The organism is Pedobacter glucosidilyticus, assembly GCF_002483235.1.
Lineage (GTDB): Bacteria > Bacteroidota > Bacteroidia > Sphingobacteriales > Sphingobacteriaceae > Pseudopedobacter > Pseudopedobacter glucosidilyticum_B.
The window spans coordinates 173,014-230,684 of sequence record NZ_DLHN01000024.1 but is presented as its reverse complement, the minus strand read 5'-3'; the positions used below and the strand labels follow the sequence as shown (position 1 = coordinate 230,684).

Genomic DNA, 57,671 nt, shown 5'->3' with positions numbered 1-57,671 from the left:
TATTAAGCTCTACTCTACTTAATTCAATCTCATGGTTTTTCTTAGCTAAATCATTATTAATTTTCTTTTGAAGTTGATGATTTTTATAGCTGTTGATTCCAAAAAAAGCAAGAATAATCAATATCACTATAACTAAACTTAACGTAATTCTTTGCGTTTCAATTTTAGACTCTAAGGCCTTTTTTTCTTGTTCTTTAATAAGTTTTTTTACCTGAGTTTTTTTGTCGAAATCTCTGGTAGCCATTAAAACAGTTACCTGCTTTAAGTTTTCTTCTAATTTTAAAGATTTTTCTAATTGTAAGGCCTGTTCTTGTGTTTCAAAGGCTTTTGCATAAAGCCCTTGTTGATAATAAGTTTCTTTTAAATACTGTAATAATATAATTTTTAAAGGTTTTTGATTTAAAGAATCACAAACCAGTAGCGCTTTTTCTCCAGTAAGTTTTGCGTCATTTAGTTTATTTAGCTTATTTAATAAATTAACCTGTTGCGTAAGCGCAAAGGCTTTATGGTAATTTAAATGTTTTGTAATGGCGATTTTATAAGCAGTATCTAAATATGTTTTCGCTTGCTCAAATGTTTGAGTTTTTACATGCAGTTCACCCAGGTGACTATAATTTAAACTTATGATTTCAAACTCTTGCAACTTTACTTTTTTGGCAAGTTCTAAAGATTTTTCTAGGTAAAATCTTGCTTTTAGTAACTCGTTTTTACTTAAGTAGTTGGCGCCTAAATTTTCATAGGCATAGCATAGTGTTGCTGTATCTTTTGAAGAAGTAGCTATCTTCTCGCTTTTTTTTAAATAATAAATTGCTTTATCATACATTTTTAGCGTAGCAAATAGCTGCCCTAAATTACTAAGAGATGTACCTAAGTCTTGCTGATTTTTTAATAACTTATTTAAATTGTAGGATTCTAAATAATGATTAATAGCTTTTCCATAATTGCCTTGATAATCATAAATCACACCTAAATTTGTATGTATAGCTGCCAGCAGCGAAGAATCTTTTTTACCTAACACCAAGGCTTGCTGGTAATTTATAATAGATTTTTTGGTGCTATCTAAACTTTGATAGCAATATGCGATATTGAATAGTGCATCGGTCAAATAACTATTATTTTTTAATAATTGAGCTTGTGTTTTGGCTAACTTATAATTGTTAAGTGCACTTTGATACTGATAATTGTCTAATAAAATATTGCCTTTAATTGTATAACCTTTAAATAAACCATAAGTAAAGTTGTTTTTTTTAGAAAGGTTAAGGATTAAATGAGTAAGTTCTAATTTTTCTATTTGTGTTTTTTTATCTGAATAGGTTTCTTTTATTAATTGATGAATAGAGGTAGTATCTTTTCTTAAATCAAAAGCATAATTATGCTTTAATCCTATTATTAAGAATAAAAACGCATACAATAATCTTTGTATCTTACAGGATGTTTGAAAAAAGTTAATAAATGTTTTAAAATTGGTTATATCTCTCATTATAAAAACACAGGCTAATCTACTTGTTTTTAAATTGTAAGAGAAATAGTTGTTTACATTTTTAAGTTCTTTTTTAAAATTTTAACTAAATTATGGCATTATCTCATAAAAAAGACCCGATGAGTAAATCGGGTCTTAAAATATCAGTATAGGGTTATTATTTACGATAGTATATTCTTCCAACTAACAAGTTTGGCAATCATATTCTCTAATTCATCAATAGCAACGCGTTCTTGCTCCATGCTATCTCTGTGTCTTATCGTTACCGTATTGTCTTCTAAACTTTGATGATCTACCGTAATACAGAAAGGTGTACCAATAGCATCTTGTCTTCTATAACGTTTACCAATAGAGTCTTTTTCATCATAAGCCATATTGAAATCTAATTTCAAACGGTTCATAATTTCTCTAGCTTTTTCTGGCAAACCATCTTTCTTAGTTAATGGTAACACGGCAGCTTTGTAAGGCGCTAAAGCTGGGTGTAAATGTAAAACACTTCTAGAATCTTGCTTATCAGCAGTACTTAAATCTTGTTCTTCAAAAGAGTTTATCAGCGTAAGCAAAAAGAAACGGTCTAAACCTATTGAAGTTTCTATCACGTAAGGAACGTAGTTTTGATTAATTTCTGGGTCAAAAAACTGCATTTTTTTACCAGAAAACTCTTGGTGTTGACTTAAATCAAAATCTGTTCTGGAGTGTATACCTTCAACTTCTTTAAAACCAAAAGGAAATTCAAATTCAATATCTACAGCCGCATTTGCATAATGTGCTAGTTTGCTATGATCATGGAAACGGTATTTATCAGGGTTGGTACCTAAGGCTAAATGCCATTTTAAACGGGTTTCTTTCCAATGCTTGTACCACTCCATCTCAGTGCCGGGGCGTACAAAAAATTGCATTTCCATTTGTTCAAACTCACGCATACGCATGATAAATTGACGAGCAATAACTTCATTTCTGAAAGCTTTACCAATTTGTGCAATCCCGAAAGGTATTTTCATCCTTCCAGATTTTTGAACATTTAGAAAATTTACGAAAATACCTTGTGCAGTTTCTGGTCTTAAATAAACTTCATCAGAACCATCGGCCATAGCACCCATTTGGGTAGAAAACATCAGGTTAAACTGACGAACATCTGTCCAATTTCTTGTACCAGATACTGGGCAAACAATTTCATGCTCTTCTATTAAAGCTTTTAAACGTGGTAAATCTTCTTCATTAAGAGCAATATCTAACTCAAATTGAAGAAGTATCCCTTTCAAATATTGATCATAGATTTCCTGTGGTACGGAGTTCTGAATATCAATTTCAAATGGTAGTCCTGCTTTTATTCTTTCCCTTACAATTTTAGAATATTCATCGGGATTATGAGTGGTTTTGCTATATTCAATTGCAGCTTTATTTTTATTGAACGCATCACTTAAAATCGGATATAATTTTAAAGGGGATTCTAAATATTCTGCAATTTTATCTTCCAATAATTGGTCGGCTCTGTAACGCTTTTTAGAGTCTTTATTATCAATCATAGGGTCGTTAAAACCATCTACGTGTCCACTGGCTTTCCATATTTTTGGGTGCATAAAAATTGCAGAATCAATACCTACAATATTTTCATTCATTTGCACCATGGCTTTCCACCAGTAGGTTTTGATATTGTTCTTCAACTCAGCACCTAGTTGTCCATAATCATAAACAGCACTAAGTCCGTCATATATTTCACTGCTTTGGAAAACAAAACCGTATTCTTTAGCGTGTGATATTACATTTTTAAAAAGTTCGTCGTTATTTTTTGCCATGATGCTGCAAATATAACATTGCAGTAATTTTTAACTCTATTTTATGCTAAATTTTTTTAGTGTATTGATAAAGGCTTGTTTATAAACCTCGCTGAATAATAATATATTAGCAAAACCAATTTTAAACCAACAACATGAAAAAAATATTACTTGCTGTTATTCTCATAGCAAGCCTGCAACAAGTAGTTGCTCAAAATTTACTCAGTGGTAAATACAATACAGAAGCTTTAAGGAAGTTACTCATCTCGCAATCTACATGGAAACCGTTTCCCAAAATTCAAGAGCGCCAAGAATGGGCTAAAGCAAATCAGGAAACTTTAAAAGAAAATCTTGCAAAAGCAGAAACTTATCTCAATTACTCTTGGCCATCTATACCTGCTACGGTTTCCTTATTGGTAGAAAGAACTGGCGATAGGGAAGAATATCAAAACATAAGTTTCAAAAAAAGAGAAGTTTTATTGACTTTGTTATTTGCTGAGATTTATGAAAATAAAGGTCGTTTTACTGATCAAATCATTAATGGAATTTGGTCTATCAGCGAAGAATCTTTTTGGGGGATATCGGCTCATTTACCTAGGAAAAAGGAAAACGCTGGTTTGATGGATGTTTCTGAACCTTTTGTTGATTTGTTTGCCGCAGAAACCGCTACACTATTTTCTTGGGTTGATTATTATTTAGCCGAAAAACTGGATAAAGTCTCTCCGCAACTAAGAAAGCGTATTTATTACGAGATTGAAAATAGAGTTTTATCGCCTTTAATGACTAAAAAGCATGGTTTTATGGGCGGTAATGAAGACGGTAGAAGACCTAATAATTGGAATCCATGGATTTGCTCTAACTGGTTAAATACCGTTTTGCTGATTGAAAAAAATGAAGATAAAAGAGCAGAAGCGGTACATAAGATATTAAGTGTTTTAGATAATTTCTTAAATCCATATCCCTTAGATGGCGGTTGTGATGAAGGCCCGGGTTATTGGGGTGCAGCAGCGGCAGCTTTATACGATAATCTGTCTCTTTTAAACCTAGTCACAAATGATGCCTTTAACTATACTTATCAAGATCAAAAGATAAAAAATATGGCTGCATTTATTTACAAGGCACAAATTAGCGAAACCTATTTCATCAATTTTGCTGATGCAAGTCCGAAACCAAGTATGGATGCACCTATGATTTATCGCTTTGGAAAAGCTATAAACGATGAAAACATGATGAAGTTTGGTGCCTATTACTACAAACCAGGCACTAAAGTTTCTAGATTTCACATCTTTAGGAATTTCTTTGAGCTTTTTTTAGATGAGGAATTAAGGAAGGTACCAAAACAACTTCCTCTACCTAAAAGTGTTTGGTTGCCAGAAACGCAGGTAATGCTGGCTCGTGATAAAGCTGGCAGTACTAAAGGACTTACCATAGCTGCAAAAGGTGGGCATAATGATGAAAGTCATAACCATAATGATATTGGCAATTTTATGGTTTATGTTGATGGAAATCCGCTATTGATAGATGTTGGTAGTGGTACTTATACCAGAAGAACATTTTCTGGTGATAGATATGACATTTGGTTTAATTCATCTGATTATCATAATACCCCAACAGTTAATGGTTGTGTACAAAGCCCCGGGAGAGCTTTTAAAGCTACAGATCTAAATTTCACAGAAAATAAATCAAAAGTTGTTTTTGCCTTGGATATTGCTAAATCTTACCCTAAAGAAGCTGGTTTAATAAGTTGGAAAAGGGCTATTACTTTAAACAGAGGAAAAAACGTTCAGATTAAGGATACTTATCAATTAAAAGCAGAAGGTGCTTTTATCAATCATTTAATGACTTGTTATCCGCCAGAAGTAAAATCGCCCGGCTTAATCATCATCAAATATGAAAAAGACAGTGTAAAGAAACATTTTGCCATTCAGTATGACGCTTCTTTATTAAACGCCAATATAGAAAAAGTTAAATTAGGTATCCCTGAGGATAAAGGCGTTAAACGTAATTGGGGTGATAATATTTATCGTATCAACTTAACTTTAATAAAACCATCAACAGCGGGTAGTCTTAATTTGATGGTAAAAGAAGTTAAGCTGTAATAATTTTCGCCTAACATGATGGCAAATTGTTAAATTGCGCCATGTCTGTAAAGGTATCTGGTTTATATAAAGTTTACGGTGCTCAAAAAGCAGTTAACGGAATTTCTTTTGAAGCTTTCACCGGCAGGGTATTGGGTTTTTTAGGACCTAATGGTGCAGGTAAATCAACAACTATGAAAATTTTAACAGGTTATTTACCTCAGACCGCCGGAAATGCTAGTGTTTGTGGTTTTGATGTAAATACCCATACGCTTGATGCTAAAAAGCATATCGGTTATTTACCAGAAAGCAATCCATTGTATCCAGAAATGTATGTAAAAGAGTTTCTGGCCTTTATTTGCGATATACATCAAATAAAGAACCCTAAAACACGCATTCAGGAAGTTATACAGCTTACAGGTTTAGGGCCAGAGCAGCATAAGAAAATCGGCCAACTATCAAAAGGGTATAAACAAAGGGTTGGCTTGGCACAAGCTATCATTCATGACCCCCAAGTACTTATTTTAGATGAACCAACATCGGGCCTAGACCCAAACCAACTGATAGAAATTAGAAAGCTGATTAAAGATTTAGGGAAAACCAAAACTGTCATCTTATCAACCCATATTATGCAAGAGGTAGAGGCCGTTTGTGACGATGTCATCATCATCAATAAAGGTGAAATTGTTGCTCATGACCGTTTAGAAACACTATTACAAAAGCATCATACCCAAAATATTGAACCTATATTTGTAGCTTTAACCAAAGAGAATTAATGCTAACGATATTTATAAAAGAACTTAATTCTTATTTCAGCTCATTGGTGGCTTACATCACCATCGTTATTTTTCTTACCGCAATGGGTCTGTTTTTATGGATTTTTCCAGATACCAGCATTTTAGATTACGGCTATGCAGGTTTAGATAGTTTATTCAATATAGCACCGTATTTATTCATGTTTTTGATACCTGCTATAACCATGCGCTCTTTAGCAGAAGAAAAAAAAGAAGGTACGTTTGAGTTATTAGCAACCAAACCACTTACAGATTGGCAAATTGTATTAGGCAAATACCTCGCCGCCCTAGCCTTGGTTATCATAGCCATATTACCTACCGTGATTTATTATTATACCGTTTATCATTTAGGCGCTGTTGAAGGCAATGTAGATGCTGGCGCTGTTATAGGTTCTTACATCGGCTTGATATTATTGGGTGCAGCCTATGTGGCTATAGGTGTTTTTTGTTCATCTATCACTAAAAATCAAATCATAGCTTTTGCTATTGCAGTTTTTTTAAGCTTTTTCGCTTTCAGCGGATTTGATGCTATCAGCCAGCTTTTAGCTCTACAAAAAATAGATGATGTCATTATAAATTTAGGGATTAATCATCATTACCAGGCTATCAGTAGAGGGGTTTTAGATACCCGAGATTTATTGTACTTCTTAAGCTTGATTACCGTTTTTTTGGTACTCACAAAAACTATTTTAGGAGGTAGAAAATGGTAAATCAAAAGAAAAAAGACCTACTACATTTAGCTTTGGTATTATTTGCAGTTGTTTTGGTGCAAGTTTTTGCTCAGTTTTTCTTTACCAGGATAGACTTTACCAAAGAGAAAAGATTTACCCTTTCTGACACCACAGAAGAAATATTACGCAATTTAAAAGAGCCTGTAAAAATAACAGTTTATTTAGAGGGAGATTTTCCTGCGGGTTTTAAAAGACTAAGAAATGCAACTCAAGATTTATTAGGTGATTATAAAGCTTATGCAGGTGCTAATCTTCAGTTTGAGTTTATAGATCCTGCGGCAGATAAAAATCAGCAAGAGCAACAATTGTTTTTTGAAGAGCTTTATAATAAAGGAATAGAACCTACAAATCTTAGCGTTAAACAAGAAGGTGGGTTAACGCAAAAACTCATCTTCCCGGCTGCATTGGTAAGTTTTAAGGGTAGAGAAATACCTGTTAAACTTTTACAAACCAGAATAGGCTTAAATCCAGAAGAGGTTTTGAATAACTCTATTCAGAATTTAGAATACGCTTTTACATCAACCATAAAAAAAATTACAGCGGGCGGTAAACCTCGTGTAGCTTTAACAGAAGGGCATGGCGAACTTACTGATTTGCAACTTCAAGACGCTATGCTAGCCTTGTCAGAAGGTTATGAAGTAGGTAGGGTAGATTTAAAAGAAATTACCGAAGAAGGTTTAAAAAAGATAAAACTTCTCATCATCCCTAAGCCTAATGAAGAATTTACTGAACTAGAAAAATTTAAAATAGACCAATACCTGATGCAAGGCGGTAAAGTTTTTTGGGCTATAGACCAAGTACATGCCGAGCTAGATAGCATGCAGCAAGGTAATGGCGAGCAGCTAGCATTCCCGAAGAAACTAAATCTTGATGATCAATTATTTAAATACGGTATCCGCATAAACTATGATTTGGTTGGTGATATGAATTGTATGCAAATTCCTCTTAACGTGGGGAATATAGCAGGAGAGGGGCAAATACAAATGGTACCTTGGTTGTTTTATCCTATCATTATGCCTTTTTCTAGCAATCCTATTGTGAAGAATTTAGAAGGTATCAAAACCGAGTTTATCAACACCATAGACACCATTGCAGTTCAAGGTATAAGGCAAGAAGTATTATTAACAACATCTCCTTTTAGCAGAAAACTAAATACGCCGACCTTAATTTCTTTAAATATGGTAGAGCAAACACCAGATCCAAAAACTTTCCAAAGCGAGCCTAAGCCGGTATGTGTTTTAGTTGAAGGTAAGTTTACTTCCATATTTAAAAACAGAATGTTGCCAGAAGGAATACCGGCTTCTGCCTTTATTCCAGAAAGTAAGTTTACCAAAATGGTTGTCTTTAGTGATGGCGATATCCTAAAAAATCAGATAAGTGCTACAGATGGTTCTGTTTTTCCGTTGGGTTACGACCGTTACACGCAACAAACCTTCGGTAACAAAACCTTTTTACTCAATTTAGCAGATTATTTAACCAACGATGCGGAGCTTATTAAGCTTAGAAGTAAAGAAATTAAACTAAGATTACTGGATAAAGCTAAAATTGTAGAAGAGAAATTAACATGGCAGCTTATAAATATGTTGTTTCCTGTTGTTTTAATTGTAGTTTTTGGAATTTTTCAACATATTTATAGGAAACGCAGGTATACTGCTTAAAATTTATATTTTTGGTACTTAATAATAGCATTAAACACAACCGATAAGATGAGATTCATTGTTTCTACGTCAACGTTATTAAAACATTTACAAGCAGTAAGTGGCGCATTAAGCAGCAGTGCTGTTTTACCCATATTAGAAAACTTTTTATTTGAGATAAAAGAGGGCAGTTTGGTAATTTCAGCCACAGATTTACAAACCAGTATGATTACTTCTTTGGCTGTAGAGTCTAAAGAAGGTGGTAAAATTGCAGTGCCATCTAAAATATTATTAGATACTTTAAAGACACTTCCAGAGCAGCCAGTTGCTTTCTCTGTAGATGATAAAACTTTTGCTATTGAGATTAGTGCCGGAGACGGTAAGTATAAACTAAGCGGAGAAAACGGTGATGATTTCCCTAAAATCCCTACAGTAGAAAATGCAGCTACCGTTAATTTACCAGCATCTGTTTTAGCAGAAGCTATTAACAAAACCATTTTTGCTGTAAGTAATGATGAATTACGTCCGGCTATGACAGGTGTTTTTTGTCAGCTTTCTCCACAAAACATTACTTTTGTGGCTACTGATGCACATAAATTAGTAAGATACAGAAGAAATGATGCACAAGCAGAAAGTGCAACATCTTTTATCTTACCAAAAAAAGCTTTAAACCTTTTAAAATCATCATTACCAGCAGAAGATGTAAATGTAGCAGTAGAATATAACGCAACTAGTGCTTTCTTCAAATTTGCTAACATCAGCTTAATTTGTAGGTTGATAGATGAGCGTTATCCAGATTACGAGGCGGTAATCCCTCAAAATAACCCTAATAAATTAACTTTAGATAGAAGTTTATTCCTGAACTGTTTAAAAAGGGTAGTTATTTTTGCTAACAAAACTACACATCAAGTAAGATTAAAAATCAGCGGTAGCGAGTTACACATCTCTTCAGAAGATATTGATTTTTCTAACGAAGCTCATGAGCGTATTGGCTGTCAATACGATGGTGAAGATATGGAAATAGGTTTCAATGCTAAGTTCTTAATAGAGATGTTAAATAACTTATCGGGCGAGGAAATTACCATAGAAATGTCTACACCTAACAGAGCAGGTTTACTTTTCCCAAGCATTAAAGATGAAAATGAAGACATTTTAATGTTGGTTATGCCAGTAATGTTAAATAATTACGCATAGTTAAACATCAAATTTTATATAAAATGGCCTGATATTTATCGGGCCATTTATATTTTAAAATAATCTATAAAAAGCAATACCTTTGTGCGTTATTAAGACTGGTTAAACGTTGGCGGCAGCCTTATGAAAAATATAGTTCAGATATTTGCATTTTTTAGTATGGTAGTTCTAGGCTGGATTTCTTGTACAGATCCAACCGAGGTTGTACCGCAACCTACTACAGCCACACGTATCATGCTGATTAATGCTTCTCCGGATGTAGGCAGTATAGATTTTTACCTCAACGGAGAAAAGCTAAACGCCTCGCCCTTAACTTTCAGAGATAATACAACTTATTTAACTGTTTCCAGAAGCGGTACATTCTTAGCAGAAGTAAGGCAAGGGTCTAGAACACTATTTAACCAAAATATATTTTTACAACCAGGTAGAAGTCATTCCTTGTTTTTAACTGGTGCTGTGGCAGATACTTCCTTATTTTACGTAGCAACTTTAGATAATATAGATACACCAGCACTAAATAAAGCCAAACTTAGATTTATCAATTTAAGTCCAAATGCTCCAGCATTTAATGTTATCAATTCTGATAGTACGGCTTTATTTAACAATGCTACTTACAGAACAGCTTCAAACTTTGTAGAATTGGACGCTCAAACCTATAGTTTAAGAGTTTTAGCTTCCAGCGATAGATCATTATGGCTTAATTTGCCTATTTATAATTTTGAAAACGGCGGTATATATACCCTTTTTGTTAGCAATTTAGTTGATACAGCAAGCAGAACGGGCTTAAGAGCCGATACCATCATAGCTCAATATTAAATCAAATTTCAGTGGAACTTATTAGACAATTAATAGATTTTATACTTCACATAGACCGCCATTTAAGTGAAATCATCCGAGATTATCAATTTTGGACTTACCTTATCTTATTCCTGATTATTTTTGCCGAAACAGGTTTTGTAGTAACGCCTTTCTTACCTGGCGACTCGCTGCTATTTGCGGCAGGAGCCTTAATAGGTACAGGTAATACAGGTTTAAATATTTATTTATTAGCTGTATTGCTTTTTATTGCAGCTTTTGCCGGAGACTCCCTAAATTACGAACTAGGCAAGCGTTACGGTATAAGAGCGTTTAACGGTAAAATACCTTTTCTTAAAAAAGAGTATCTGGTAAAAACACAAAACTTCTTCGCAAAGCATGGTGGTAAAACCATCATTTACGCCAGGTTTGTACCTATTGTGCGCACATTTGCACCTTTTGTTGCCGGTATTGGTGAGATGGATTATAAAAAATTTGCTTCTTTTAATGTTATTGGGGCGTTTTTGTGGATAGCGATTTTCCTGTTTTTAGGATATTTCTTTGGTAATTTGGCATTTATACAAAAGAATTTTAGTTTAGTGATTCTAGCCATCATTATTGTATCTATTATGCCTCCGGTGATAGAAGTTTTAAAAGCAAAATTTAAAACAGAAAATACCTGATTACAGTCAAATACCGAGTTGAAAGCGCTAAATTTTTCTCTTAATTTTTGAGCAATTCCATTTATGGCCAATTTAGATGAATATTACCGTTGGTATCCTGTATATACACTTCCAAGAGCAGAGAAGAAAACCGCCGAGAACTTAAAAAAACGTGGTATTCAGGTTTATTTGCCTTTACAAAAAACTTTAAGACAGTGGAGTGATAGAAAGAAATGGATAGAAGAACCTCTTTTTAAATCGTACCTGTTTGTATACCTATCTAACAAAGAATACGACCAAGTAGTACAAACCCATGGTATCGTAAGATTTATATATTTCTCTGGTGAAATTGCCTATATCCCAGATAAGCAAATCCAAATGTTACAAAACTATTTAAACGGGCAGGCAGAGCCCGAAATTACTTTCGATCAGTTAGAAAAAGGACAAAAAGTAAAAATCATTTCTGGAAAACTTAAAGGTTATGAAGCCGAATTAGTTTCATGGAAACAACAACAAAGGGTTATCTTAAGACTTGATGCCTTAGGACAGTCATTAATTTTAAATATTAATGCCTCTGATATCATACCCGCTAACCTTTAGCTAGTTGTTTTAATTTGATAAAGAGGCTGTCTTTAAAGTACCATTTTATGCCGTCAGGCTGATGGCAATTGAAGCCTGCCTTGAAAATACCAGAACATGTTTCCATAACACTCACATCTGGATTATAAAATGATTAAGACAACCTCTTTTTTATTCTCAGGGAAATTATTTGTTGAGCTTCTATAAAGCTGCTTTTACTGATTAAAATAAACAAGTACTTAACTCAAAATTATTTTTAGTTTATCAAAAAAACAAAGCCGAAAGCGCATCAGTTGCAGACGGTGCTTTAGGTTTTAAACCTAGAAATTTACTGTATTGTGCCACCGTTAAAATGCTTTTTAATTTTGGAAATAAAGTATTTTGTAAACCTGTTAACTTGCTGGCATAAGCAGCCTTATCTGTATTTAACAAAGGCAAAATTTGCGCTTTTTGAGTGGCAAAACTACTTACAGCTTCTAAAACTTTTGGCTTTTGTATGGCAGATAAAGCTAAAGTAGGACCTAACTTTGCCATAATATCTTTTGCTGATGCTGCCAATATGCCATTAGTAGAGTTTTGGGTACTTTCTGCAGTACTTTTAACTTTGTTTAATAAGCTTTGTGCCGATGCTGCATGTACCACCAAAGTGGTTAAAAGGGTAAAAATGATTTTTTTCATGTTATTGGTTTAAAATAATTATTCTTCTGTTGTTTCTTCTAATTCATCAGCTTTAGTTTGACGACCAATTTTAATAACTGGTTTTTCTTGTGTACCCGTAATTTTAACAGGTATACCTATAATACCAAGTGGAGGCAAGCCAATACGCATAGCCATATTCATGTTACCATTTAAACTTACTTGCCCTTCAAAACGAGGTCTAAAACCCGCCATGCGCATTTTGGTACGTTCTATAGTCATGATATTATTTTTAATGCTGCTTTTAATCTCAACTTTATTAACATCGGCATCTTCTAAACTTTCATAAGAACTTTTTCTGGCAATTTGATTGAGTAATTTAAAACCTTTAAACTTAATATTATTTAAAGTTAAACTACCTTTTCCGGCTAAGCTAGGCATAATAGGGTACATGCTTTCATTAAGTTTCCCGCTAAGTTCGTAATTTAAGGATACTTGCCCGTATGCGTTTTTTGCTGAACTTGCCATATCTCTAAACATTTTAACCTCTTTGTATGCTTTTTGTATGTCAAAATTTTCAGCCTTTATTTGATAATAAAATTGAGCCCTTTTAGGATTTAGAGGTTTGTAACTGGCATTCATTGTTGTTTTTGCACCGGCAAGCTCAAAACCGGTATCTTTGAGTTCTAAAGCTTGATTTTTACTGATAACTTGTCCTTTAAAGTTCCTGATGTTTAAACCATCATAATTAATTTTCTTTACTGTTGCGCTTAAAGAGACATCAAGATTTTGCGGTATCATAATCACGCCGGCATTTGCTGGTGCTACAGTACTATTGCTACCAGCATCGGCAAAAGCCATAAACTGATTAGCATTAATATAAGCACTATAAATATTAAAATTACCTTTTAACGGAGCTTCTTCTTTCAAAGCATAATCAATAATATTATTTAAATAGCCATTAAGATTAATGGTGGTTTCACCGTAAACACCTTTGAAATTATCGAACCTTAACTTGTCTTGGTAAAAACTAAATTTCCCATTTTTGATATAAAAAGGCAGAGGAAATAAATCGGACTGTAATGCTAAATCCTCAATAGTGATGTTGCCTCTATTGTTTAAGCGGTGGTATCTTTTAGCTGTTGCATCGCTCTGTAAACCACTTAAATTAAAGTCGGTTTGTATAAAGCCAGAAACATCATAACCTTTAACAGCAAATACTTGATAAATTTTAGATATATCTAAGTTACCCTTAGAAGTAATGCTGTATTTAAGATTATTAAAATTTTGTAATTGGGCTTGTAATTTAAAAGGCTGGTTGGCTATATTAAAAGAAATAGGCAAGACATTTACTTTAATATCTTTATAAGAACCCCTGCTGCTGCTTATAGCTGTTTGAATTTCTATTTGCTCGATTGGAAGTGGCGAGTAAGCAGATTTAATATAGCCATTTTGGAGGCTAAGATTAGCCTTGGTAACCGGAAATTTTCTCTTTTTAGGTTCATAGGTGCCTTTAGCTAGTACAGCCATATTTATTTTTCCTTTAAGCATGAGGCTATCTAACGGATAAAATGAGGCAACATCGGCTAAATTGAATTTAGCATTTAGCTTTATATCTACCGGGTAAGTTTTAAGGTTAGCAATTTTGGCGTAGCCTTTTATATAGTTAGATAGTACATTTAAGTTTAAATCACTTATGTTCAGATAGGTGTTTTGATATAAACTATCAGTGCAAGCAGCTTCTAAATTAAACCCAATATTGCGGATTGCTTGCGGCAATTGTGCTACTTTAAAATATCCGTTTTGTAGTTTACTATTCAGTTTAAATGTTGGAATACTACTTACAAGAGTATCGGTTTTTCTAACACCAGTTTTTTTAATGGTGGTAGCATATTTGCCGTTGGCTTGTAAGTTAAGCGTTAATAGTCCTTTAATATCATAAGCGGATATGCCTAAAGCTCGGTCTAACTGCTCTAAATCCATTTTAGCTTTGATATTGGTATGTATCTTAGGTTTGCTTAAGCCATTAACCTTTAAAATACCACTAAAAAAATCATCATTTACATTAAAATAAATAGAATCAATATTTAAATAAAGTAATTCTGGATCTAGTTTTGGTAAGCTAGCATCCATATTTAGAAATAAATTTTTAACAGGAACACTAGCTTTTTGATGGGCTATATATCCATCTCTGATAGCTAAATTCATGTTAAAATCTGGCATTTTATTTTGTTCTGCTATATATTGCCCTTTTAAAGATACGGCAATCTCGCCCAATCCTTTGATGTCTGTCTCATCCAACCAACCTAAATAATCAGGAGGTAAAGCAGTGAAAATATCTTTCAATTGGCTTTTTTTAGAGGTGATATCAAAGCTCATATCATAACCATTCTCTAAAAACTCAAATTTTCCGTTAAATGTTACGGGTAAACGATTTATCAAAATATCGTTTTTCTCAAATACAAAAGCTAAAGATGAGGTGTTGATTTTAGTGATTAAATTGGCGTCAATTTTTTTGTTTTTAAAGTAGTTTTGCCCAGCATAAGTAAAATCTACCGAGTCTATACGAGCTTCTGTATATAAATCAAAAATAGCCTTACTTAAGTCGCCTTTCCCAGTATAGTTAAAACCTTTTGCGCTTATGTGCATAGGTAAAGATTCATCATGATAAGTAAGTTTACTATGTTCTATCTTAATCAATTCTATACCTAAAGATGTTTCACTGCTAGCCGCTGAGTTTGTTTGTTCTTTAGTGCTTTTATAAACATTGTAATTGGCGTTTCCTAGGCTATCTACCAAAACATGTATATCGGCATGGTCTACAAAAAACTTATTGATAACAATTCTTTCTTCTAACAAGGTAGATAAGTTGATACCTAAAGCCAATTCCTGAGCCTTAAGCAAAGTTTCTTTTTCAAAAGGGGCAGATCCTTTAAGGTCTACCTCATATAGGGTTACCGTTAAAGCAGGGAAGTGTTTGAAGAAAGATAAGTTAATATCCTCAAAAGCTAGTTTGCCATTGATATTGGCATTTGCCCAAGTTTTTACTTTTGTATTGATGGTATCTGAAAACAGGAGAGGAATAATAAAAAGAGTAGCTAAAATAAAGGCAATACCAACGCCAATTATTTTTAAAATTTTAACGATTTTTGAATGAAGCACAATGAAATGATAATTAATTCATTACAAAATAAGACAAAATCTTATATTTAATTAAATTAATTTTTTGTTATGGTTTGATGTTTTACTTCATCCAATAATAAAGCGCAATAAAAAAGATACTCACTACTATAGATAATATCCAAAACAGACGTTTTTCTTTGCTACTTTGCTCAGTCTTAAAACGATATTTTCTTTTATATCCCAACATAAATTTCTTTTTATTCGTGATGATAAGGTTCTCCCTTAAGTATTGTAAAGGCTCTGTAAACTTGTTCTATAAAGAAAAGGCGCACCATTTGATGTGAAAATGTCATCTTAGAGAGCGATAATTTATCATGTGCTCTATGGTGTAAGCTGGCATCAAATCCATAAGGCCCACCAACAATAAAAACTAAATTTTGTACACTGGCAATCATTTTTTTATTCATAAAATCTGCAAAGTGCATAGAGCTTAGTTCTTTGCCTTTTTCATCAAGCAAAACTAAATAATCACTATGGTTAAGGTGTTTGGCAATCATTTCGGCCTCTTTTGCTTTTTGCTGATCTTCACTTAAACTTTTAGTCTTCTTGAGTTCAGGGATTTCTATCAACTCAAATTTGATATAGTGTTTTAACCTTTTAAGATATTTTTCTATCCCTTCTAGGATGTATTTATCTTCTGTTTTGCCGACGGTTAAAAGGGTAACTTTCATTTTTAAGTGTTGTTTGTAAAAGCAATTTGCCTTTTCTGTTTTAAGAGCTTAATATGGTAAAATGTTTTAATATCTTGCCTTAAAATTTTATAATCATGTTAACAACTGATATTCTACAAGATTATCAATTACAAATTTCGAGCCTTACGGCACAAATTAAATCCTTAAAAAAAATCATTAATCAGTATGCTTATGGTCGCTTAGCTTTGTTTTTATTGGCCATTTTACTGGTTTATATATTCTTTAATGCGGGCTTAATTGCTGTAGCTGTTATAGCTTTATGTTTGTTTTTAGGTTTTCTGATATTGGTGAAAATTCAACAGAAAAAAACAAACCTGCTGGTTTTCAAAGAAACTAAACTAAAACTCTTACAAAATGAAGTAGAAGTGCTTAACGGTGGTAAAAATATATATGATGATGGCCAAACTTTTAGCTCTGCACAGCATGCTTATACAGATGATTTGGATGTTTTTGGTGCACAATCTTTGTTTCATTACATCAACAGATGCGTTTCTACCCAGGCAAAAGCACTTTTGGCTTCTTGGATGCAAGCCCCCGCACAAATAGCTATCATAGAAGCCCGACAAGAAGCCGTAAAAGAACTTACTAACTTACAAAAAGAAGGTGTTGATTTTAGAACACGTATATTTTTACTTGAGCCAAACTTGCTAAACCAATTATCAAATTTTATAGCTCATGATTTAGCTACTTTACTAAAGTTCTTAAACAGTAAATCATTAAAATATGCAGTCAGGATTTTACCTTTTATTAATCTTTCTGTATTAACTGTTGCCTTGATTTGGGGTGGTATTTGGTGGAGTATCTTAGGTATGGTATTGTTGTTAAACGGTGTTTTTTATGGTTTTTTTAAAAATAAAATAGATATTTTACACCTCAGGGTAGAGAAAGCAGCCAACGCTTTAGACGGTTATGCCCAAAACTTACAATGGATAGAGCGTAAACATTGGAGCAATACTTTAATGAAAAATTTGCTCTCCCAAATACATCAAGAAGTACCTTTAAGCTTGCAACTGATAAGCTTGGGTAGTATATTGGTAAATCTCAACTACAGATTAAACATGCTGGTTGGTACTTTCCTTAACCTTTTTTTGCAGTGGGATTTAAAAGTGCTTTTTAAGCTCCAGAAATGGCAAAACCAATATAAAAGCAGTATTGTTAATGGTTTTGAGGTGATGGTGGAGATAGAAACTTTATTAAGTTTATCAAATTTAGCCCACAATCATCCTCATTGGATATACCCTCAAATATCATCCGTATATACACTAGAAAGCAAAGCATTAGGACATCCTTTAATTCCTTTCCATAAACGGGTAAGTAATGATTTTTCTTTAGCTAAGCACCCTACAACAGATGTTATCACCGGCTCTAACATGGCTGGTAAATCCACATTCTTAAGAACAGTAGGGGCTAATATGGTTTTAGCTTTTGCAGGTGCTAAAGTTTGTGCCACAAGTTTCAATACCTCGGTTTTTAATTTGGTAAGCTATATGCGGATTAAAGACTCTCTACAAAATCAAACCTCAACATTTAAAGCAGAAATTGATAGGTTAAAAATGATTTTAGATTTTACACAGCAAAAAGAGCAAACTTTTGTATTGATAGATGAAATGCTTCGTGGAACCAATAGTAAAGATAAATATTTAGGCACCAAAGTATTTATTAAGAAGCTGATAGCACAAAAAACACCTGGTTTTATTGCTACTCACGATTTGCAAATAGCTGATTTAGAACAAGAATATCCGCAACAGCTTAGGAATTTCCATTTTGATATACAGCTTCAAGAAAATGAAATGTATTTTGATTATAAAATAAAACAAGGTAAATGCGAAACCTTTAATGCTTCGTTACTTTTAAAAGCCATTGGTTTAAATATTGATGATGATATTTCTATAGTAACAAAATAAATAGTATAAAGCTTAGTTTGTATACATAATGTTTAATTTCGAACCATAAATAAAGAAAGAATGAAGACAAAATTAACCTTAGTGGCATTATTAGCCATCGCAATTTTTTACAGTTCGTGTAAATCTAAAAAAGTTGTAGCACCAGCAGCACCAGAACCTGTAGCAGAAACACCTGCACCAACGCCACCACCAGCGCCAGTGGTAAAAGATACAGATAATGATGGTATTCCTGATGATAAGGACCAATGCCCAGAAGAGAAAGGGACAGCAAGTACAAACGGCTGCCCAGAAGTTGTAGAACAAGTCTTCAATTACCAAAACATTCAATTTGAGTTTAACTCATCTGTATTAAAAACATCTTCTTATGAAGTTTTAGATGGTATAGCTAAAATGATGAAAAGTAAACCCGATACTAAATTTCAGTTAAATGGTCATTCATCTGCAGAAGGTACCGAGCAAAGAAACATGATGCTTTCTGTAGATAGGGCAAATGCCGTTAAAGCTTATTTGGTAAATAATGGTATAAAATCTAGCAACTTAGTTGTTAAAGGTTTTGGCGAATCTAGTCCATTAGTATCCAATGATACAGAAGCTGGAAGAGCAAAAAATAGAAGGGTAGAAGTAAAGCCTTTGTAAATTAACCAGCCAATAAAGATTTTCCTAAAAGGGGTGTGGGTAAACCATACGCCATTAAAAGAAGCGAGTTTTCTAATTTCGCTTCTTTTTTTTGCTCAAAAAGCTATACACACAGCTATAATAATATCCCTAAAAATTTGCTTTTATCAAATACCCTGCTAAATTTGGTATATTACAATTATAAACCCTTAAAAAAAACCGATTACATGTATGGAATTCTTACAAACTAATTTAATTTATGTTGTACCAATATTAGGTCTTATTGGTATTCTCGTGATGATTTCTAAATCCATTTGGGTATCTAAGCAGCCTTCAGGGGATGAAAAAATGACCGAGCTTGCTGGCTACATAGCAGATGGTGCTATGGCATTTTTAAAAGCAGAATGGAGAGTATTAAGCATCTTCGTATTATTTGCAGGTATTCTTTTAGCTTACTCGGGCTCAATACATGAAGTTAACGGAAAAGAAATACACTCTAGCTGGATTATTTCTATAGCCTTTGTTATTGGTGCAGTTTTCTCTGCAACAGCAGGTTATATTGGTATGCGTGTAGCTACAAAAGCAAATGTAAGAACAACACATGCAGCTCGTACCAGCTTAAAACAAGCATTAAAAGTTTCTTTTACTGGTGGTACTGTAATGGGCTTAGGTGTTGCTGGCTTGGCAGTTTTAGGTTTAGGAGGTTTGTTTATCATTTTCCTCTCCATTTTTGCTGATTTAGGTGAACATACCGTAAAAACAGCTATTGAAGTATTAACAGGTTTCTCTTTAGGTGCAGAATCTATTGCGCTTTTCGCTCGCGTTGGTGGTGGTATTTATACCAAAGCTGCCGATGTAGGTGCCGATTTAGTAGGTAAAGTAGAAGCCGGAATCCCGGAAGACGATGTACGTAACCCTGCTACCATTGCCGATAACGTAGGCGATAACGTAGGTGATGTTGCCGGTATGGGTGCCGATTTATTTGGCTCTTACGTAGCAACCATCCTAGCAACCATGGTATTAGGACAAGAAATCATCGTTACAGATAATTTTGGTGGCATGTCGCCCATATTATTACCTATGGTCATTTGTGGTTTAGGGATCATCTTTTCTATCATCGGGACATGGTTTGTAACCATTAAAGACGAAACCTCAAACGTACAAAACGCCTTAAATTTAGGTAATTGGTCATCTATTGTGATAACCGGAATAGCTTCTTATTTTATTGTGATGTGGATGTTACCAGAAACCTTAAACCTTAGAGGTTACGAGTTTTCTAGCATCAATGTATTTTATGCTATTATTGTAGGTTTAGTGGTAGGTACCATCATGAGTATCGTTACCGAGTATTATACTGCTATGGGTAAAGCTCCGGTAGACTCTATCGTACAACAATCTTCAACCGGGCATGCAACCAATATCATCGCAGGTTTATCCGTAGGTATGAAATCCACCGTCATCCCAATTTTGGTATTAGCAGCTGGTATCATGACCTCTTACTACTTCGCTGGTTTATACGGAGTAGCTATTGCTGCTGCTGGTATGATGGCTACAACCGCTATGCAATTAGCTATTGATGCTTTCGGCCCAATTGCGGATAACGCTGGTGGTATAGCAGAAATGAGCCAATTACCGCCAGAAGTACGCGAGCGTACAGATAATTTAGATGCCGTTGGGAATACCACCGCAGCAACCGGAAAAGGTTTTGCTATCGCTTCTGCAGCCCTTACCTCACTAGCACTTTTTGCAGCTTTTGTGGGTATAGCCGGTATAGATGCTATAGACATTTATAAAGCCCCAGTTTTAGCAGGTTTATTTGTAGGTGGGATGATTCCTTTCATTTTCTCTGCCCTATGTATACAAGCTGTAGGAAGAGCTGCTATGGATATGGTACAAGAAGTACGTAGACAATTCCGCGAGATACCAGGCATTATGGAATATAAAGCCAAGCCCGAGTATGAAAAATGCGTTGCTATTTCTACCAAAGCCTCTATCCGCGAAATGATGTTGCCTGGTGCTATAGCCCTCATTACTCCAGTTGTGGTAGGTTTCATTTTTGGTCCAGAAGTATTAGGAGGTTTATTAGCAGGTGTAACCGTATCAGGTGTGTTAATGGGTATTTTCCAATCTAACGCAGGTGGTGCTTGGGATAATGCTAAAAAATCTTTCGAGAAAGGTGTTTTAATTAATGGCGAGATGTATTACAAAAAATCAGAACCACATAAAGCCTCTGTAACTGGCGATACTGTGGGAGATCCGTTTAAAGATACCTCCGGTCCATCTATGAACATCTTAATCAAGTTAATGTCTATTGTATCTTTGGTAATAGCACCTTACATAGCCATTAACGCAACCACGCCAACAGCACAGGTTAAAGCTAAAACAGAACATTGCCAAACCGCTATGAAAAGTGGCGAAATGAAAGCATGTTGTGCAAAACCGGGCATGGCTGATAGGTTTAAGCAGAAGTAATCGTTTAAATAATTTTAGAAAAGAGGATGTTCTTAAAAAGGCATCCTCTTTTTATTTGGAACAATATTTTGACGCTTTTGTAATTTTCTCCTTTGAATTTTACTTTTTGAGTTTTTTCTTTTTAATTTTTCCTTTTGAATTTTACTTTTTGAATTAATTTTATATCTTTATCACTAAAGTTAAATCTCCATTCATATAGCATGACTGGTTGGTAAGGACGATTCAACCTTTCCTATCCGTCATGTTGACCAAAGTGAAACATCTCACTATAAAAGCTTACAGCTTATAATTTCTTTCTACACATTAAAAAGCGAAGCTTCATTATCCAGCTTGATAAAGTAGATCATGATAAAGGAAATCTTCAAGCCAATGCATTTAGTCATCTTTCTATTTCATATTCTCAACTTCTTAAAGCATTTAAGCAATCTTATACTTTCCGCCTTCTGTATTCAGCCCTTCTCCCTACCATGTTCGAGACTTGTTCGGGAAATGGCCCTGTTTTTCCGAAGGTGTTACGAAGGTGTCTGGGAGAAGCACCGAAGGTGATATGGATAAAACGTGGATAAAAGGTGGGGTATAGGTGGGCTATACGTGGACTTAAGGCAATAAATTTTCTTGATGATATAGTAGTTGTAGAAAAGATTAAACAAATATAGTAAATATAGAAAGATGATTAAAATCAAATGAGATATAAATAGAAAAGCCAATTGTGTTTAAGAACAATAAAATCTTTATTTTCACACAATAAACAGGAAGTATTAATTACAAGGAACAAACATCCCTTAAACGAAATTAGGCTAATTATCTATCTTAGACACAGATATAAGCACCAGCTGTTAAAGGTATTTAACAAAATATTAGCCATCAAAAATTTTAAAAAACAAATTGTTTGTAATAACTTTGTAATTACATAAATACAAATATGGAAGTTTCAATTATTAAAATAGGAAATTCAAAGGGGCTTAGGTTAACCAAAGCAATTTTAGAAAAGTATAACATCACAGATAAAATAGAATTGATTCTTGAAAAAGGACAAATCATTTTGCGCCCAATTTCAGAACCTCGTAAAGGCTGGGATAAAGCATTTCAAAAGATGCATGAAAATGGTGATGACCAGCTTCTAATGGACGATGTTTTTGAGGATGAAAACTTTGAAGAATGGAAGTAAAACAGTATCAGATAGTTTTGGTTAATCTCGACCCAACTTTGGGTAGTGAAATTCAGAAAACACGACCATGTGTAATTATCTCGCCAAATGAAATGAATGACAATCTGAGAACTGTTGTTATCGCACCTATGACTTCTTCAAACAGAAGATATCCGACCAGAGTAAAAGTTAAACATAACAATCAAGAAGGTTGGGTGGTAATTGATCAAATAAGAACAATCGATAAAATTCGTATTATCAAAAAGTTTGGTTCACTCACAGAAAATGAAATACTTGAATGTAAACGTGTGATTAGAGAAACATTTGTTGATTAAAGTATGTCTGCCAACATACAATTTTCTACAATTAAAACAGTAAATTCTTAATCTCTCAAAACTTCTCCTCTATGATTTTAGAATGAAACTGTTTCTTTTTAATTAATAAGAGCATTATAGAAAGATTGGTCATAAGAGCTGTTTTTGAAAATTAAGTTTGTTTCATCTTTGAAAAGAAGAACCAAATTTTTCCTTAATTTCATCCTAATAAGTACAAAATATCTACACAAAAAGAAACTTGTCATGAACATCACACTAAACCCACAAGTTGATAAATATTTAATAGATGGATGTATGCGCTGTAAATATGGCGCAACGCCTAAATGTAAAGTTAATCATTGGCGGGAGGAACTTGAACTACTCAGGCAGATTGTTTTAGAAACTGGCCTTACAGAGGAAATAAAATGGGGAGCTCCGGTTTATACCCATCAAGGTAAAAATGTGATTTTGGTAAATGCTTTAAAAGAATCGGCAAATATTGGCTTTTTTAAAGGTGCATTGCTGCGTGATGAAAATCAAATCTTAGAACAACAAGGTAATATACAAGCTGCTAGAATCATCAGGTTTAAAAACGTTGATGAAATTGAAAAAGTAAAAGCTATCCTAACAGCTTACATACAAGAAGCCATCGCTTTAGAAGAAAGCGGACAAAAAGTAGAGCTTGAAAAAAATCCAGAACCTATTCCAGGAGAATTGATAGAGGCTTTTCAAGAAGACAAAGCTTTTGAGAGCGCCTTTAACGCTTTAACCCCTGGTCGGCAAAGAGCTTATATCATCCATTTCTCGCAACCCAAACAAAGTCAAACACGTTATAGCAGGATAGAAAAGTATAAAACTCAAATCTTAAATGGTGTAGGTTTACACGATGAATATAAAAAACGCGTTAACTAAATAACTTTAGCTGAAGCTATTGCCATTTTAGAAACACAGATATTACAAAAACATAAACCATAATACTGCAACTTTGTAAAATAAGTGATTAATAAAACACATTAGTTCTTATTAAAAATAAACATCATATTAAATTTTTTAGATGAAAACTATTTTATATCCAATATGCCTTTGCTTATTTATTTTTTCTGGTGTAAATGCACAAACCAAAAATAAGTATGCACTAGAGGCAAAAGATTTTATGTCAAAAATAGAGCAAGTATCTGATGCCCCCATTATAGATGTTAGAACTGCAAAAGAATTTTCTACGGGTCATTTAAAGGATGCCAAAAATTATGATTTTTCTGCGGGTAATTTTCAACAACAACTATCCGCAATAGATAAAACAAAGCCTGTATTTGTTTACTGTTTAAGTGGGGCAAGAAGTGCTTCTGCGGCTGCGCAAATGCGAGCTAAAGGTTTTTCAGAGGTTTATGAACTACAAGGTGGCTTAATGAAATGGCGAAGCCAAGGTTTACCAGAAGTTGGCGAAAAAAGTAAAAATTTAGGTTTAAGTTTAATACAGTTTCAAAATCTTTTAAATACAGATAAATTAGTTTTGGTTGATTTTTATGCAGATTGGTGTGCCCCTTGCAAAAAAATGGAACCTTATCTAAAAGAAATTGCAACAGATATGGAAGCTAAAGTTGTTGTATTACGCATCAATGCAGACGATAGTAAGGAGTTATGTAAGCAACTTGGCGTAAGTGCATTGCCTGTTTTGCAACTTTATAAAAATCAAAAAATGGTATGGAGCAATATCGGTTTTATTGAAAAAGAAGCGGTACTAAAGCAATTAAACTAAAAAAACTTTATTCAAAATTGCTAATTACCATCTCACAAATCTAATAAGAGGCTAAATATTCATAATTTGCGAGCCATGCTAGAGATTATTTACCAAGATGAGTATTTAGTAGCCATCAATAAACCCCATGGTCTATTGGTCCATCAATCGCCAATAGCCAGAAATGCAGAAGAGTTTGCTTTACAATTGTTGAGAGATCAGCTGCAAAAACACGTATGGCCGGTGCACCGTTTAGATAGAAAAACCAGCGGTCTACTTCTTTTCGCTTTAAATAAAGAAACGGATAGATTAATGCAGCAACAGTTTATGGAGAATAAAGTCCAAAAAAAGTATCTGGCTGTATTACGCGGCCACAGCCCTGATGAACTTTTGATTGATTATCCACTGAAAAAAGAAAATGGTACTTTACAGGATGCCATTACCTATTTTAAAACTATAGCCAGAACAGAAATTCCGTTAGCAATAGGTAAACATCCAACTTCTAGATACGCGTTGGTAGAAGCGCAACCACAAACTGGGCGTATGCACCAATTGAGAAGACATTTTGCTCATATTTTCCACCCCATTATTGGCGATCGACCACACGGTTGCAACAAACAAAACAAGTTTTTTAAAGAGCATTTTCAAATGGAAAGTATGCTATTACATGCTTCCTATCTAAACTTTAAACATCCTATTAGTCAGGAAGATATTCATCTAAAGGCTAACCTACAGCCAGAATTTATAAGAACCTTAAGTTTTTTAAATTTTAACCATCAAGAATTAGAAAAATTATTTGGTGCTCATCTATTTTGCTAAAATTTAATCTATATTAGATAAACAAACAATCCAAAACAGAGATACATTTATGTTTAATAAGAAACCACTAGCTATTTTAATGAAAGAAACGCAGACCGAGGGCGGTTTAAAACGAACCCTTACTGCAAATAATTTAATTTCTTTAGGTATAGGAGCTATTATAGGTGCAGGTATATTTACTTTAACGGGTACAGCAGCAGCACAACATGCTGGTCCGGCGGTGGTATTATCATTTATCTTGGCTGGCGTTGCCTGCGCTTTTGCAGGCTTATGCTATTCAGAATTTGCATCTATGATTCCTATTGCAGGCTCTGCTTATACCTATGCCTATGCCACCATGGGCGAGTTTATTGCATGGATCATTGGTTGGGATTTAATTTTAGAGTACCTGTTTGGCGCCTCAACGGTAGCCGTAAGTTGGTCGGGATATATGGTTAGTTTCCTCAAAGACTTTGGTATAAGCATACCTGCTTCTATTGCTCAGGCCCCATATAATTACGATTCTACAACCGGTGTTTTTACAGCTACCGGTGCAGTAATTAATTTTCCCGCTATATTTATTGTAGCTATCATAACCACTTTACTGGTTGTTGGTATTAGCGAATCAGCCAAGTTTAATAACATCATTGTAGTAGTTAAAGTAGCTGTCATCTTATTGTTCATAGGTTTTGGCTTATTTTACATCAATAAAGATAATTTAATTCCTTTTATTCCTGCCTCAGAAGGGCCGGGGGCATTTGGCTTTGATGGTATAGTACGTGGTGCTGGTATTATTTTTTTCGCTTATATTGGTTTTGATGCTGTTTCTACAGCTGCCCAGGAAGCCAAAAATCCTCAAAAAGATATGCCTAGAGGTATCTTAGGCTCTTTAATTATTTGTACCATCATTTATATTCTGGTTGGTTTAGTGATGACAGGTATGGTTAATTATAAAGATTTAAATGTACCAGACCCAGTAGCAGTAGCTGTAAATGCAGGTGGTGAAAGTTTATTTTGGTTGAGATTTCCAATTAAAATTGGTGCTATTGCAGGTTTAAGTTCAGTGATATTGGTGATGCTTATGGGGCAACCACGCATATTTTATTCTATGTCTAGAGATGGCTTATTACCTAAATTTTTCGGAAAAGTTCATCCTAAATTCCAAACACCATACATCACCACCATATTAACAGGTTTTTTTGCGATGTTAATGGCAGGTTTTGCACCTATAAATTTATTAGGAGAACTAGTTTCTATTGGTACTTTATTAGCTTTTGTTATCGTTTGCGGTGGTATTTTAGTGTTAAGGTATACCAATCCAGATATTCCTAGACCTTTTAAAACACCTTTATTTCCGGTAGTACCAATTTTAGGTATTTTAGTTTGTTTATACTTAATGCAAGGTTTACCTTGGCATACTTGGGAGCGTTTATTAATATGGATGGCTTTAGGCATTATCATCTATTTTGCTTACAGCAGAAAACATTCATTACTTAGAAATCCGGAGAAAACAAACGAATAATTAAGAAATAGAAAAGAGAATGTCTTAAACATCATAATTATCGCGTGAAGCTTAGTCGAAATGCTGTTTGATTTACTCAGAAAATGTTTCGACTCTGCTTACTTAACATAAAAACGTTAATTTGAGGTATCCTCTTTAATTTTATCAAACCTATTTTGTTATGAATAGCTTTTTCAACTTTAACGAGATTTTATCAGTAACGATGATTTTATTTGCTATCATCGATATATTAGGTTCTATCCCTGTTATCGTACAGCTTAGACAAAAAGCCGGTCATATACAATCTGAAAAAGCTAGTTTAGTTGCTTTAGTATTGATGATTATATTTTTATTTGTTGGGGAAGCACTACTCAAAATTATTGGTTTAGATATATCATCTTTTGCAATTGCTGGCTCTTTAGTGATATTTTTTATCGCTATGGAAATGATTTTAGGAATTAACTTCTTTAAAGAAGAAATTCCTGAAACCGTATCTATTGTGCCTTTAGCTTTTCCTTTAATTGCAGGTGCTGGTACCATGACTACCTTGCTTTCTCTAAAGTCAGAATATCAAACACAAAATATTGTTGTAGGTATTTTTTTAAATATTTTGTTTGTGTATATCATTTTGAAAAACACGCTAAGGTTAGAAAAATTATTTGGTACAACAGGCTTGCATATTTTAAGAAAAGCCTTTGGTATTATTCTATTAGCAATTGCCATAAAACTTTTTAGAAATAATACAGGCTTGTAAGATGCTAAGCAAGAACAGGCAACTCGTATTTTCCGAATAAATTATTTACGGCTTGCTCTCTAAACTCAAAAATTTCACGAGTTTGTTTACCAACTATTATAGCGTTAGCTAAAACACCTATAGGGCCAAACGGAATGCCATACATCAGTTTATCCGTCATTAAAACCCCACCCTCAATTTCTTCAAAATGGTGTTCGTGATGCCAAAATTTAAACGGACCAAAACGTTGTTCATCAATAAAATATTGATGCTCTTTAACAGCTGTTATTTCAGTCATCCAATCCATTTTAATCCCAAATAATGGAGAAACTTTATAGGTAATAATCATGCCTTCATACATCTTTGTTTGTGCTGTATAATCAGACGTGATGATGAAATTCATACCCGGAGGGGTGATTTTTGCCAAATTTAAAGGCGAAGAAAAAAAGTCCCATGCTTGTACCAAGCTAATAGGTAATTTCTGACTAAAGTTTAGTGTGTAAGTTTTCATACAAATGTTTAAACAAACATTCGTATTTAAAGTTTGCCTTTGTTATTATTATTGTACCATCTTATTGGCACAAGCAGAACTGGCAAAAGCTTCTGGTTTAGCTTTAAATACAAAACCCATACTTAAGATATAACCCATAGCTTCATGTAAAGCAGCATTAGACTTAAATTGAGGGTTGGTATTAATATCAGCATGAACTTCCAGATCCACATCATATAAGTCTAGTAAATCACATAAAGTGTAAGCAGTTTCAATAGATTTTTGAACCTCTGTAAGCATTCTTTCCTTAATGCTCATTTTTTGTGTACTTCTTTCTTGATGGATAAACATGAAACCGCCTTTTTGCTCTCTTAAAAATACAATAACAGTAGCAAAATCAGTAATGTTACCTTTTACCTGAGAATCTGTACCGATACAAACTTTTAATTTGTTACCTGCTTCATATTCTCTTTCAATAACTTTTTCTACTTCTTCGAGGATGGAGGAATGAATCACTTCTCCGCTAAATTTTTTCCAGGTCATATAATTCTTTCATTAAAGTTTATTTGACCATGCTTTTTAATGGTCTATAAAATTAAGTAATTGATTTTCATATTTTTATAAAATTCCTATTATTTAATTGTTAACAAATATTAGTTTATTAACAATACGCTTTTACTAAGGTTTGTGTAATTATAATTTGTGTGATAGGCATTTTTTCATATCAATTTTTAGATTTTATTCAGGTACAGCAGGTACGTATCCTCACTTCATCTATTTTAGGTAACAGATACTGGTTTTTTGACATGTTTAAAGGTTTATAGTTATTAATCTTAGCAGTATAAATAACTATAAACCGTGTTTTAGGACTGGTAAATGGCAGAAATATAAAAAATCAAAAAAGCTTTACTTGCTATTTTTTTAAAGCCTCATAAACCCTAAACTTTCTCAATTCATGTGGACTGGTACCAACACCTAGAGAGATGCTATTTTTAGGTATTCCAAATTTTTCGTGAGTTCCAATAACAGTAACACCATTACAGGTGGCTCTTACAACATCACCCATGAGTTCTAAACGTAAGGTATACCATTTCCCTGGTTCAAAATTAGCTGGTTTGTTCATCACGGTAGTGATAACACCTGGTTTCCATTCATCATGTTCTAGTACCATACCTAATGCCCGCCCAGTATTGTTAGCATTTGCCCAAACAGAAGCTGCATAAGCTCTTGGATTAAGCTGTGGGTTTGTTGCAGAAATTCTACAAGCAGACCATTTACCTTCTTGTGCAAAAAATCTAAACTCTAATTCTATAATGGCATCTTTAAAATTACCTTCATAGGTAAGTACAGGCATGTGACCACTTTCAAAAATGCTTTTTACGGAATTATTTTCTTGCTTCCATTGAGCATGATTAGCCCGTACCCGCCAACCTTCGGCCACTTGTTGGTATTCTTTAGAATAAACCATGCCGTTGTTAAAATCGTCCTTAAAAATGAGTTTACCTTTTTTCGCAATTGGCGCATCTTTTTCTTTTTTAAAAGAGGTTTTCTCAAACTTCTGTTGACTTTCCCCGGTAATACTTTGCATTCCCGATAGGGCAAGCACACCGCATAATAGCAGTGGCGTAATGAAAATTTTCTTCATTTTATTTTTTGATGAATAGGTTTAACAAAGTCACCCGGGGTTGTGACTATCGATAGCTAAAGTAGTAAATAACATTCAAAATATCACAGGTTTGAAATTATTTCTTAAAGGAGCTATTTCATCTTTTTTCAAAGAATTATTTCATCAATAAGATGATTTTTATTGCCAGATTAAAACCAAAATATAAAGGAGGTCTATCACACCTTGATAAACCACCTTTATAAGGTTTACTAGATAGATAAGTATTTCTGATAATTACTTTTTATCTAACATTAAGATTTCGCTTACGACAATTTCAGTAGAGTAGCGCTTGATACCTTCTTTATCTGTATAAGAATTATTAACCAGCTTTCCGGAAATAGCCACTTCACTACCTTTTTTCAAATACTTTTCTGCAATACCAGCTTGTTTATCCCAAAAAACCAATTGATGCCATTGGGTTTCCTCTACTTTTTCTCCTTTATCGTTTTTATAAGTCTCGTTGGTAGCAATGCTTACACGAGCCAATTTTTTCTTGGTTTTTGATAACTCTTTTACTTCTGGGTTAGCGCCTAAGAATCCAATTAATGTTACGTTGTTTTTTAAAGTACTCATGATCTTAATTTTTAAAATGTTAATGTTTCTTGATGTTTAATGACCAGTTAGCTTTATTGCCAACCGACGATACAAAGATGTAGAGCTACCAGAAAATTAGCCGGATATTAAACGGATATATCCGTATATACCCGGGTATATACGGATAATTTGATTAAATCAACTTAAGTATTATCTTAGTGTTTAAACTTATACCTATGAGTAAAAATTGTCTAGACTGTGGTAAGCCTATCATAGGCAGAATTGATAAGAAATTTTGCGATGACCAATGCCGCAGTAATTATAATAACAAGATTAAAAACAAAAATAACAGTTTTATAAAATCGGTAAACGCTATTTTACTGCGTAATAAAAGGATTCTGGAAAAGCTAAATCCCGAAGGAAAAACTAAAACCACCTTAGAAAAATTACAAAAAGCGGGTTTTAATTTTTCTTATCATACCCATCAATTTGTAACTCAAAAAGGCAGTATTTATACTTTTTGTTATGATTACGGCTATTTACCTTTGGAAAATAACTGGTATTTGTTGGTGAGGAAGGTGGAGTAGGAGGTGAAGTATACACACGCTGACTTTAAATGAATTTTTAGTTTTACTTTTAAATTTTTCTTTATCATCATTTCTATCTTCATTATAATTTCTAATTAATTATATATCTTTATTGCAGAAGTTCATCTATCCTTATGAGTTTTATACCTGATATTATCGATTTCAATTTTCATTAATCATGAGCTTAATCGAAAAATATGCGCTATAGGATAGGGGATATTTGCTTGTTAGCGGCAAGGCCTTATGAGCAACCTACAACTTAACTGATTGATAAAAATAGACACAAAATGACTTACGAAAAAATACCCATAGTGAGTATATTGACATTCTTTTCGACTTTCATTCTCGTCGTTTTTTTTGGACTATACATTTTTCTGACTTTTTACAACAAACGGACACGAACTGCGACAGAAAAATTTATTAAACAAGCAAAGGATTTAAGTCCGACTGTTTTTCAAAGCATAAAATTACGCTACTGGACAACAAGCGGACTAAGGAAACAGATTTATCCAGACAACCTTTGCGACCTTTATTTGTTTGAAAACTGCCTTGCTATCGTTCGTAGACAAGATTTTATCTTCAAAGTTTTCTTTGCCCCTATCATCCTTACTTCAGACATTTTAGCAACAAAAAATATGTTTGACAATCTTGACACTTACAAACTAGACCGCATCACTTTCAAGAAAATTGTAAAAGGAGAAGTTGACATTAAGCTTACCGATTCAATTTACAAGCATTATACAATTGACATAACACTAAAAGGACTGACAAGCGAACAGACGAACCAACTTGAAAAAATTAAAAACTGGTGTTGACAATTATGACAATAACAACTCAGACAGAGACTGGCCCAGCCGCTAACAAGGGCTTAGCGATAGCGGGCTGACAGTGGTTAATTGAAGAGTTGTGCTTCTTTTTACATTTGTGCTTGCCGACAAGTTAGTGCTTCTAAATGCCCGCCATCGCCAAGCCCCTGTCCGTTAGCTGTCATACTAAAAAACTAAATCATGAAAATAAAAGAAGACTTTATAAAAGCAATACTTAGCAAGGAAATTAGAAATTATGCTCGTGAAATGTTTAATTCTGACTTTGAATATAACGGGAACAAAGACAAAATGCCAGTTGATATGTTTGACATAAGCTTTCGTTTATTCAAACCAAATGCGACAAATGTGAATTTAGAGTTTTTAGCAGTTTCTCCTCAAGGGAAATATTTTCAGCCAATTGGATTCTATGATAAAGAAGACAATGTGTTCATTTTAAATGAATTTTTAGATTCTTATAACGAACTTTTCTCTTTAGGACAAATTCAAGAGAATGTAAAAAAGCTTGACCTTAAAACGAATGCAGTAATTGCAAGCTTTTCGATGACAACTGCAAGCCTTGCTTTTCAAACTTTACAAGATTTTAAAAATAATGGATGGAATGATGAAATAAGAGGTTCTGTTAATATTCCTGGTTATATGAGGTACGACAAAAAATTCAAAAATAATGGTTTTAATTGCAATCTACTTTTCTCAAATAATGGTTATCCTCAATTTTATCTTGACGACGAATATGGCTTAGAAGACGCTATAGGTGCATATATTGAAAATGAGAATGGAAGGTTCATGATTCACCCCACGACTCCATATAAAAATTCATTCGACATACTAAATCACATGTCTTTACTAACCGCTTTTAAAAAAATATAAAAGTACGTCAGCTAACAACAAATTTGTATTATAATGGCTGAACTGCTTTACGTTAATTCATCGCAATTAACTAAGTTTATACGAGCAGACAAGTTTGTGCTTTCTATGCCATTACAACACAAATTCGCCAAACGTTAGCGGTAATTTTAACAACATAATATAATGACAAGTTTTGCAAGATATTACACCGACAATAGGCTATATGACTTTTCAATGTCTGACATTAAATTGCTTATTACTGATGAAGTAAACAAGGAAAAACTAGCAGACATAATTTATAATAGATATTATAGCCGTTATTTGAAACTATTTTATTTTACTACACCAAATAAGAAACAATACACACAGACTGTCGAGGGAAGAGACATAGTTAAAGAATTAAATGAATACAACACAGAATTTAAAAGCGGTTTTGCAATAATGACAAATTGTTGTTTACTTATTGAAACAATTGCTACATATTTCGAAGGCCAGAATGCAAGTACTAAATCGGGTACTGAAACCTTTAACATAATATTCAGAAAAGCAAATGACTATCAAAATGACTTAAAAAAATTCGAGAATAAGGCATTTTACAAAAATATACGTTGTGGACTTTTGCATCAAGGAGAAACTTACGGTAAATTTAGAATAAGGCGCACAGGAGTTTTGTTCGATGAAACTAACTTTGTAATTAACGCAAATCTTTTTTGTGACAAATTAAATGACTTTCTAAAATCTTACAGGGAAGAATTGAAGATGGCTAAATGGGATAGCGAGTTATGGGATAAATGTAGGGTAAAACTTAGACACATAATTCAAAATAGTAACTTTTAGTAATATGAAATATTTAGTTCTAGCATTAACGCTTCTTTTTATTAGCTGTAATATTAGCTCAAACAAACAAAATGTTGAATATGAGAGTGAAGAGACACAAGACAATGAATATCAGTTAAAGTTAGACTCTTTTAATTTTAAAGGTTTTATGATGGGAATGAAACTTTCAGAGATAAAAAGCCTTTTAATAATCCAAAGAAAGGATAACGATATACTTTACGCAAAAGTAAAAAACCCTGCGAAATATACAATTTTCAAACATCAACCCCATAAAATAGAGCTTGCTTTTTTTAAAAATGAACTCTATAAAATTATCATTTATACAGAACATGATTTATCCTTTAAAGTGGCGGAGAAATTCGACTTAGAAAAGTGCAGATTAGGAAGTTTTATAAGTGCCGAAAATGAAAACTTATCCATAAGCTATGATATAGATATGGCATCTTACGATATTAGTAACAAGTCAAATAAAAAAACTTATAATTTTATATTAGCCAATCGTAAAATCTCAGCCAAATTAAGCGAGGCGCAAAAGAGAATAGATAATGCTAAAATGGATGAAATAAACTCTGACTTTTAAACTACCGCTAACAACAGGTTTAAAAAATTGCGGGCGAAGTGCTCTCACTTCCTTCATCACTTTTTATTTAGTTTTGTGCGGTGCGACAGAGATTCTGCAAGTAATTTCGCAATTTCTCAAACCTGCCAATCGTTAGCGGTAAGCGTACAAAAAATCTCGACCGAAATTAAATATCTGCAGACTTGGAAGTTGATAACTTTTGAGTTAACTTTACGCAATGAATTCTCAAAGACAAATCATTTTTTATGAACACTATTTCACTGACTTCTATTTGAAGCAAACCGAAAAGGTGCAAGAAAAAATTGAATACGTTTTTAAGATTGTGAGAACTGTGCAAAATATCCCTAAAAAATTCCTTGACCACATGACAGGAACTGACGGACTTTATGAAATAAGAATTGAATTTGAAAGTAATATTTATAGAATATTTTGCTGTTTTGACGAAGGAAATATAGTTATTCTGTTCAATGGCTTTCAAAAGAAATCCCAGAAAACACCGAAAAAGGAAATTGACTTGGCATCGAAATTAAAAAAGGAATATTTCAATTCAAAAAAGGAAAAATTATGAACAAAGAAAATCTAAGAAATGCTAAGAACTTTGACGAGTTATTAGATATTAAATATGGAAAAATCGGAGCCAAAAAGCGAGATGAATTTGAAGAAAAAGCTCAATATTTTGTAATTAGTGAAATGTTGAAGGAAGCTCGAAAAGAGGCAAATATGACACAGGAACAATTAGCTGACAAAGTCGGAACAAAAAAAAGTTATATTTCTAGACTAGAAAACGGAAAATGCGACATTCAACTTTCGACACTTTATAGAATTTTCGAGTTTGGGCTTGGAAAACGAATAAATTTACTTTTCGGATAAAACGCCTACCGCTAACAGCAAATTTGTTTAAAAATGGCTGACGGTGGTTCACGTTAATTCATCAGTTATTTAATTAATTTAGTACGGTGCGACAATGGTTATGCAAGTAATGCCATTTCTGCGCAAATTTTCAAACCGTTACCAGAAATGTTAAACGACCACAAAATCAAGACTGACAACACTTGGCAATGACAGAGTTAAGTAAACGACACTTGATTTCAGATAATGAACTTATAGAAAGTTTGATTAATCAATTTTCAGTTGTAAGTAATGACAGTGACAATTGGACAAAGACTTTCCTTGACAGGACAACTAATGATGTATCAATTATCTTTGTACTACAATATAGAGAATGAAAATAGCTGAATACATAGCATTTACCATAGATAGGCTGCCCAAAGGCTATGTGTTCACCTATGCCGATTTTACTACAGAGGTGAGCCAAAAGAAGCGGTGATAAAAGCCCTGAACCGTATGGTAGCTTCGGGCAAAATTGCCAAACTATCCAAAGGTAAATACTACAAACCCGAAAATACCCCTTTTGGCAATCTTCAACCCAATCAGGCACAAGTAGTAAAAGATTTATTGGAAGAAAACGGAAAAATAACAGGTTATCTCACGGGTTATAGCATTTACAATCAGTTGGGCTTAACCACACAGGTAAGCAATACCATACAAATCGGGAAAAATCAAATTCGCCCCAATTTTAAAAGAGAACGCTATACGATTGCTTTTGTAAAGCAAAAGAACACCATCACCAAAGAGAATATTCCTTTGTTGCAGCTATTGGATGCTGTCCGATACATCAAAAAAATACCTGATGCCAGTATAGAAGCATCCTGCAAGCGGTTTTTAGTCATAATAAAAAACTTTACAGACAAAGAAATAAATACCTTAGTCCGCTTGGCATTAAAATATCCACCTGCTACAAGAGCTTTACTAGGTGCGTTGCTAGAACAATTACAACAGGGCAAAGCAGCTGAGCCACTTTTTAAATCATTGAACCCCATTACTAAGTACAAACTAACAGGTGCAGCGAAAGCAATATCCAACACCGAAAAATGGAATATTGTATGAACCTACACGAGAATAAAATTTAAAAATTTGGTTTATGGAGAATTACCAAAAGAAGAAGCTGTTTTGGAAACTTTAAAAATGATTGAAGAAAGATTGAAATCTATTTCCTGGACAATAAAAATTGAAACCAAGGAATGAAATTCATCAAAGAAAAATTAGAAAAGGCATTTACTGAGTTGGAAAGACAAGAAAGATTTCGCATGACAGCCAACGCATTTGGTAGCACATTTACATTTTTCGCCGAAACACAAAGCAAGTCTTTAAAAGGCTCATTCCAGTTCAGATATAAAGGAATCAAAAAATTAAGTTTGATATGCTGATTTAGCTTTAATACATCTACACTTAGGGTGTGATATTTGACTTTTTATAACTAAAATGAATTTGTAATCAGTATCTTTAATCATCAAAACCAAAACATTAGCGATACCCATATCCACCCCCTCATGGCTTCCAATAACCCATTTCAAATCTCAGGTTTAAGTACTGCAGAGGTACTGCAATCAAGATGGAGACATGGTGATAACAAGGTAGTTTACAAAAAGCAAAATAGTTTTGTATCCTCAATAGCCGGCTTGGTAAAAGAACCCATGGTCATTTTACTTTTTGCAGCTTCTCTTATTTACTTGATCAGTGGAGAGCCAGAAGATGCTCTTTTCTTGGCTTTGGCTATTGTACTGGTTGCTACCATTTCTATTTATCAGGATTATAGAAGCAAAACGGCCTTAGAAAAACTCAAAGAATTTACGCAGCCCGTTTGTAAAGTCATCAGAGATGGAGAAATCATCGCCATAAAAACCGAAGATTTGGTTATAGGTGATTTTTTAATTGCCGAGGAAGGCACCACCATTACAGCAGATGGGATGATGGTGAAAGGGAATGATTTTTCTGTGAATGAAGCGGTACTTACCGGAGAGTCTTTTGCCGTTTTTAAAAATCATAAAGACAATAGCGAGGTTTATCAAGGCTCGCAAGTGGCAAGCGGTATGGCTTTAATACAAGTTACGGCCATTGGGAAAGCTACAAAATTAGGTAAAATAGGAAAAAGCCTTGGCGATATAGAAGAAGAAAAAACGCCTCTAGAAATACAGATTGGTTATTTTGTTAAGAGGATGGTGATGATAGGCGCCATAGTATTTGTGATTGTTTGGGTTTTAAATTATCTGAAATCTTATAACCTGCCTGATAGCTTATTGAAAGCTTTAACTCTGGCCATGAGTATTTTGCCAGAAGAAATACCGGTAGCATTTGTGACTTTTATGGCTCTGGGTGCTTGGCGATTGATGAAAATGGGGATTGTGGTAAAGCAAATGAAAACTGTAGAGACTTTGGGTAGCGCAACGGTAATTTGTACAGATAAAACAGGTACACTTACCGAGAATAAAATGGCTTTAGCTCGATTATATTTATTGAGCGATAATCAGGTAAGTACTTTTCAGAAGGATGTTAAGCCAGAAGAAAAAAATCTGATAGAAGTAGCTATGTGGGCTAGCGAGCCTCATCCCTTCGACCCGATGGAGATTGCCCTTCATCAAGCTTATCAAAAAGCTACGGATAGCGATAAACGAACCGATTTTCAGATGTATCATGAGTATCCGCTAGGAGGGAAGCCACCTATGATGACGCATGTTTTCGAAAATCAACAAAAAGAAAGAATAATTGCTGCAAAAGGCGCTCCGGAAGCTATTATAGCTGTTTGTCAGCTTACCGAGGATGAAAAGAATAATATCCAGAAAGCTATAGCAGAAATGGCTTTTGAAGGTTTTAGGGTATTAGGTGTAGCAAAGTCTGATTTTACTGGCGAAAATTTTCCTCAACAACAGCAAGACCTGCCTTTTCTGTTTATAGGTTTGGTTGCCTTTTATGACCCACCAAAAAACAATATCTCTGAAGTACTAAATGGTTTCTACCAGGCAGGTATAAAAGTGAAAATTGTAACAGGTGATAATGCCTTAACAACTAAAGCCATAGCTAAAGAAATTAATTTTAAAGGTTATGATAAAGGTATAAGTGGCGATGAATTGATGCAGTTAAATGATGAAGAGCTTGCAAAAGCAGTACAAGAAAATGCAGTTTTTACCAGAATGTTTCCGGAGGCTAAACTAAAAATCATCGATGCCTTAAAAAGTAATCAGGAAATTGTAGCTATGACAGGTGATGGCGTTAACGATGGACCGGCTTTAAAAGCTTCGCATATTGGTATTGCTATGGGAAAAAAAGGAACTGAAATAGCTAAACAGGCTGCTTCTTTAATTCTAGTTGAAGATGATTTATCTAAAATGCTAGATGCCATAGCTATGGGCAGAAGAATTTATACCAATTTAAAAAAGGCTATTCAGTATATTATTTCCATACATATTCCTATCATATTAACAGTATTTATTCCTTTAGCTTTGGGATGGTTATACCCCAATATATTTTCTCCTATTCATGTGATTTTTCTTGAGCTGATTATGGGACCAACTTGCTCTATCATTTATGAAAATGAACCTATAGAGGAAAACAGCATGCTGCAAGCACCAAGACCGTTTACAGTTAGTTTCTTTAGTGGTAAAGAGTTATTTACAAGTATAATACAAGGTTTGGCTATTACAGTGGGGACTTTGTTTGTTTATCAATACGCTATTCATCAACAACTATCAGAAGAGCTTTGTAGAACAATGGTTTTTACAACCCTTATATTTGCCAATATCTTCTTAACCTTAATTAATCGTTCTTTTTACTATAGCATCTTTACCACATTGTTTTATAAGAATTCATTAGTTACCATCATCATTCTTATAACCCTCCTCATCTTGGCTTCTTTACTTTACATTCCTATTTGTACTAGCTTTTTTGAATTTGAGAGGCTTGATTCATTTCAATTAAGCTTAACTTTAGGAGTAGCTTTTTTGAGTGTAATTTGGTTTGAGCTGGTTAAATGGCAAAAAAGACTACATACAAAAAAGATGATGTGATAAGCTATCCTTTATTTCAATTAGGGGGGAGTAGGAGATGAAATTCATAAAGACTTATCATTAGGCGACTCATCTTTAGAATGTCAGAAATTAATAGATGTATAGGTTTGCTTGCTGTTAAACAAGTTTTAGTTTGTGGTCTTAAGCACCTACTGTAAGGGTAGGTACTTAGCCCAACATGAAGTTTTGATTTGAAAAATCTTCAAATACAAATTTATCTCCAAGATTTAATGCTGATGTTCGATTTCTAGTTTTTTTATCAATTCAGAAGAAGCTTGATCAGCATATACGCCATAAGCATTAACCAATACGCCTTTAAAATCTCCGTCAATAGATTCTATAGCATACACTACGGCATTATCTGCTGGGTCTGTAATACCTTCAAAGCGGTATGATTCTACAACCTTAAAATTTTCAGGATATAAAATCAGTTGCTTTTCTGTTTCTTCTAAAAAATTGGCTCTAAGCTTCAAATTTCCAGAGTAACCTCTGCTATTTAAATTATTTAAAGCTTCAACCATAGTGTCAAAATCTTTTCGATGTTGGCTTACGTTTTCCATATAGATGTTTATTTATTTTATCCTGTTGATTCTTCTTCGCTTAACAAATTAATAATCATAGTAAACACGCCTAATACCAATAAAATATGAATCAGTATACCGGCGGTAAAAACAAATACTCCTAAGCCCCATCCCAATACAAACAGCATTGCTAAAATATTCAATAATGTTTTCATAATATCAGGTCCATTTTCCCTCCATACGTTTCGCAAACTATATGCCATTAATTATAAGAACTACATCATGTTAAACACAACGTACTGTTTAGGTTATAAATAAATAGGTAACTAACGCAATTATAACAAGAAGCTAACACGTATATCACTCGTAAATTAACGTGTTATGACCCTGTTAATACCCTGTTAGCACCCTGTTATCACCCTGTTAGTACCCTGTTAAGTACATATTTTCCCTTACTGAAAATAAGATATACCATAGCATGATTTTTAGAGGGAAACTTTAAAATGAAAAAATCCTCTCTAATTTCTTAAAGAGGATTTTAATATGTTGTGGAGATTACCGGATTCGAACCGGTCACCTCTTGCCTGCCAGGCAAGCGCTCTAGCCAAATGAGCTAAACCCCCGTTTTTTTAAGGTCAGCAAATATGTAAAAACTTAAGAGTATTTACAATACAAGCAGTAACAATTATAAAAATTATTACAAACGGAAGCTTAATATGCTTATTAGGCAGTTTTTAGCTTTAAAGACTTGATATCTTCCATCAATAATGCTGCTAATTGCTGATCAAATTTTTTGATAAGATTTTTTACTTTAGAGCTTGTATTTTTAGTAGTTCTTGCAGTTTTCATATATGTTTAGTTTTTGATAATATAAATATGGTTTTAAAATACGTTACGAAAAACAATGCCAAAATGGTTTTTAAAATTCTAAATTTTTTATAATCATCTGATTATAAAGGTAATTAATTTTTCTTTTCTGGTGTTTTATTCTTAAAAAAATATGATTTAATCTTGTTTTTTTACACCAATTATGAATTATCTTTGTGAAATTTTTTAAAAACATGAAAACCATATTATCGATATGCTTTGCTACGGCTTTATTTGTGATAGCTGGCTGTAGCACCAGTAAACAAGTAACAGCCTTAAAACCCCTTCCAGATTATTCTTCAACCACAGTTGTATATGATAAACAGCTTTCATTTATCAATATGCCAGTAGAAGTTAGCGTTGCCGATTTACAAAACCAAACTAATAAGTATTTGGTAGGTATTATTTATGATGATAAATCTTTAGATGGCGATAACGTGATGATGAAAGTTACCAAAGAAGCGCCTATTACCATCAGAGAGCAAAATGGAAGAATTTATATAGACCTGCCATTACGTATCAACGGAAAAGTTAAGTATGGTTTTGAAAGTTTAGGTGTATCTATGTATGATACCCGTGATTTTTATTTAAATGGTGTTGTAAAACTAAACTCTTTGGTGGCTTTAAAAGATTGGAAAATCAATACCAATACCATTATTCAAGAAATTGTTTGGAAAGAAAGCCCTAGTATAAGTATAGCAGGCAAAAATGTGCCTATTACCTATTTAATTAACCCTGCAATTAGCGTTTTTAAAGGCAGATTATCTAAAATGGTTGATGATGCCATAGCACAATCTTTAGATATTAAACCTTATGTATTAGATGCTTTGCAAGCTATAGCATCTCCTATACAAGTTGATGAGCAATACAATACTTGGTTTGCTATGCAGCCAGTAGAAATGTATGCTACCAAAGCGGTTGCAGCTAACAAGAAAATAACCGCAACTTTAGGCTTAAAAACCTATTTAGAAACTTCTGTAGGCAGAAAACCGTCGCTTACTTTTAATAAAAATGCTATCGCCTTAAAAGCAGTAGATAAGATCCCTAACGAGTTTAAAGTTAATGTGGCTGCTTTTGCACCATACACTTATGCTTCAGAAATTATTCAGAAAAACTTTGCTGGTCAGAAGTTCGAGTCTGGAAAGAAATCGGTAACGGTTAACAAAGTAGAACTTTGGGGTAAAGAAGGTAAAATGATTGTTGCTGTAAACATGAGTGGTGCTGTAAATGGAGATTTTTACCTTTCCGGAGTGCCTTTATATGATGCTGCTACCAAAGAAGTATATCTAGACCAAATAGATTATGTTTTAGATTCAAAAAGTAAAATCTTAAAAGCAGGAAGCTGGTTGGCTCATGGTATTATCCTTAATAAAATTAAGCAAAATTGCCGTTTTTCTATAGCAACGCAGTTAGCAGAGGGAGAAAAATCAATGAAAGGCTATTTAACCAATTATCAACCTGTTAAAGGTGTAAAGGTTAATGGTACTTTAAATCAGTTTACGCCTGATAAAATTATCTTAACGCCAAATGCTATTGTAGCCATGATGACTGCAAACGGAAAAGTTGCTGTAACCATAGATGGCTTAGAATAAATGATATTTCCTACAAAAGAGCATTTCATCAATATCCACACGCATAAAAAGGCATTTAGCCCTCAAGAGTGGATTTTGAGAAATGCTTTTTTAGTTTTAAAACCTCAGGAATTAAATGTTTTAAATTATTCTGTTTCTGTTGGCTTACATCCTTGGTTTGTTACTGAGGTTAAAGATGTATCAAATAAATTAGCTTCTTATCTAAAGATAGAAAATGTGTTCGCAATTGGCGAGATAGGTTTAGACCGAGTAAATGGTCCTGATTTAGAATTGCAAAAGCAAGTTTTTCAAAAGCAACTAGCCATTGCAGAAGCCTATCAAAAACCAGTTATCATTCATGCTGTTAAGGCTTACGCCGATATCATACCTTATTTAAAGCGGTTTAAGATGCCGTTTATATTACATGGTTTTAATGGTAATTTGCAACAGTTAAAGCAGCTTATTAGCTATCCTCAAGTATATTTTTCTTTTGGGAAAGATTTATTAAAGCCAGATTGTAAAGCTTATCAAGCTTTTCAGGAAGTTCCGGCAAACCGTTTCTTTTTAGAAACAGATACAGCTCCTTTGCAGATTCAAGAAATTTATCATCAAGCAGCAAAAATCAGAAAAATAGATATTGCACAATTAAAAAAGCAGGTTTTTTATAATTTTGAAGCCGTTTTTAAAAGATTAATTCCATAGATAATATCATGATTGAAATTCCTCATTGGATGTCTCGCACCAACTTATTGCTAGACAATCATCAAATGCAAAAATTAATGAATGCCAACGTATTGGTAGTAGGTTTGGGTGGTGTTGGTGGTATTTGTGCAGAAATGATTGCCAGATCTGGAGTTGGTAAAATGACTATTGTTGATGCTGATGTGGTTGAGGCTAGCAATCGTAACAGGCAAATTCCTGCTTTAATATCTACCGATAATCAGCCTAAAGCGGAAGTTATGGCGCAACGCTTACGTGATATAAATCCTGATATAGATTTAACTGTTATTAATGAATATATCAAGGATGAACGTACAGAAGAAATCCTAAATGAAGGAAATTTTGATTATGCTGTTGATTGTATTGATACACTTTCTCCAAAAGTATTTTTTATCCAAACTTGTTTAGAAAAAGGTATTCCCTTAGTATCATCTATGGGAGCTGGTGGTAGGGTAGATCCTTCAAAAGTGAGGATATCAGATATATCTGCTTCTTATAATTGTACTTTAGCTCGTTACGTAAGAAAAAGGTTAAAGAAATTTGGTATTAGAAAAGGTTTAAAAGTGGTGTTTTCATCAGAACTTCCTGATGCAAATAAAGTTATCTTAGCGCCAGAAGGTGGTCCTAAAAAGTCTTTAATTGGTACAGTTTCTTGGATGCCTGCCATATTTGGTTGTACGGTAGCCAGTGTAGTTATCAGGGATTTGTATAACAAAGCTTAATGTATTTGCTTAAAGATCACTTTAGATATTTTTAATTCGCTCTTAAAGCTGAAAATCATAATGTCTAAATGTTAATAAATCATATTTGCCCCTTTTGCGTAAAATTTTAGCTTTGTACAAGGGAAAATATGATGTTTTCTCATTTTCCATATCAATCTATAAAAAGAAATGGCTGAATTACAAGTGAATTATAGTGAAGATAGCATTCGTTCGCTCGATTGGAAAGAACACATCAGGCTGAGACCTGGTATGTATATCGGGAAACTAGGAGACGGTTCTGCTTTTGATGATGGGGTTTATGTGCTCTTGAAAGAGATTATGGATAACTCTATCGATGAGTTTGTGATGGGCGCTGGTAGAACCATAGATATTTCTGTAAGCGATCATAAAGTTTCTATCAGAGATTATGGTAGAGGTATCCCTTTAGGGAAAGTGATAGATTGCGTTAGTAAAATAAACACTGGAGGTAAGTACGATTCTAAAGCCTTTCAAAAATCTGTAGGCTTAAACGGGGTGGGTACCAAAGCCGTTAACGCTTTATCTGCATCTTTTACGGTTCAATCTTACCGTGATGGGAAAACCAAAAAAGCCGAATTTGAGAAAGGAGAATTAGTAAAAGATAATCCTGAAATAGAAACTACACAAAGAAATGGTACAGCAGTAGTTTTTATTCCTGATGAAAGCATATTTAGGAATTTTAGATTCATACCAGAGTTTATTGAGAACATGATTTGGAATTATGTTTTCTTAAATGCTGGTTTAACCATCAATTTTAATAATCAAAAATACTTCTCAGAAAGAGGTTTGCATGATTTGTTGGTCAGAAATACCGATGCAGAAGCTAACAGATACCCTATCATCCATTTAAAAGGAGAAGATATTGAAATAGCCATGACTCATGGGCAACAATACGGAGAAGAGTATTATTCTTTTGTGAATGGGCAGCATACTACGCAAGGCGGTACACATCAGCAAGCTTTTAGAGAAGCGGTTGTACGTACTATCAGAGAATTTTATAAAAAGGAATTTGATGCCTCTGATGTAAGGGCTTCTATTGTTGCGGCAGTTTCTATCAGGGTTCAAGAACCCGTTTTTGAATCGCAAACCAAAACCAAATTAGGTTCTTTAAATATTGGTCCTGATGGCCCTACGGTTAGAACTTTTGTTAATGATTTTGTTAAGAAAGAACTAGACGACTATTTACACAAGCATCCGGAAACGGCAGATGGCTTATTAAAGCGTATCCTACAATCAGAAAGGGAGCGTAAAGATATAGCAGGTATCAAAAAACTAGCTAATGAAAGAGCCAAAAAAGCTTCTTTGCATAATCGTAAGCTAAGAGATTGTAAATGGCACATGGATGATGAGAAGCTTTCTGAAGAAGACCGTAAAAAGACTACTTTATTTATAACTGAGGGAGATTCTGCCTCGGGTTCTATCACCAAAGCTCGTGAGGTAAAAACTCAAGCGGTTTTTAGCTTGAAAGGAAAGCCTTTAAATGCTTATGGTTTAACCAAAAAAGTAGTGTACGAGAATGAAGAATTTAACCTTTTGCAACACGCTTTAAATATTGAAGATGGTTTAGAAGGTTTACGCTACAATAATATTGTTATTGCAACAGATGCCGATGTGGATGGTATGCACATTCGTTTGTTGTTAATGACATTCTTCTTGCAATTTTTCCCTGATTTGGTAAAAACTGGTCACGTTTTTATTTTACAAACCCCATTATTTAGGGTAAGAAATAAAAAGGAAACCATTTATTGTTATAGTGATGAAGAACGCGTTTTAGCTATTGATAAATTGGGTAATAAGCCAGAAATCACCAGATTTAAAGGTTTGGGAGAAATTTCTCCAGATGAGTTTGAAAACTTTATTGGTGAAGATATCAGATTAGATCCTGTTATTTTATCAGGCGATATGAAAATCAAAAACTTATTGGAGTATTATATGGGTAAAAATACTCCGGATAGACAGAAACATATTGTACAGAATTTAAGAATAGAGAAAGACGAAGCTGATATTATAGCTGATGCTAAAGCAGTACAGGAAGCAGCAGATGCTTTATTGGCTAGTAAAGAAAACGTAGCTTAATGGAAGTTAAAAATATAACCATAGCTTACGAAGCTTATGCTGGTATTGATGAACTTTCTGCCCAAGACAAGCAATTATGTTTAGAGGCTGCTAAAGCTATGGAGGGTTCTTATTCTCCTTACTCTAAATTTAGGGTGGGTGCGGCAGTTTTATTAAGTAATCATGAGATTGTTAGAGGAAGCAATCAGGAAAATGCCGCATACCCATCGGGTTTATGTGCAGAAAGGGTAGCACTTTTTGCTGCCGGAGCCAATTTTCCAAACGAAGAAATTGTTAAGATAGCAGTTACAGCATCAACACAAGAGTTTCAACTATTGAGACCTGTTACTTCTTGCGGACCTTGTTTGCAGGTAATGGCTGAGTATGAGCAGAAGCAGAATAAACCCACAGAGGTTTTACTGTATTGTATTAACGGAGAAGTTTGGAAAGTTAAAGGTGTAAATAGCTTTTTACCGATGATGTTTTTTGAAAAAAGATTGGGTAAAGGGTAGTTTTTTGATATTACTACAGAGTTTTTATTTGGGAACTCCGAGGTTTAATAAAAAAATAACCACGGAGTACACGAAGAACACAGAGCTAGGTTGCTTTTGAGTAGATACAAAAGAGGTTGAAAATTTATAGGCCCAGCTAGGTAAAAATTTATAAAGGTAACTCTGTGAACTTTGAGCTCTCTGTGGTTAAATAAAAAAACTCAGGGTTATAGGGTTAAAAAATCAACCACGGAGTACACGGAGAGCACAGAGCTGGGTTGCTTTTGAGTAGAGATAAAAAGAGGTTTAAATTATACGCCCAGCTAGGTAAAAATTTATAAAGGTAACTCTGAGAACTTTGCGGCCTCTGTGGTTAAGTAAAAAAACGCAGGGGTTATAGGGTTAAAAAATCAACCACAGAGAACACAGAGAACACAGAGCTGGGTTGCTTTTTAACTGAGATAAAAAGAGAGGTTAAAAATATTAAGACCATAATATGCAAATAGAAAACAAATTAGCCACCGAAGTAATTGGAGCTGCTATAAAGGTTCATAAATATTTAGGTCCTGGTTTGTTAGAATCTGCATATCAAGAATGTTTGTATTATGAGTTAAAGAAATCTGGTTTAAACGTTAAAAAAGAACAGAAATTACCTTTACTGTATGAAGATGTAGAATTAGATTGTGGTTATAAATTAGACATTCTGGTTGACAATAAACTTATTGTAGAAGTAAAAGCTGTAGCAGAAATAAATGATATACATTTAGCTCAAATTTTAACTTATTTAAAGCTTTCGGAATGTAAGTTGGGTTTGCTTATTAATTTTAATGTTCTCTTATTAAAAAGCGGAATTAAAAGAGTAATTAACGATATAGAATAAAAGAGTAAACAAGAATGGGGATTAATAAATGTAATCTCTATAGTTTATAATAATATGGAAGAAAACAATTACGAAAACGAAGAAGTACTTCATAATGTAACGGCTATAAACGGCCTGTACGAGAACTGGTTCTTAGATTATGCTTCTTATGTAATTTTGGATAGGGCTGTACCTCATATACATGATGGTTTAAAGCCTGTACAAAGACGTATTCTTCACTCTTTAAAAGAAATGGACGATGGTCGTTTTAATAAAGCGGCAAATGTTATTGGTAATACCATGAAATATCACCCCCACGGTGATGCTTCTATTGGCGATGCTATGGTCCAAATTGGTCAGAAAAATCTTTTAATTGATACCCAAGGAAACTGGGGAGACCCTATTACCGGAGATTCTGCAGCAGCTCCTCGTTACATAGAGGCCAGATTATCTAAGTTTGCCTTAGATGTTGTGTTTAATCCTGATACTACAGAATGGCAAGCTTCTTATGATGGTAGAAATAAAGAACCCGTTACGCTGCCTGTAAAATTCCCGTTATTACTAGCGCAAGGCGCAGAGGGTATAGCGGTAGGTTTAGCCACCAAAGTTATGCCTCACAATTTTGTTGAGCTGATAGATGCTTCTATAGAGGTTTTAAAAGGAAACAGACCAGATATCCTTCCTGATTTTCAAACCGGTGGTATGGCAGATTTCTCTGCTTATAACGAAGGGCAACGCGGTGGTAAAATCAGGGTTCGAGCTAAAATTTCAGAGCTTGATAAAAAGACTTTAGTTATTACAGAAATTCCTTTCAGCACTACAACTATCGGTTTAATTGATAGTATTATTGCGGCTAATGATAAGGGGAAAATCAAAATCAAGAAAATAGAAGATAATACAGCTAAAGATGTAGAGATTTTGATTCATCTGGCGCCAGGTATATCTCCAGATGTTACCATAGATGCTTTATACGCTTTTACAGCTTGTGAAACATCTATCTCGCCAAATACCTGTGTTATCAAAGGCGATAAGCCTCATTTTATGAGTGTAAATGATATTCTGATAGAGAGTACACATTACACCAAAAACCTATTAAAAAGGGAGTTAGAGATTAAATTGCATGATTTGCAAGAAAAGATTTTCTTTAGCTCGTTACTAAAAATATTCATTCAGGAGGGGATGTATAAACATCCTGAATATGAAAACTCATCAAATTTTGATGAAGTTGTAAAAGTATTACATCAACTTTTTGAACCATTTAAGTCATCTCTTTACAGAGAAATTTTAGCTGAAGATTTTAAAAGGTTAATTGATAAACCTATGAGTAGCATCACCCGCTTTGATGTTAAAAAAGCGGATGAGCAAATGGCAGCTCTAGAAAAAGACATCATCCAAATTAAAAAGAACTTAAAGCATCTTACAGATTTCGCTATTGATTATTTCCTAAAACTAAAAGAAAAGTACGGGAAAGATAGAGGTCGTAAAACAGAAATTAGAGCTTTTGATAAGGTAGAGGCCTCACAGGTAGCTTTAGCTAATACCAAGTTTTATGTAAACCGTGAAGATGGTTTTGTAGGAACAGGTTTAAGAAAAGATGAATATGTTTTTGATTGTTCTGATTTAGACGACATCATCGTTTTTAGAGAAGATGGTATCTGCCTGGTAACTAAAGTCCAAGACAAAACCTTTGTAGGGAAAGGTATTTTACACGTAGGTGTATTTAAAAAGAATGATGACCGCACCATTTATAACATGATTTATAAAGATGGTAAAACAGGCACATCTTACATGAAAAGATTTGCCGTTGGTGGTGTTACCAGAGATAAGGAATACGATTTAACCAAAGGAACCAAAGGCTCTAAAGTATTGTATTTTACAGCTAACCCCAATGGGGAAGCAGAAGTAGTGAACGTGGCTTTAAAGCCGATGTCTAAACTCCGTAAACTAAGTTTCGATTTAGATTTTGCCGAGACAGCCATTAAAGGAAGAGCCTCTCAAGGTAATATCGCAACCAAATATGCAGTAAAGAAAATCACTCTAAAATCTAAAGGAGTTTCTACCCTTGCCGGAAGAAGAATTTGGTTTGATGATGTGGTAAAACGCTTAAATGAAAACGGTCATGGACGTTTCTTAGGTGAGTTCCAAGCAGAAGATAAAATATTATGTGTTTTTGCTGATGGCAGTTACGAACTCAGCAGCTTTGATTTAACCAACCATTTTGATGATAAAATGGTGAGGATGGAAAAGTTTAATCCAGAAACGATTTATGCTGTTATCCATCAAGACGGAAAAACAAAAGTTTACTATATCAAACGCTTTAAGTTTGAGGATATAGCCATAGGTAAAAGAATTGGTTTTATTAATGAAGAGCCTGGTTCTAAGATGATGATCATTACCAAAGCGCAACAACCCATAGTTAAAATAGAAGCTTTAAAAGGTAAAAGCCAGCTTTTTGATGAAAGCGAAGTTAATTTAGCAGAGCTGATAGATGTAAAAGGTATCAAAGCACAAGGCAATAAGTTAAGTCCGCATGATGTGCAAAAAGTTACTTTATTAACTGATGAGCTAGAAGAAGAAATAGAAGAAGAAAAGTCTGTAGCATCTTTAGAGGAAGATGAAACAGAAGGGTTAGAGCCTAATGCAACAGAAATAACTGATGAATCTGAAGAAGAAGAAAAGCAAGCCGAGCCATCAGAATCAAAACCTATTAAGAAAATAGATTTTGAAATTACCAATCCTGATGATATTGATATAGACGATAAAGGGCAGTTGGGATTGTTTTAATCTATTTCCTTATACATATCTAAGAGGCTGTCTCCTAAATCATATTTGTCACATTGAGCGGACCTTTGTTGTCATCCTGAGCGAAGTCGAAGGATAAGAAAAGGCTTCGACTCCGCTCCTGACACAAAGTGATGATTTGATACAGCCTCTTTTTTGTTTGGATTAAATTTTGCTTAAAGCTTTTTAATGAACCAACAAACAAAAAGCTTTAGCCAATCTGTTCGGGGTAAAATTATTATAGCAGCATTTTTTGCTTGTATAGCTTTAGGTCTTGCATGGGCTACCAGTAAGTATGCGTTTAACAAAATGCTTAATTCTTTTGAAGATGTTGCTAAACCCGGCGAACGCTTAAGATTGGTAAATGAGCTTACGTTCAAAATCATCAGTTTAGACCAATTACAAAAAGCTCAAGCACTAAACAACCCTGGCGATTACAGTATTTTTTTAGAAGAAACCAAGCAATTAAGTTTAGGTATTGATAGCCTAAGCAAACTTTACGTTAATGATTCTTTACAGCTTAGCCGTATCAAATCTATGAATGAGCTACTGAAAGAAAGAGACCGCTTATTCATCAATTACTTAAAAGTGAGAGAAGGGTTACTCAATAATAACTCATTTTCTAACCAAGTTGCAGAGTTAAATGCTTTGGTTAATGAATCATCCAAAGATCTGGATAGTTTAGTTTTACGTTCAGAAAAAAGAACACTAACCACTACCATAAAAGACGCCGATGGAAATAAGTCTACCGAAGAGCCTAAAACTTTCTTTGGTAAATTATTCAGTAAGAAAAAGACAGATAAAAGTAATCAGTCTTTCAATATCATGAATGAGGAACTTGATGTAAAAGTAGATACCTTAGCCTTATCACGTCAAGATAGTATTATCCAAAATGTGGAGAAAACCATTAGGCAATTAGAAGAAGTTCAACGTAAAAAAAGTGAAGTTTTTATCAATAGAGAATCCATTTTAGCTAGTACCAGCGATTTACTCATCAATAAAATGTTAACCGTTTTACGTGAGGTAGAAAGCGAAGCTGTTAAGCAAATAGAAATCAACAATAAAGAAGCCCGTGAAGTGGTAAATGATAGCATCAAGCAAATCAGTATCATCATCATTGTTTTTTTCTTAGTCACAGTTATCTTACTTTATTTTATTCTTTCTGATATCGCTAAAAGCAACCAATACCGTAAAGATTTAGAGTTAGCTAAAGAAGAAGCCGAGTATCATAGTTTAGCAAAACAACGCTTTTTGTCTAACATGAGCCACGAGATTAGAACGCCTCTACAAGCTATCATCGGATATTCAGAATTGATCAGAAAACAAGAAAATCCTCGTAAAAAAGATATTGATGCTATTTATCATTCATCAGAGCACTTAATGCAAATTGTAAATGAGGTTTTAGACTATAACCGCATTGTCTCAGGAAAGCTTACTTTCTCTCATGAAGTTTTTAATATGCAAAAACTTTTAACCGAGGTGCTTTCTGTGATGCACTTACAAGCGGAGAAAAAAGAACTTAAAATTGTTCAGGATTTTGATATTGACGATGACTTGTGGGTAGAAGGTGATGCTTTTAGGCTGAAACAAATTCTCTACAATTTGTTAAGCAATGCCATAAAATTTACCCATGCAGGCATGGTTAGCATCGCAGTATCTTATAAAAAGCAAGCTGATGATGTGCATTTTATGTTTGTTGTTGAAGATACCGGAATTGGAATGACTAAAGAAGAACTTAAGCTGATTTTTAACGAATTTGAACAAGCCAACAATCCTGAAAACAAGGAGATGAATAGGGCCGGTGCCGGGTTAGGACTAAGCATAGTTAAAGCCTTAGTGGAAAGTCAGGAGGGTAGAATACACGTGAAGAGCAGTCCTTCAAATGGAAGTTCATTTACTGTTTATCTAAAGTTTAAAGAAGTAAATAAGCCTCATGAGGGTAGTATATTAGGGGTGAAAAACACTTTACTATCAACGGCTTTTAATGGTAAAATATGGGTAGTAGATGATGATCCATTCATTTTAGATTTATGTTCGTTAATTTTTGCTCATCATCAAATAGCTTATCAATGTTTTTCATCGCCAGAAGAGGCTTTGGAAGCAAAAATTACTGATGATGTTAAGTTTATGTTTTTAGATATGCGTATGCCGGGTATGAACGGTATAACACTTTGTAAAAAATTAAAAGAAAAAATTCAACATTCAGATGTATCGGTGTACGCTTTAACAGCGCAGGTTTTACCAGAAGAAAGAGCACAAGTGTTAAATAGTGGTTTTGATGGCTTATTGATGAAACCTTTTAAAGAAGAACAATTGCTTTCTATTCTTTTAAATGGGAGTTTACCTGCCGTTGATTTTGAAAATGAGAATCAGCCAGAATTTGATTTAACTGCTTTAGAGAAAATGACTTTTGGCGATTGGGAACAAACTGTAAATATCTTAAATCGGTTTGTTGAAGATTGTTGCCAAGATATAAAGATGCTAGAAAATAGTATTCAACAACAAAATTTAGAAGAGGCTAGTTTGGTAGCTCATCGTATTGCCGGACGTGTTGCACAAGTGGGTGCAAGGCCTTTAGCGGTATTGTTTAGGGAGCAAGAACTAGTTTTGCAACAAGCAGAAAAGTGGGATAGTCAATTTAATGAAACACTTCAAGTACTCATTAAAAAGCTAAATTTATTGATTAAAGAAATTGAAAATCTGCTGGTTAAGCCTTAATTTTTAATCCTCCTAAGCTGTGTTTAATGGAATAAAAATTAAGCATACAAAAACCACAGAACAGTAGCGTATGAAAGGGGAGTAGACCAAAATCCTGATAGATAAAAGACATCATCATCCCGCTAAGGAAATAAAAAGTTAAGAATAGCTCTACATAAAATGATTTTGGTAAACTTTTCTTGATATAGATATTATCCTTAAAGCCTTCTTTTTTATTGTTGATATTGAATTTTGGTGTTCTGATAAAATCAGATTTAAACCCAAAAATACCTTCTAAAACAGCTATAGCGTTGTGGAAACTCATCGCCATAGAGAAAGATAAAAAAACCGGAAAAAGCTTTACGAAGTTTAAGAGGCTGGTTTTTTTAGAGAAGTAGGATGTTGTATAAAAAATAGTAACTATAATAAATCCTCCAACAAAAATAGTCATCAAGTTAAAGTATAAAATGTCTACCAAATGAAGATTTTTAATAACCAGAATAGGTAAACTTAATATACTAGCCGTAAACACAAGTAAAAAGGCGTAAGAGTTAAGTAAATGTAAAGAGCCAAAAATCTTACGGGCAAGGCTTTCATCTGATTTCCAAATCTGAGAAAGCATTTTCTTAGAGGTTTCAATAGCGCCTTTTGTCCAGCGGTGTTGTTGTGATTTGTAGGCGTTAAGCTCCATAGGGAGTTCTGCAGGTGTGCTAAAGTCTTCAACATATTTAAATTTCCAGCCTTTTAGTTGCGCTCTATAACTTAAATCTAAGTCTTCAGTTAAGGTATCATGTTGCCAGCCGCCAGCCTCTACAATACAGGCTTTACGCCAAATACCAGCTGTACCATTAAAATTGATGAATAAATTCTGCTTATTTCTGCCTGTTTGTTCAACTGTAAAATGACCATCTAAGCCAAAACTTTGAATTTTTGTTAATAAGGAATAATCCTCGTTTAAATGTTCCCATTTGCTTTGTACCATACCCAGCTTAGCATCTTGAAAGTAAGGGACAAGTTTCTGTAAAAAGTCCTGTGAGGGCACAAAATCGGCATCAAAAATAGCTATTAATTCTCCAGAAGCTTGTTCTAATCCATGTTGTAAAGCTCCCGCTTTAAAACCAATATTTTTTGTTCTGGTGATATGTTTAATATTAAAGCCATCAGCTTGCTGCTCTTTTACCAATTGAGCTGTTAAAGCCAAAGAATCGTCAGTAGAATCATCCAGCACTTGTATTTCTAATAGTTCTTTTGGATAATCCAGCTCGCAAACACTCTTTATCAATCGTTTTACAACATAAAGCTCATTAAATAGAGGTAATTGTACCGTTACTTTAGGCTGATGGTGCCATGACAAAGCTTTAACTTCTTTTTTGGATGATTTGATGTAGTAGTAAATCAGGAAAGCTTGGCCAATACTAAAAATGAAAATGGCTAATAAGCAAAAAGCATAAATGATTAAGATAGAATACTGTATAAACATTTTGCTTTATAGATTTTTAAAAATCATCCAAATTATTTTATAACCAGCTAAAATAACACCTTTCACCGTTCCAGAGACTTTACTAACGCCAATTCTTTTACGGTATTTAACCGGTACTTCAATGCATCTTAAACCTTGTTTAGCAGCTTTAATTTGCATCTCCACTGTCCAGCCGTAGGTTTTGTCTTGCATGTTAATTTGTTGCAAATGTAACCATGTTATAGCTCTAAATGGTCCTAAGTCTGTAAATTTAACTCCATAAAACAACTTGATTAATTTAGTAGCTAACCAATTACCAAACTCTTGTGGAATAGTCATGGAGTTTTTTTCTTTGACGCCTAAAGCTCTGGAACCAATAACTAAGTCGGCTTGTTTTTTTAAAATCGGATTAATAATAGCTGGAATTTCTTCAGGGTAGTCAGAAAAATCACCGTCTAAAAAAACAACAATATCTTGTGACTTAATATATTGGCTACTTAAGAAGTCTATACCTTTTAAACAAGCATACCCATAACCAGAGCGAGGTTCGTCAACAACTACAGCGCCAGCCATTTCTGCTTGTATTTTGGTATTGTCCTTAGAATTATTATTGGCTACAACAACTGTTTTAACCAATTCTTTAGGTATAGCGTTTATAACTTTAGCTATGGATTGTTCTTCATTATATGCCGGAATAATTACATATACATTAGTAGTTAGTGATGATAATTCTTCGGGCATTGATATCTAATTTTTTAATGATATTGAATAGTTAAGACTTGAAAAAATCGGATTAAATATTTTAAAAAATATTTAACTTTAATTAGACTAATATTTACATTAGAATAAACTTAAACTTCCTCAAAATTACTAACAATTACGTTGGCTGGTGTAGAAAAGTTTTAGGGATAGTATGAAAAATATAAACTTTTAAAAAGCTTAAAATTATGGCAAGTCTCTTTTTACCGTATCAAACGGTACACATGAAATTGTAATAGGCTTAAAGCTTTAAGCCTATTACGATGAATTTTTATAGTTCTTTTCTTAATCGGGCAACAGGTATTCCCATTTGTTCACGATATTTTGCTACCGTTCTTCTAGCAATGTTATAGCCTTTATCTTTTAAAATCTCAGTCAATTTTTCATCTGCTAAAGGCTTTCTTTTATCTTCATTACCAATACACTCTTCTAAAATTTTCTTTACTTCTTTGTTAGATACCTCTTCGCCACTTTCTGTTTGTATCGCTTCTGAGAAGAAAGACTTTAGTAAATAAGTACCAAATTCTGTTTGTACATATTTAGAATTAGCTACTCTAGACACCGTTGATATATCCATACCTATTTTATCAGCAATATCTTTTAATATCATAGGTTTTAGGTAGCGCTCATCGCCATCAGAAAGAAAATATTCATACTGGTAGTGCATAATAGCATTCATGGTTTTTAGCAAGGTTTGCTGTCTTTGCTTAATGGCATCAATAAACCATTTCGCCGAGTCTAACTTTTGCTTCACAAAATGAACAGCTTCCTTAAGCTTTTTATCTTTATCAGCAGTTTTTTCGTAATGCTGAAACATTTCTTGGTAAGATTTGCTCACCCTCAGTTCTGGAGCGTTTTTAGAATTTAATGTAAGTGTAAGCACCCCATCATTCTTTGAAATATGAAAATCTGGGATAACCTGCATTTGCTTAAGGTTAGATACGCCAGAATCTCCGGGTTTGGGGTTTAACTTCAAGATTTCGTTAATAACTTCTTTTAATTCTTCTGAGGATAAGCCTAAAGATTTTTCTAATCTATCGTAATGTTTTTTGGTAAACTCGTCTAAATAGTTTTCAACAATATTAATAGCTATTTCTATTGTTTTAGAAGAAGTGTCCTTTTTTCTGAGCTGTATGAGTAGACATTCTTGTAAATCTCTAGCACCTACACCCGGAGGATCAAAAGTTTGGATGACTTTTAGCATCTCTTCTGCTTCTTCATCTTCTGCCAAAACACTTTGTGAAAAAGCTAAATCATCAACCAAAGAAGGTATAGGTCTTCTTAAGTATCCGTCATCATCCAAACTACCTATAATTTGTTGTGCAATTAGATATTCTTTATCCTCAAGCGGAATTAAATCGAGTTGGGCTTGTAAGTTTTCAAAAAAAGTATTGTTTATAGCGATAGGAAGCTCTTTTTTGTCTTCATCATCATCGTTACTATCATACCTGCTTCCATAATCATTGATATTATCATCTTGCAGATAATCATCAACATTAAATTCATCAAAGTCATCATGAGCGTCGTCTGCTCTAAAATCTTCATCAGGGTCTTTATCCGGATATTCATCAATCGGCTCACTCATATCAGCTAAGCTAATATCCTCTAAAGCAGGGTTTTCTTCTAGTTCTTCTTTTATTCTGGTATCTAAAGCAACCGTAGGAACTTGTAACAGTTTGATAAACTGTATTTGCTGAGGAGATAATTTTTGTAATAATTTTTGTTGAAGATTTTGTTTAAGCATAATAATGTATCAGAAATGGCAAAGTTAAACAAAGCTGTTCGTAAAAACAGTACTAGTTTAATCATTATTTAAATGATAATTAAGTAGTTTTTTTTAGTTAATTGTTTTTTTTTATAATTTCAATCATTATTAACAAAATTAAAACCAAAACTGATGGGAATAATAAAAGAATTTAAAGAATTTGCTGTTAAAGGTAACGTTATTGATTTGGCGGTTGGTGTGGTAATAGGTGCCGCTTTTGGGAAAATTGTAAGTTCATTAGTGGATGATGTGATTACGCCTGCAATTTTAACTCCTGCTTTAAGTGCTGCAAATTTAACAGAGCTTAGTCAATTAGTAATACCAGGTACGGCAATTAAATATGGTAACTTTTTATCGCAGGTTATAGCGTTTATTATCGTGGCTTTTGTACTTTTTATGATTATAAAAGGGGTTAATAAGATCAATAAAAAAGATAAGGAAGCAGCTCCGGCAGCACCTCCAGCCCCAAGTAAAGAGGAAATACTATTAACAGAAATAAGAGATTTATTAAAATCAAAATAAGAGCTCATATATTTTAATTTATTTCTATTTAGGTTTTGATTTATAGAAAAACAAGTCTATATTTGCACTCTTATTTTATAGAGCGAAATTATTATTATATATAATCATGAAAAGAACATTCCAGCCTTCTCAAAGAAAAAGAAGAAACAAGCATGGTTTCAGAGAAAGAATGTCTACTGCAAATGGTAGAAGAGTATTAGCATCTAGAAGAGCTAAAGGCAGAAAAAGATTAACAGTTTCTGACGAGCGTCGTCATAAAGCATAATTTTAATTGCGTTCATTACCTTTTTAAGGTGAATGTATAATCCGATGTCTCTATATTTACTAATCGGGTTTATGCAATGAAAAATTTTCAATTTACAAAAGAAGAACGATTGTGTAGCAAAAAACTCTTAGCAGAGCTTTTTAACAATGGTTCTTCTTTTTTATTTTATCCTTTCCGGGTAACTTGGCAAATTAATCAAGAGCCACAAAAATATCCTGTACAAATTGTTATCTCTGTTCCTAAAAAGAGATTTAAGAAAAGTGTTGATAGAAATCTTATCAAAAGAAGGATAAAGGAGGCTTATAGATTACAAAAATCTGTTTCCTTGTATCCTTTTTTACAAACTCAGGAAAAGCAGCTTTTAGTAGCGTTTCATTATGTTGGCAAAGAGCTATTAGATTACTCGTATATTTATCAGAAGCTGTCATTAGCTTTAATTAATCTAGAAAAGCAAATGGTTAAGTAATGGGCTTTATCAAACAAATATTTTCATTGTTGTTTTTGTTGCTGATAAAACTTTATCAATATTTGCTATCTCCGTTATTAGGTGCATCATGTAGGTTTACACCTACTTGCTCTCAATATGGTATTGATGCAATTAAAAAATATGGCCCTTTTAAAGGGATGTGGTTAACTTTAAATAGAATTAGGAAGTGTCACCCTTGGGGGGGGCATGGGCATGATCCGGTACCTTAAACAATATGGCACTTATTTTACATATAGAAACAGCTACCAGCACTTGTTCTGTTGCTTTGGCAGAGAGCGGTGTTTTTATGGATAAAATAGAACGTACAGAGGCTAATATACATGCAGCCTCTTTAACCGTTTTTATTGATGAGTTGTTAAAAAGGAATCAAAAAAGTTTTAAAGAGCTTA

The 57,671-nt window shown here is 33.7% G+C and carries 55 protein-coding genes and 1 tRNA gene (2 of these 56 only partly in view); 40 read left to right on the top strand and 16 right to left on the bottom strand.

Annotated elements, in window-relative coordinates; translation table 11 throughout:
* A protein-coding gene (locus tag B2745_RS10435) for a tetratricopeptide repeat-containing sensor histidine kinase (protein WP_304066168.1) crosses the window boundary here: on the bottom strand, positions 1 to 1,480 show its 5' portion. The gene continues 704 nt to the left of window position 1, outside the view; only the first 1,480 of its 2,184 coding nucleotides appear in the window; its start codon is at positions 1,478 to 1,480; the stop codon falls past the left edge of the window.
* Between the two features lie 161 nt (positions 1,481 to 1,641).
* Entirely contained in the window at positions 1,642 to 3,276 is a 1,635-nt protein-coding gene (locus B2745_RS10430; protein ID WP_304066165.1) for a glycine--tRNA ligase, read from the bottom strand.
* Positions 3,277 to 3,410: 134 nt separating this feature from the next.
* Here B2745_RS10430 and B2745_RS10425 point away from each other — a divergent pair, with 134 nt between their 5' ends.
* From B2745_RS10425 to B2745_RS10390, 8 genes are all read left to right on the top strand, one after another.
* Complete coding sequence (locus tag B2745_RS10425) at positions 3,411 to 5,354, top strand: heparinase II/III domain-containing protein (RefSeq protein ID WP_304066162.1); 1,944 nt, start codon at positions 3,411 to 3,413, stop codon at positions 5,352 to 5,354.
* A 41-nt stretch (positions 5,355 to 5,395) separates the two neighbouring features.
* Positions 5,396 to 6,109, top strand: a complete 714-nt coding sequence (locus B2745_RS10420) for an ATP-binding cassette domain-containing protein (protein WP_304066159.1) — start codon at positions 5,396 to 5,398, stop codon at positions 6,107 to 6,109.
* Entirely contained in the window at positions 6,109 to 6,837 is a 729-nt protein-coding gene (gene gldF / locus B2745_RS10415) for a gliding motility-associated ABC transporter permease subunit GldF (RefSeq protein WP_026904333.1), read from the top strand. Before B2745_RS10420 ends, gldF begins: the two co-directional genes overlap by 1 nt.
* Entirely contained in the window at positions 6,831 to 8,516 is a 1,686-nt protein-coding gene (gldG, locus tag B2745_RS10410) for a gliding motility-associated ABC transporter substrate-binding protein GldG (protein WP_304066156.1), read from the top strand. The genes gldF and gldG overlap by 7 nt, the downstream gene beginning before the upstream one ends.
* 48 nt (positions 8,517 to 8,564) lie before the next feature.
* Positions 8,565 to 9,689 (top strand): DNA polymerase III subunit beta, encoded by a 1,125-nt coding sequence (gene dnaN / locus B2745_RS10405; RefSeq protein ID WP_026904335.1) that lies wholly within the window; start codon positions 8,565 to 8,567, stop codon positions 9,687 to 9,689.
* 123 nt (positions 9,690 to 9,812) lie between these two features.
* Positions 9,813 to 10,505, top strand: coding sequence for a DUF4397 domain-containing protein (locus B2745_RS10400; protein WP_304066154.1), 693 nt, complete (start codon positions 9,813 to 9,815; stop codon positions 10,503 to 10,505).
* 11 nt (positions 10,506 to 10,516) lie between these two features.
* Positions 10,517 to 11,167: a DedA family protein gene (locus B2745_RS10395; RefSeq protein ID WP_304066152.1), complete on the top strand. Its 651-nt coding sequence runs from the start codon at positions 10,517 to 10,519 to the stop codon at positions 11,165 to 11,167.
* Between the two features lie 63 nt (positions 11,168 to 11,230).
* The gene (locus B2745_RS10390) at positions 11,231 to 11,746 is read left to right on the top strand and encodes a UpxY family transcription antiterminator (protein ID WP_304066149.1); all 516 of its coding nucleotides are present in this window, start codon (positions 11,231 to 11,233) and stop codon (positions 11,744 to 11,746) included.
* A 243-nt stretch (positions 11,747 to 11,989) separates the two neighbouring features.
* Here the strand turns inward: B2745_RS10390 and B2745_RS10385 are convergent, their stop codons facing one another.
* From B2745_RS10385 to rlmH, 3 genes are all read right to left on the bottom strand, one after another.
* Positions 11,990 to 12,403 (bottom strand): hypothetical protein, encoded by a 414-nt coding sequence (locus B2745_RS10385; RefSeq protein WP_304066147.1) that lies wholly within the window; start codon positions 12,401 to 12,403, stop codon positions 11,990 to 11,992.
* Between the two features lie 18 nt (positions 12,404 to 12,421).
* A complete protein-coding gene (locus B2745_RS10380; protein WP_304066145.1) occupies positions 12,422 to 15,523 on the bottom strand; it encodes an AsmA family protein in 3,102 nt (1,033 codons plus the stop codon).
* 218 nt (positions 15,524 to 15,741) lie between these two features.
* A complete protein-coding gene (gene rlmH / locus B2745_RS10375) occupies positions 15,742 to 16,215 on the bottom strand; it encodes a 23S rRNA (pseudouridine(1915)-N(3))-methyltransferase RlmH (RefSeq protein WP_304066143.1) in 474 nt (157 codons plus the stop codon).
* 95 nt (positions 16,216 to 16,310) lie between these two features.
* Between rlmH and B2745_RS10370 the strand changes: the two genes are divergently transcribed.
* From B2745_RS10370 to B2745_RS10325, 10 genes are all read left to right on the top strand, one after another.
* Positions 16,311 to 18,140 carry a MutS-related protein gene (locus B2745_RS10370; protein WP_304066140.1) on the top strand — a complete coding sequence of 610 codons (1,830 nt, stop codon included), beginning with the start codon at positions 16,311 to 16,313 and terminating at the stop codon, positions 18,138 to 18,140.
* Positions 18,141 to 18,200: 60 nt separating this feature from the next.
* Complete coding sequence (locus B2745_RS10365) at positions 18,201 to 18,776, top strand: OmpA family protein (RefSeq protein ID WP_304066137.1); 576 nt, start codon at positions 18,201 to 18,203, stop codon at positions 18,774 to 18,776.
* A 210-nt stretch (positions 18,777 to 18,986) separates the two neighbouring features.
* Entirely contained in the window at positions 18,987 to 21,227 is a 2,241-nt protein-coding gene (locus B2745_RS10360) for a sodium-translocating pyrophosphatase (protein WP_304066135.1), read from the top strand.
* 922 nt (positions 21,228 to 22,149) lie between these two features.
* Positions 22,150 to 22,395: an AbrB/MazE/SpoVT family DNA-binding domain-containing protein gene (locus B2745_RS10355; RefSeq protein WP_304066132.1), complete on the top strand. Its 246-nt coding sequence runs from the start codon at positions 22,150 to 22,152 to the stop codon at positions 22,393 to 22,395.
* Positions 22,386 to 22,709 carry a type II toxin-antitoxin system PemK/MazF family toxin gene (locus B2745_RS10350; protein WP_304066130.1) on the top strand — a complete coding sequence of 108 codons (324 nt, stop codon included), beginning with the start codon at positions 22,386 to 22,388 and terminating at the stop codon, positions 22,707 to 22,709. Before B2745_RS10355 ends, B2745_RS10350 begins: the two co-directional genes overlap by 10 nt.
* A 243-nt stretch (positions 22,710 to 22,952) precedes the next feature.
* Positions 22,953 to 23,600: a YdeI/OmpD-associated family protein gene (locus B2745_RS10345; protein ID WP_304066127.1), complete on the top strand. Its 648-nt coding sequence runs from the start codon at positions 22,953 to 22,955 to the stop codon at positions 23,598 to 23,600.
* 142 nt (positions 23,601 to 23,742) lie between these two features.
* Positions 23,743 to 24,444, top strand: a complete 702-nt coding sequence (locus tag B2745_RS10340) for a thioredoxin domain-containing protein (RefSeq protein ID WP_304066124.1) — start codon at positions 23,743 to 23,745, stop codon at positions 24,442 to 24,444.
* Between the two features lie 75 nt (positions 24,445 to 24,519).
* Positions 24,520 to 25,242: a pseudouridine synthase gene (locus tag B2745_RS10335; protein WP_304066122.1), complete on the top strand. Its 723-nt coding sequence runs from the start codon at positions 24,520 to 24,522 to the stop codon at positions 25,240 to 25,242.
* A 49-nt stretch (positions 25,243 to 25,291) separates the two neighbouring features.
* Entirely contained in the window at positions 25,292 to 26,743 is a 1,452-nt protein-coding gene (locus tag B2745_RS10330; RefSeq protein WP_026904349.1) for an amino acid permease, read from the top strand.
* Positions 26,744 to 26,903: 160 nt separating this feature from the next.
* The gene (locus tag B2745_RS10325) at positions 26,904 to 27,476 is read left to right on the top strand and encodes a MarC family protein (RefSeq protein ID WP_026904350.1); all 573 of its coding nucleotides are present in this window, start codon (positions 26,904 to 26,906) and stop codon (positions 27,474 to 27,476) included.
* 4 nt (positions 27,477 to 27,480) lie between these two features.
* On the opposite strand, the gene B2745_RS10320 is transcribed toward B2745_RS10325, so the two are convergent.
* The 4 genes from B2745_RS10320 to B2745_RS10305 all read right to left on the bottom strand — a co-directional run bounded on the left by B2745_RS10320 (position 27,481) and on the right by B2745_RS10305 (position 30,184).
* A complete protein-coding gene (locus B2745_RS10320) occupies positions 27,481 to 27,966 on the bottom strand; it encodes an SRPBCC family protein (RefSeq protein WP_304066119.1) in 486 nt (161 codons plus the stop codon).
* Positions 27,967 to 28,014: 48 nt separating this feature from the next.
* Positions 28,015 to 28,488 (bottom strand): ribonuclease H-like YkuK family protein, encoded by a 474-nt coding sequence (locus B2745_RS10315; RefSeq protein WP_026904352.1) that lies wholly within the window; start codon positions 28,486 to 28,488, stop codon positions 28,015 to 28,017.
* 370 nt (positions 28,489 to 28,858) lie between these two features.
* A complete protein-coding gene (locus B2745_RS10310) occupies positions 28,859 to 29,590 on the bottom strand; it encodes a family 16 glycoside hydrolase (protein WP_304066116.1) in 732 nt (243 codons plus the stop codon).
* A gap of 255 nt (positions 29,591 to 29,845) precedes the next feature.
* Positions 29,846 to 30,184, bottom strand: coding sequence for a single-stranded DNA-binding protein (locus B2745_RS10305; protein ID WP_026904354.1), 339 nt, complete (start codon positions 30,182 to 30,184; stop codon positions 29,846 to 29,848).
* Between the two features lie 197 nt (positions 30,185 to 30,381).
* Here B2745_RS10305 and B2745_RS10300 point away from each other — a divergent pair, with 197 nt between their 5' ends.
* From B2745_RS10300 to B2745_RS10260, 9 genes are all read left to right on the top strand, one after another.
* A complete protein-coding gene (locus tag B2745_RS10300; RefSeq protein WP_304066113.1) occupies positions 30,382 to 30,732 on the top strand; it encodes a DUF2116 family Zn-ribbon domain-containing protein in 351 nt (116 codons plus the stop codon).
* 287 nt (positions 30,733 to 31,019) lie between these two features.
* The gene (locus tag B2745_RS10295) at positions 31,020 to 31,547 is read left to right on the top strand and encodes a hypothetical protein (protein ID WP_304066110.1); all 528 of its coding nucleotides are present in this window, start codon (positions 31,020 to 31,022) and stop codon (positions 31,545 to 31,547) included.
* Positions 31,548 to 31,739: 192 nt separating this feature from the next.
* Entirely contained in the window at positions 31,740 to 32,426 is a 687-nt protein-coding gene (locus tag B2745_RS10290) for a hypothetical protein (RefSeq protein ID WP_304066107.1), read from the top strand.
* A 162-nt stretch (positions 32,427 to 32,588) separates the two neighbouring features.
* Entirely contained in the window at positions 32,589 to 33,242 is a 654-nt protein-coding gene (locus B2745_RS10285; RefSeq protein WP_304066105.1) for a hypothetical protein, read from the top strand.
* A 4-nt stretch (positions 33,243 to 33,246) separates the two neighbouring features.
* Positions 33,247 to 33,822 carry a hypothetical protein gene (locus B2745_RS10280; protein ID WP_304066102.1) on the top strand — a complete coding sequence of 192 codons (576 nt, stop codon included), beginning with the start codon at positions 33,247 to 33,249 and terminating at the stop codon, positions 33,820 to 33,822.
* A 217-nt stretch (positions 33,823 to 34,039) separates the two neighbouring features.
* The gene (locus B2745_RS10275; protein WP_304066100.1) at positions 34,040 to 34,390 is read left to right on the top strand and encodes a type II toxin-antitoxin system RelE/ParE family toxin; all 351 of its coding nucleotides are present in this window, start codon (positions 34,040 to 34,042) and stop codon (positions 34,388 to 34,390) included.
* Positions 34,387 to 34,692, top strand: a complete 306-nt coding sequence (locus tag B2745_RS10270; protein WP_304066098.1) for a helix-turn-helix transcriptional regulator — start codon at positions 34,387 to 34,389, stop codon at positions 34,690 to 34,692. The genes B2745_RS10275 and B2745_RS10270 overlap by 4 nt, the downstream gene beginning before the upstream one ends.
* Positions 34,693 to 35,145: 453 nt before the next feature.
* Positions 35,146 to 35,769: a DUF6088 family protein gene (locus B2745_RS10265; protein WP_304066095.1), complete on the top strand. Its 624-nt coding sequence runs from the start codon at positions 35,146 to 35,148 to the stop codon at positions 35,767 to 35,769.
* A gap of 443 nt (positions 35,770 to 36,212) precedes the next feature.
* Positions 36,213 to 38,723, top strand: coding sequence for a cation-translocating P-type ATPase (locus tag B2745_RS10260; protein ID WP_304066092.1), 2,511 nt, complete (start codon positions 36,213 to 36,215; stop codon positions 38,721 to 38,723).
* Between the two features lie 227 nt (positions 38,724 to 38,950).
* Here the strand turns inward: B2745_RS10260 and B2745_RS10255 are convergent, their stop codons facing one another.
* From B2745_RS10255 to B2745_RS10240, 4 genes are all read right to left on the bottom strand, one after another.
* Positions 38,951 to 39,283 (bottom strand): phosphoribosylpyrophosphate synthetase, encoded by a 333-nt coding sequence (locus tag B2745_RS10255; RefSeq protein WP_304066090.1) that lies wholly within the window; start codon positions 39,281 to 39,283, stop codon positions 38,951 to 38,953.
* Positions 39,284 to 39,300: 17 nt separating this feature from the next.
* Positions 39,301 to 39,459, bottom strand: a complete 159-nt coding sequence (locus tag B2745_RS10250; protein WP_168199417.1) for a DUF5670 family protein — start codon at positions 39,457 to 39,459, stop codon at positions 39,301 to 39,303.
* A gap of 334 nt (positions 39,460 to 39,793) precedes the next feature.
* Positions 39,794 to 39,867, bottom strand: a tRNA-Ala gene (locus B2745_RS10245).
* A gap of 100 nt (positions 39,868 to 39,967) precedes the next feature.
* A complete protein-coding gene (locus B2745_RS10240; RefSeq protein ID WP_281168245.1) occupies positions 39,968 to 40,093 on the bottom strand; it encodes a hypothetical protein in 126 nt (41 codons plus the stop codon).
* A 212-nt stretch (positions 40,094 to 40,305) separates the two neighbouring features.
* Between B2745_RS10240 and B2745_RS10235 the strand changes: the two genes are divergently transcribed.
* The 8 genes from B2745_RS10235 (at position 40,306) to B2745_RS10200 (ending at position 52,046) form a co-directional block, all read left to right on the top strand.
* Positions 40,306 to 41,703: a DUF4403 family protein gene (locus B2745_RS10235; protein ID WP_304066087.1), complete on the top strand. Its 1,398-nt coding sequence runs from the start codon at positions 40,306 to 40,308 to the stop codon at positions 41,701 to 41,703.
* Positions 41,704 to 42,384: a TatD family hydrolase gene (locus B2745_RS10230; RefSeq protein WP_304066085.1), complete on the top strand. Its 681-nt coding sequence runs from the start codon at positions 41,704 to 41,706 to the stop codon at positions 42,382 to 42,384.
* 8 nt (positions 42,385 to 42,392) lie between these two features.
* Complete coding sequence (locus B2745_RS10225) at positions 42,393 to 43,124, top strand: tRNA threonylcarbamoyladenosine dehydratase (protein ID WP_304066082.1); 732 nt, start codon at positions 42,393 to 42,395, stop codon at positions 43,122 to 43,124.
* A 168-nt stretch (positions 43,125 to 43,292) separates the two neighbouring features.
* The gene (locus B2745_RS10220; protein WP_304066079.1) at positions 43,293 to 45,218 is read left to right on the top strand and encodes a DNA topoisomerase IV subunit B; all 1,926 of its coding nucleotides are present in this window, start codon (positions 43,293 to 43,295) and stop codon (positions 45,216 to 45,218) included.
* A complete protein-coding gene (locus B2745_RS10215) occupies positions 45,218 to 45,709 on the top strand; it encodes a cytidine deaminase (protein WP_304066077.1) in 492 nt (163 codons plus the stop codon). Before B2745_RS10220 ends, B2745_RS10215 begins: the two co-directional genes overlap by 1 nt.
* A gap of 475 nt (positions 45,710 to 46,184) precedes the next feature.
* Complete coding sequence (locus tag B2745_RS10210) at positions 46,185 to 46,568, top strand: GxxExxY protein (RefSeq protein WP_304066074.1); 384 nt, start codon at positions 46,185 to 46,187, stop codon at positions 46,566 to 46,568.
* A gap of 54 nt (positions 46,569 to 46,622) precedes the next feature.
* Positions 46,623 to 49,331, top strand: a complete 2,709-nt coding sequence (locus B2745_RS10205; RefSeq protein ID WP_304066071.1) for a DNA gyrase/topoisomerase IV subunit A — start codon at positions 46,623 to 46,625, stop codon at positions 49,329 to 49,331.
* Positions 49,332 to 49,517: 186 nt separating this feature from the next.
* Entirely contained in the window at positions 49,518 to 52,046 is a 2,529-nt protein-coding gene (locus B2745_RS10200) for an ATP-binding response regulator (RefSeq protein WP_304066067.1), read from the top strand.
* Here B2745_RS10200 and B2745_RS10195 read toward each other — a convergent pair.
* The 3 genes from B2745_RS10195 to rpoN form a co-directional block, all read right to left on the bottom strand.
* Positions 52,036 to 53,505 carry a cellulose synthase family protein gene (locus B2745_RS10195; protein ID WP_304066064.1) on the bottom strand — a complete coding sequence of 490 codons (1,470 nt, stop codon included), beginning with the start codon at positions 53,503 to 53,505 and terminating at the stop codon, positions 52,036 to 52,038. The two genes, B2745_RS10200 and B2745_RS10195, sit on opposite strands and share 11 nt — an antisense overlap.
* Positions 53,506 to 53,511: 6 nt before the next feature.
* Entirely contained in the window at positions 53,512 to 54,225 is a 714-nt protein-coding gene (locus B2745_RS10190; RefSeq protein ID WP_304066062.1) for a glycosyltransferase family 2 protein, read from the bottom strand.
* 289 nt (positions 54,226 to 54,514) lie between these two features.
* The gene (rpoN, locus tag B2745_RS10185) at positions 54,515 to 55,987 is read right to left on the bottom strand and encodes an RNA polymerase factor sigma-54 (RefSeq protein WP_304066059.1); all 1,473 of its coding nucleotides are present in this window, start codon (positions 55,985 to 55,987) and stop codon (positions 54,515 to 54,517) included.
* 153 nt (positions 55,988 to 56,140) lie between these two features.
* Here rpoN and mscL point away from each other — a divergent pair, with 153 nt between their 5' ends.
* From mscL to tsaB, 5 genes are all read left to right on the top strand, one after another.
* Positions 56,141 to 56,530, top strand: a complete 390-nt coding sequence (gene mscL / locus B2745_RS10180) for a large-conductance mechanosensitive channel protein MscL (RefSeq protein WP_026904025.1) — start codon at positions 56,141 to 56,143, stop codon at positions 56,528 to 56,530.
* A 106-nt stretch (positions 56,531 to 56,636) separates the two neighbouring features.
* Positions 56,637 to 56,795, top strand: coding sequence for a 50S ribosomal protein L34 (gene rpmH / locus B2745_RS10175; RefSeq protein WP_017258626.1), 159 nt, complete (start codon positions 56,637 to 56,639; stop codon positions 56,793 to 56,795).
* Between the two features lie 76 nt (positions 56,796 to 56,871).
* Positions 56,872 to 57,261, top strand: a complete 390-nt coding sequence (locus B2745_RS10170) for a ribonuclease P protein component (protein ID WP_304066056.1) — start codon at positions 56,872 to 56,874, stop codon at positions 57,259 to 57,261.
* Positions 57,261 to 57,491: a membrane protein insertion efficiency factor YidD gene (gene yidD, locus B2745_RS10165; protein ID WP_304066053.1), complete on the top strand. Its 231-nt coding sequence runs from the start codon at positions 57,261 to 57,263 to the stop codon at positions 57,489 to 57,491. Before B2745_RS10170 ends, yidD begins: the two co-directional genes overlap by 1 nt.
* 5 nt (positions 57,492 to 57,496) lie before the next feature.
* Positions 57,497 to 57,671, top strand: the 5' end (the start) of a protein-coding gene (gene tsaB / locus B2745_RS10160; protein WP_304066051.1) for a tRNA (adenosine(37)-N6)-threonylcarbamoyltransferase complex dimerization subunit type 1 TsaB. Its footprint extends 515 nt past the window's final position; the window shows 175 of its 690 coding nt (coding positions 1-175); its start codon is at positions 57,497 to 57,499; its stop codon lies beyond the right edge, outside the window.

What these genes read in the sequence shown, in the direction of transcription:
- gldG (WP_304066156.1), top strand. Translation starts at nt 6,831, where the DNA reads ATGGTAAATCAAAAGAAAAAAGACCTACTACATTTAGCTTTGGTATTA.
- B2745_RS10205 (WP_304066071.1), top strand. Translation starts at nt 46,623, where the DNA reads ATGGAAGAAAACAATTACGAAAACGAAGAAGTACTTCATAATGTAACG.
- rpoN (WP_304066059.1), bottom strand. Translation starts at nt 55,987, where the DNA reads ATGCTTAAACAAAATCTTCAACAAAAATTATTACAAAAATTATCTCCT.
- B2745_RS10255 (WP_304066090.1), bottom strand. Translation starts at nt 39,283, where the DNA reads ATGGAAAACGTAAGCCAACATCGAAAAGATTTTGACACTATGGTTGAA.
- yidD (WP_304066053.1), top strand. Translation starts at nt 57,261, where the DNA reads ATGGGCTTTATCAAACAAATATTTTCATTGTTGTTTTTGTTGCTGATA.
- B2745_RS10240 (WP_281168245.1), bottom strand. Translation starts at nt 40,093, where the DNA reads ATGAAAACTGCAAGAACTACTAAAAATACAAGCTCTAAAGTAAAAAAT.
- B2745_RS10335 (WP_304066122.1), top strand. Translation starts at nt 24,520, where the DNA reads ATGCTAGAGATTATTTACCAAGATGAGTATTTAGTAGCCATCAATAAA.
- B2745_RS10210 (WP_304066074.1), top strand. Translation starts at nt 46,185, where the DNA reads ATGCAAATAGAAAACAAATTAGCCACCGAAGTAATTGGAGCTGCTATA.
- B2745_RS10400 (WP_304066154.1), top strand. Translation starts at nt 9,813, where the DNA reads ATGAAAAATATAGTTCAGATATTTGCATTTTTTAGTATGGTAGTTCTA.
- B2745_RS10220 (WP_304066079.1), top strand. Translation starts at nt 43,293, where the DNA reads ATGGCTGAATTACAAGTGAATTATAGTGAAGATAGCATTCGTTCGCTC.
- B2745_RS10235 (WP_304066087.1), top strand. Translation starts at nt 40,306, where the DNA reads ATGAAAACCATATTATCGATATGCTTTGCTACGGCTTTATTTGTGATA.
- B2745_RS10295 (WP_304066110.1), top strand. Translation starts at nt 31,020, where the DNA reads ATGACTTACGAAAAAATACCCATAGTGAGTATATTGACATTCTTTTCG.
- B2745_RS10300 (WP_304066113.1), top strand. Translation starts at nt 30,382, where the DNA reads ATGAGTAAAAATTGTCTAGACTGTGGTAAGCCTATCATAGGCAGAATT.
- B2745_RS10275 (WP_304066100.1), top strand. Translation starts at nt 34,040, where the DNA reads ATGAATTCTCAAAGACAAATCATTTTTTATGAACACTATTTCACTGAC.
- B2745_RS10370 (WP_304066140.1), top strand. Translation starts at nt 16,311, where the DNA reads ATGTTAACAACTGATATTCTACAAGATTATCAATTACAAATTTCGAGC.
- B2745_RS10285 (WP_304066105.1), top strand. Translation starts at nt 32,589, where the DNA reads ATGACAAGTTTTGCAAGATATTACACCGACAATAGGCTATATGACTTT.
- rpmH (WP_017258626.1), top strand. Translation starts at nt 56,637, where the DNA reads ATGAAAAGAACATTCCAGCCTTCTCAAAGAAAAAGAAGAAACAAGCAT.
- B2745_RS10420 (WP_304066159.1), top strand. Translation starts at nt 5,396, where the DNA reads ATGTCTGTAAAGGTATCTGGTTTATATAAAGTTTACGGTGCTCAAAAA.
- B2745_RS10425 (WP_304066162.1), top strand. Translation starts at nt 3,411, where the DNA reads ATGAAAAAAATATTACTTGCTGTTATTCTCATAGCAAGCCTGCAACAA.
- B2745_RS10390 (WP_304066149.1), top strand. Translation starts at nt 11,231, where the DNA reads ATGGCCAATTTAGATGAATATTACCGTTGGTATCCTGTATATACACTT.
- B2745_RS10350 (WP_304066130.1), top strand. Translation starts at nt 22,386, where the DNA reads ATGGAAGTAAAACAGTATCAGATAGTTTTGGTTAATCTCGACCCAACT.
- B2745_RS10355 (WP_304066132.1), top strand. Translation starts at nt 22,150, where the DNA reads ATGGAAGTTTCAATTATTAAAATAGGAAATTCAAAGGGGCTTAGGTTA.
- B2745_RS10250 (WP_168199417.1), bottom strand. Translation starts at nt 39,459, where the DNA reads ATGAAAACATTATTGAATATTTTAGCAATGCTGTTTGTATTGGGATGG.
- B2745_RS10360 (WP_304066135.1), top strand. Translation starts at nt 18,987, where the DNA reads ATGGAATTCTTACAAACTAATTTAATTTATGTTGTACCAATATTAGGT.
- B2745_RS10225 (WP_304066082.1), top strand. Translation starts at nt 42,393, where the DNA reads ATGATTGAAATTCCTCATTGGATGTCTCGCACCAACTTATTGCTAGAC.
- B2745_RS10200 (WP_304066067.1), top strand. Translation starts at nt 49,518, where the DNA reads ATGAACCAACAAACAAAAAGCTTTAGCCAATCTGTTCGGGGTAAAATT.
- B2745_RS10430 (WP_304066165.1), bottom strand. Translation starts at nt 3,276, where the DNA reads ATGGCAAAAAATAACGACGAACTTTTTAAAAATGTAATATCACACGCT.
- B2745_RS10270 (WP_304066098.1), top strand. Translation starts at nt 34,387, where the DNA reads ATGAACAAAGAAAATCTAAGAAATGCTAAGAACTTTGACGAGTTATTA.
- gldF (WP_026904333.1), top strand. Translation starts at nt 6,109, where the DNA reads ATGCTAACGATATTTATAAAAGAACTTAATTCTTATTTCAGCTCATTG.
- B2745_RS10385 (WP_304066147.1), bottom strand. Translation starts at nt 12,403, where the DNA reads ATGAAAAAAATCATTTTTACCCTTTTAACCACTTTGGTGGTACATGCA.
- B2745_RS10325 (WP_026904350.1), top strand. Translation starts at nt 26,904, where the DNA reads ATGAATAGCTTTTTCAACTTTAACGAGATTTTATCAGTAACGATGATT.
- B2745_RS10365 (WP_304066137.1), top strand. Translation starts at nt 18,201, where the DNA reads ATGAAGACAAAATTAACCTTAGTGGCATTATTAGCCATCGCAATTTTT.
- B2745_RS10315 (WP_026904352.1), bottom strand. Translation starts at nt 28,488, where the DNA reads ATGACCTGGAAAAAATTTAGCGGAGAAGTGATTCATTCCTCCATCCTC.
- B2745_RS10310 (WP_304066116.1), bottom strand. Translation starts at nt 29,590, where the DNA reads ATGAAGAAAATTTTCATTACGCCACTGCTATTATGCGGTGTGCTTGCC.
- B2745_RS10190 (WP_304066062.1), bottom strand. Translation starts at nt 54,225, where the DNA reads ATGCCCGAAGAATTATCATCACTAACTACTAATGTATATGTAATTATT.
- B2745_RS10195 (WP_304066064.1), bottom strand. Translation starts at nt 53,505, where the DNA reads ATGTTTATACAGTATTCTATCTTAATCATTTATGCTTTTTGCTTATTA.
- B2745_RS10320 (WP_304066119.1), bottom strand. Translation starts at nt 27,966, where the DNA reads ATGAAAACTTACACACTAAACTTTAGTCAGAAATTACCTATTAGCTTG.
- B2745_RS10305 (WP_026904354.1), bottom strand. Translation starts at nt 30,184, where the DNA reads ATGAGTACTTTAAAAAACAACGTAACATTAATTGGATTCTTAGGCGCT.
- dnaN (WP_026904335.1), top strand. Translation starts at nt 8,565, where the DNA reads ATGAGATTCATTGTTTCTACGTCAACGTTATTAAAACATTTACAAGCA.
- B2745_RS10330 (WP_026904349.1), top strand. Translation starts at nt 25,292, where the DNA reads ATGTTTAATAAGAAACCACTAGCTATTTTAATGAAAGAAACGCAGACC.
- B2745_RS10290 (WP_304066107.1), top strand. Translation starts at nt 31,740, where the DNA reads ATGAAAATAAAAGAAGACTTTATAAAAGCAATACTTAGCAAGGAAATT.
- B2745_RS10280 (WP_304066102.1), top strand. Translation starts at nt 33,247, where the DNA reads ATGAAATATTTAGTTCTAGCATTAACGCTTCTTTTTATTAGCTGTAAT.
- B2745_RS10170 (WP_304066056.1), top strand. Translation starts at nt 56,872, where the DNA reads ATGAAAAATTTTCAATTTACAAAAGAAGAACGATTGTGTAGCAAAAAA.
- B2745_RS10340 (WP_304066124.1), top strand. Translation starts at nt 23,743, where the DNA reads ATGAAAACTATTTTATATCCAATATGCCTTTGCTTATTTATTTTTTCT.
- rlmH (WP_304066143.1), bottom strand. Translation starts at nt 16,215, where the DNA reads ATGAAAGTTACCCTTTTAACCGTCGGCAAAACAGAAGATAAATACATC.
- B2745_RS10345 (WP_304066127.1), top strand. Translation starts at nt 22,953, where the DNA reads ATGAACATCACACTAAACCCACAAGTTGATAAATATTTAATAGATGGA.
- B2745_RS10215 (WP_304066077.1), top strand. Translation starts at nt 45,218, where the DNA reads ATGGAAGTTAAAAATATAACCATAGCTTACGAAGCTTATGCTGGTATT.
- B2745_RS10260 (WP_304066092.1), top strand. Translation starts at nt 36,213, where the DNA reads ATGGCTTCCAATAACCCATTTCAAATCTCAGGTTTAAGTACTGCAGAG.
- B2745_RS10230 (WP_304066085.1), top strand. Translation starts at nt 41,704, where the DNA reads ATGATATTTCCTACAAAAGAGCATTTCATCAATATCCACACGCATAAA.
- mscL (WP_026904025.1), top strand. Translation starts at nt 56,141, where the DNA reads ATGGGAATAATAAAAGAATTTAAAGAATTTGCTGTTAAAGGTAACGTT.